The sequence below is a fragment of the Streptomyces sp. NPDC006365 genome, assembly GCF_042870755.1.
GTDB lineage: Bacteria > Actinomycetota > Actinomycetes > Streptomycetales > Streptomycetaceae > Streptomyces > Streptomyces xiangluensis.
In genome coordinates this window covers 386,443-444,113 of record NZ_JBIAHS010000002.1, presented here as the reverse complement: position 1 = coordinate 444,113, position 57,671 = coordinate 386,443, and the positions used below count along the sequence as shown (strand labels likewise).

The window sequence follows — 57,671 nt, the reverse complement described above, 5'->3', positions numbered from 1 at the left end:
ATGTTCAGCAGCACGGCGAAGGTCGCGGCGAGGACGAGGCCCGCGGAGGCGATGACGCCCCCCGTCGTCCGCAGCGCGGTGAGCGCGGCGGCCACGGGTTCCTTGCCGGACAGGGATTCCTCGCGCATCCGGTGCATGAGGAAGATGCCGTAGTCGACGCCGAGGGCGACCAGGAACACGAAGGAGAGCAGTCCGAGTCCGGGATCGGTTCCCTCGAAGCCGAAGACCGGGCCGAAGACCAGTCCGCCGATGCCGAGCGCCGCACCCCACACGGCGACCACGGCGGCCACCAGCAGCAGCGGGGCGACCAGGCTGCGCAGCAACGCGATCAGGATCAGCAGCACGGAGCCGAGGACGAGCGGCACGACCACTTTGATGTCGCTGGCGTTGGTGTCCTTGAGGTCGATCTGTTCGGCGCTCGGACCGCCGAGGTAGGACCCGTCGAGCTCCGAGCGCAGGGACTCGATCGTTGCGGTCTCGCCCGCCGACTGGGGCGGGTCCTTGGCGATCACGGAGATCTCCGTCCAGCCGTCCCCGCTGCGTCCCCGCTCGGCGCCTGCGACACCGTCATGGTCACGCACCGCCGCCAAGGTCTCGTCGACCTGCCCGCTGGGAGTGATCACATTGATCGGCTGGGTGCTCCGCTCGGGGTAGGCCGCGGCGAGCGTCTCCATCGCGACGACCGCTTCCGGCTTGTCGACGAAGGAGTCCTCCTGCTTGACCGCTCCGGGCAGGTTCAGCATGCCCGTCGCGAGCGCGCCGAGCAGGACCACACCGCCCGCGAGCACGGCCAGCGGCCGACGCCCCGCGGAGCCGCCCATCGCGGTGAACAGCGACCTGCGCTCCTTCGGCCGGCTCCCGAACGCGGGCGCCATCGGCCAGAACACCCGGCGGCCCAGCAGTACGAGGAGCGCGGGCAGCAGCGTCAGCATGGCGAGGAGCGCGCACAGTACGCCGACGGTTCCCAGCGGCCCCATACCGCGGCTGCTGTTGAGGTCGGCGGCGAGCAGGCACAGCAGTCCGGCGGCGACCGTGCCGGACGAGGCGAGAACGGCAGGGCCGCAGCCGCGCAGGGCGGCCCGCATGGCGTCGTACGGCCGCTCGATGCGCCGCAGTTCCTCCCGGTAGCGGGCGATCAGCAACAGCGCGTAGTCGGTGCCCGCGCCGAACACGAGGATCGTCATGATGCCCGTGCTCTGGCCGGAGATGGTCGTGCCGAACGCCGAGTTGAGGCCGTACGCGACGCCCATCGAGAGGTAGTTGGCGACGCCCGCGACGGCGAGCGGAACGAGCCACAGCAGCGGGCTGCGGTAGATGAGGATCAGCAGGATCGCGACCACGCCGACGGTGGTGTAGAGCAGCGGCCCGTCGAGCGATTCGTACACCTCGCTCGCGTCGGTGGCCAGCGCCCCCGGGCCGCCCACCTCGACGCTCAGCCCGCCGTCCCCCTGGGCGACATCGCGTACGTCGTTGACGAACTCGTCCCGGAGTTTCTCGTCGATACCCGGTTCGTTGCTGGCGACCGGGTACATCAAGGTGGTCCCGTCCTCGGACGGCACCCCCTTGGGCGTCCCGGTCAGCTGGCCGGCGCCCGCGATCTCCTCGACCTGCCGGGCCGCCGTCTCACGGTCGGCGGTGGTCAGCCCGCCGTCCCGGTGGTAGACGAGCACCAGCTCGGTGGTCTCGCCGCCGGGCAACTGCTCCTGGATCTTGGCGACCTGGGTGGAGTCCGCGCTCGCCGGCAGATAGTCGACGGCTCGGTCGTGCTGCACATCGGACAGCTTGGACGCGAACGGCGAGGTCAAGGCGAGCACGGCCACCCAGAGCCCGAGCAGCACCCAGGGCACGGCTCGTCGCCGCGTACGCGTGGTTGTCTTTCCGGGCCCCATGGCGGGGTCCCCCTCCCTTGGACGGCTGTCTGGACATCCACCAGACTCCCGTCATGAGGGGAGGCATTCGTCGGGCGTGGGGGCGAGTTGGGCGCTACTGCGAGGGGTGTCCCACGGCCGCGATTACTCCTGCGGGAGTACAGGGGGTACGGCGAGCCGGCGGCGCAGCCGGAGGGCGGCCCTCGCCCTGCCCCAATGGCCCGTGGCCAGGCTGAGCGGTACGAAGCGCCGCGCCAGGTACCGGGCCTGTGGGCTTTCGGCTCCGAAGAGGCGCACGGCGTCGTGGAGCGCCACGTCGAAGAGCGCCACCGCGCGGTGCGGGTGGAGCGCCCGCAAAGTCGCGTAGGCGTATCTGATCCGTGCTCCGTGGACCAGGGGGTGGTCGGGTCCGTGCAGGCGGATCCGGTCGTCGGCCAGAGCGGCGTACTCGGCGCGGGCGACGCGGACCCGCCCGGTGCTGCGGGCCGTGAAGGCGGCGAACTCGCGGGCGGTGAGCGTCCATGGATGGTCCGGGCCGTGCACCCGTTCGTAGTCGGCTCGTCGGGTGCGAGCGACCTCCAGGGCTTTTCTCCACCGGCCGGCCAGGCGCAGGGCGTCCGCGTACCAGGACTTCTGCCCGAGCGTCGCTCTGTGGTCGTGGCCGAACGCCGTGGTCAGCTCGTCCAGCAGACGCCGCTGAACGGAGACGTCCCGCCACGGAAGACCGACGGAGGCCCAGGCGGTGCCGAGACGCCGACGCGTCCCGAGGGTCCTCTGGCCCAGAGGACCGAAGCGGGCCTCGGTGACCCGCTGGACCCAGGTGCGGATCCGGAGGGCCTTGATGCGGCGCTGGACCGCGCGGTACCCGTCGGCCACGTCGTCGAATGCGACGACGGTGTAGGGGTGCTCTGGTCCCAGGGTGCGCGCGTAGGCGGCGTGGCGTTCGCGGTCCAAGCGCCGGGCCTGCCGCCCGCGCCCGGCCGCTCGCAGCGCGGAGGCATGCTCTTTGCGGGTGGCGAGGGTCACCAGGTTGTCGCTCCCGTAGCGCCGTTCGACATCGGTCAGCACCCGCGTGGAAACGTCGAGGCACTCCCGGTACCGGCCCGCCGAAGCGTACGCCTGAGCCAGCCAGCGCTGGGCGTTGAGCGTCGTGGGGTGCGCCGGGCCGTGGATGCGGGCCGCGTCGTCCGCGACCCTGCGGTGCAGGTCGAGTGCCTCGTCATGCAGCTCGCACCAGGTGAGCGCGTCGGCCAGGTGGCTGCGGTCGAAAACCGTGGCGGGGTGATCCTCCCCGTACAGCCGTATGCGTTCCGCCAGGTTCTCCTCGCGGAGCGTGCGAGCCTCCGTTCCGTCCCCTCGCCTGGTCAGGGTGTACGCGAGGAGCCCGCGTGACGAGAAGACCTGCGGATGACCGCTGCCGAGGCTCCGGACGGCGACGTCCAGCGTCCGCCGCAGCAGGGCCGCGGCCTCGTCGTCGCGTGAGGCGGCGGACAGGGCGTTGGCCACCGTGACGGACGCGTCCACGGTCCGTGGATGAGAGCTTCCGTAGATCCGCTCGTGGTCGGCCAGGACCAGTCGGGCCGTCTCGACCGCCTCTTCGATGCGGCCGTCCGAGGTACAGAGGTGGATGTGGAACCGGCGGACTGAGAGCGTGCGGGGGTCGTCGGGGTCGAACAGCCGCTCGTAGTCCGCGATCAGCTCGGACTGGGCCTCGTAGGCCTCCCGGTGACGTCTGGCCTCGTCCAGAGACCAGATCAGTTGGCCGCGTGCCTCAAGCACCTCGGGGCGGTCCGGGCCGTGCAGTGCGATACGTTCCCGAACCACCTGGCGGAAGAGCGCGACCGCCTCGTCGTCCCGGTCGAGCCACTGCAGGCACACGGCGACGGTGTCCCGTGTCTCCGTCGTGTCCTCGGCTCCGGGCCCGAACGTGCGTTCCGCATCGGCCAGGGCACGCCGGGCGGCGTCCAGGGCCTCGTCGTACAGGGCGGCGTCGAGGCAGTTCATGGCCAGGTTGTTCCGGGCCCAGATCGTTGCGCCGTGGTCCGGCCCGTGGGTCTCCTCGCACTCCTCCAGATAGCTCCGCAGCAGGTTCACGCCTTCCTCGTCGCGGCCCACGGAGCCGTACATGTCGGCCAGGCTCTGCCAGGAGTCGAGGCTCTGGGCGCTCGGCTCCGCCTCGCGCGTCCACTCCGCGCGCATGCGGTTGATCACGCGGACGGCCTCGCCGAGCCGGGACGCGGCGGCGTACGCGCCCGCCAGGTCGCCCCGGGCGGAGTGGGTGTCGGCATGGTCCTCGCCGTGCCGCCGCCGCACCGTGCGCTCCACGTCCTCGAACAACTCCACCGACCGGTCGTACCGTCCGGCCGACTTACACGAGAAGGCGAGGTCCCTGCGGGCCGCCAGGGTGGCATCGTCGTCCGCACCGTGGATCCGTTCGCTGAGCTCTGCCAGCCTGCCGCGCACGGCGATGGCGGGCTCGGTGCGGCCCGTCCAGTGCAGCAGGTCCCCCACGGTCTCCAGCGCGAGCAACGAGGCCCCCGCCTCCACCCCCAGCGCCTCCTCGCAGGCGCTCCTCGTCTGCTCCGCCCACTCCAGGGCGCGTGGCGTACCACCCACGACAGCGAGGTGGTCGTACGCGGCCCAGCGGCGCAACCGTACGAGCGTTTCCTGCTCCTCGTCCGGGTACGCCGCCAGGTCCCCGACGGCCGCCGTCCACAGCGCGTCGATCTGATCCACGAGCTGTCCGCCGAGGTCACGCCGCTCCCACGCCTCACCCCTCGGTACCAGCACGCTCCACAGGTGCCGGGCCGCCGCCCCGACCGTGGCACGCAGCCGTTCCGGCCCGTCCTGGCCGCGCTCGCGCACCACGCGCTGCACCAGCCGGTGCACGACAACCGCGTCCTCGCCGGCCCGGGTGGCGAGTGAGGCCTGGATGAGCACGCCCAGGGCCGCGTCCATGGCTCCCGCCTCGTGGTCAGCGGTCTCCCGCACCACTCCGAACAGCAGGTCCCGCGGCACACCGGACGGCGACAGGACCGACAGCACTTCGAGGAGGACGCGCACCAGTCCGTCCGGGTCGCGCTGCTCGGCCTGTTCCGCCGCGATGAGGATGGCTTCGGCCACCCGGTGCGGGTACGGGTCGCCGGGGACCTTGTCCAGGACGTTCCGCAGGGGAAAGGCACGCAGCCGGTCCAGGTACGTCCGGCAGCCCGTGCCGCGGGTGCGGATGACGTAGGCGGCCTGGGCCAGGGCGAGGGGCAACCGGCCCAGTTCCTCGGCGAGTTCACGGACGCTTTCGACGTCGTGGGCCTCTCCGGTGCGCCGGGAGAGGTAGTCGAGAGACTCCTCCTCGGTGAAGACCGTGACATCCACCCGTTCGGCGGCGAGGTTCTCGAAGACCTGCGACGTGGCGGTCACCACTATCTGCGCGTCGCCGGCCGTGGGCAGCCACCGGGCCACTTCGTCCGGGTCCGTCGCGTTGTCGAGGACCACCAGGCAGGGGCCTGGGTTCCGGCCGATCCAGGTGAGGGCCGCGCGGGCGGCCGTCTCCGTGTCGTCGTCCGCCTCCCTTACGCCCAACTGACCGGCGAGATCGGCGAGTCCGGAGGTGAGCTGGCCACTGTTCTCCGCGGTGATCCATGCCACGACGGGCCAGTCCTCCCCGATGCGGCGCCGTGCGTAGGCGGCGGCGAGCTGGGTCTTGCCCACGCCGCGGGCCCCGGTGACGGCGTGTACGACGGTGAGCCCCCCGCGCCCCGCTGCCGTGGCGAGGTCGGCGAGCAGGTCCTCGCGCGGCTGGAAACCGACGGGGCGGCGCGGCAGGTCGCCCATGCGGACCCGGAGTTGGGGTTGTGTGCCATCGACGGTGTGCGCGGTGACGGTGACCGTCGAGTGCGGGAACTCCAGACGCGGGCCCGGCACCGGCGGGTCGGCGGCACCCGCCGCAGCGCCGGCCGTACGCGGTGCCCACCAGGCGCCCCATGCCCCTCCCGCGGTGGCCGTGACGGTGGCTGCGGCGATCCCGAGAGCGACCCGGCTGTCGTCGGAGGCGGGCAGCAGCGGGAGCTCGGCGAGGTAGCAGAGGAGGAAGACACCGGTGAACGCCATGAGGTCGAGGGCGACGACCAGCGCCCAGCGAATGGCGTGCCTCATGCTCCCCCTCGCCCGCGCGTCGGCCAGGAAGTCGATTGTGCCGTGTGGAACGGGGCGGGGGCGCCGGTCAGGAGGGTATTCGGGTCCCACTCGGGACACCGCTCCGGCAGGTGTACACGCACCACTCAGGTGACTGTCCGCGCCCCGCTCAGGATGGGGTCCGCGCCGCGGCCAGCAGCTTCGTCACATCGTCCGAGCAGATCGTCAGCGCCGCGCCCACGGTAGCGAGAGCATCACGCTCGGCGGGGGTGTACGGGCCGTCGGCGAGGGCGATGCGGGCGCCCTGGAGGAGGATCGACTCGCGGCCGGCGGGGGCGAGGTGCGGGGCCAGCGGGTCCAGCGCCTCGTGGAGCTCTATGGTCAGGCCCGGTCCGCAGGGTCCGCCGTGGACGCGGCCGGTGTCGGCGGCGAGGGCTTCGACGAGCGCGGCGAGCTGGTCCTCGGTGCAGTCCTCGAAGCCGGCCGCGCGTACGGCGTCGGCGGCCGTCTCCAGGGACGTACGGGAACAGGTGCCGCCCGCGGCCAGGATCGCGAGCGCGACGGTGTGGACGGCGTCGCGCAGCATGGCGGAGAAGCGGGTGGTGGTGGGGTGGTCGAGGACGTCGGCGCCGAAGTGGTGGCGGCAGGCGGCGCACTCCACGACGGGTCCGGTGGCGCCGCGCGGCAGGACCGGCATGCCGAGCAGGGTGAAGCGGCGGCGGCCTGCGAGGCGCTGGTAGTTGCGGTCGCCTCCGCAGCCGGGGCAGAAGAACTCGCCGTCACCGACCGTGGTCCACGCGGTACGGGTCCCCAGGACGCGGGAAACGCCAAGCGCGCGAGCGCGGACAAACCGGCCGTTTCGTCCCCATCCTGGCAGCACGTCGCACCTCCCTGACCCCGCGGCATCATCGCCGCGCTGGCGTGATGCTAGCCACATCGTCGACGCGGAGTCAGTACCCCGTACGAGGTCACTCGGCGACATGGCCGGTTATCGCGCTGCGACCCCGCCCGCCGAGGTGGCGGACGGGGCCGGAGAAAAGCAGGTGAACGGGCTTATCGCGTCGCGCGGTTGACCGCGGAGACGACCGCCTTCAGCGAGGCCCGTGTCGTATTCGCGTCGATGCCGATCCCCCACAGCACCTTGTCGCCGATCGCGACCTCGATGTACGAGGCGGCCTGCGCGGAGGCACCCTCGCTCATCGTGTGCTCCTGGTAGTCAAGGAGGCGGGCGTCGCAACCAATACCTTGCAGCGCGTGGAAGAACGCGGAGATCGGGCCGTTGCCCGTACCCACCAGGGTGGTCTCGGCGCCGTCCACCTCGGCCTCGACGGTCAGCGTGTCCACACCGTCCTTGTCGGTGGTGGACTGGCCGTTCTTCAGCTGGATGCGGCCCCAGGCGTTCTCGGGGTTCGGCAGGTACTCGTCCTGGAAGGTCGCCCAGATGTCCTTCGGGGTGACCTCGCCGCCCTCGGCGTCCGTCTTCGCCTGGATGATCTTCGAAAACTCGATCTGCATCCGTCGCGGCAGGTCCAGCTTGTGGTCGTTCTTCAGGACGTACGCGATTCCGCCCTTGCCGGACTGCGAGTTGACGCGGATGACCGCCTCGTACGAGCGGCCGACGTCCTTGGGGTCGATGGGCAGGTACGGAACCGCCCACTCTATGTCGTCGACCGTCTTGCCCTGCTCCTTCGCGGACGCCTCCATGGCGTCGAAGCCCTTCTTGATGGCGTCCTGGTGGGAGCCGGAGAAGGAGGTGTAGACGAGGTCGCCGACGTACGGGTGGCGGGCGTGGACCTCCATCTGGTTGCAGTACTCGGCGGTGCGGCGGACCTCGTCGATGTTCGAGAAGTCGATCTGCGGGTCGACGCCCTGCGAGAACAGGTTCATGCCCAGGGTGACCAGGTCGACGTTGCCGGTGCGCTCGCCCTGCCCGAACAGGCAGCCCTCGATCCGGTCGGCACCGGCCATCAGCGCCAGTTCGGCCGCCGCCACCGCCGTACCGCGGTCGTTGTGCGGGTGGACGGACAGACAGACGTACTCGCGGCGCGACAGATTGCGCGACATCCACTCGAAGCGGTCCGCGTGCGTGGAGGGGGTCGAACGCTCCACGGTGGCGGGCAGGTTGAGGATGATCTCGCGATCCGGGCCGGGCTGCCAGACGTCCATGACGGCCTCGCAGACTTCCAGGGCGAAGTCCAGCTCGGTGTCGGTGAAGATCTCGGGGCTGTACTGGTAGCCGAAGGTCGTCCGCTCGTCCAGCAGCTTCTCGGCGTACTCCATGACCAGCCGCGTACCGTCGACCGCGATCTGCTTGATCTGGTCCTTCGAGCCGCGGAAGACGACACGGCGGAACACGGGCGCCGTGGCGTTGTACAGATGCACGGTGGCGCGCTTGGCGCCGACCAGCGACTCGACGGTCCGCTCGATCAGGTCCTCGCGTGCCTGGGTCAGTACGGAGATCGTGACGTCATCGGGGATCGCGCCCTCTTCCTCGATGATCGACCGCACGAAGTCGAAGTCGGTCTGCCCGGAGGCGGGGAACCCGACCTCGATCTCCTTGTAGCCCATCTTCACCAGCAGATCGAACATCTCGCGCTTGCGGGCGGGCGACATGGGGTCGATCAGGGCCTGGTTGCCGTCGCGCAGATCCGTGGAGAGCCAGCGGGGGGCGACGGTGATCCGGTTGTCCGGCCATGTGCGGTCGGGAATGTCGACCTGGTCGTACGGCCGGTACTTGTGGATCGGCATGGAGGTGGACTGCTGGCGGTTCGGGCGGTTCTGGCTGTTCGCCATGATGCGTGGGCTCCTGGAAGGTGTCCGGAAGGACGGCCGACGGCGCAACGCCAGACTCCGCGGGGAGGGGGTCGGCCTCGACTACAGGCCCTCGCCGCGGCAGCTAAGGAGAAGCAGCCCGAAACGCATGATGTTCGGCATGCTAGCGGAGCTTGGCTTCGAGCGAGGGTTCGTATCAGTATGCGGGACCATGGAGGATTCAGATACAAAAGGTGCACAAGGTCACAAGAGGCTACTGAAGCGGCCCCTTCAGGGGCGCGGGGCTGCGACATACGCGGCTGCGCCGCGATGGGGCCCCTGCTCGGACTGAAGCCGAGAGTGGGGAGCGACAAGCCACGACGGACCCGCAGCCATAACACAGCAGGTAACCCCCACGGCGCCCCAATCCCCACATTTCACCAATCATGGTTGCGCCTGGTGACAGACAAATAACCCAGTGCGAAGGTGCGGTCATGACCGCGAACCCCGGCTTCGAGCCCACCTTCTGCACCATCGTGCCGCCCCACGTCCTGGACACCCTGGCCCAGTCCGAGGACCCCGCCCTCGCGGGCCCCGCACGCCGCACTCTGGAGCGCGACGCCCTGGAGCGCACCCACCGCCGCCTGACCACGGTCCTCGGCGCACCGGCCGTCGCCGCGCCCAAGGCCCCCGCCGACCAGCCGAACCGCACCATCTACGACGCCAAACACAAGCAGGACCTCCCCGGCAAAAAGGTCCGCGGCGAGGGCGACAAACCCGGCAAGGACGCCACGGTCAACCGCGCGTACGCCGGCCTGGGCGCGACCTTCGAACTGTTCCTGAAGGCGTACGAGCGGAACTCGATCAACGGCGAGGGCCTGCCGCTGAGCGCAACCGTGCACTTCGGCGAGGAGTACAACAACGCCTTCTGGAACGGCGAGCAGATGGTCTTCGGCGACGGTGACGGCGAGATCTTCCTCGACTTCACGATCCCCGTCGACGTCATCGGCCATGAACTCGCCCACGGCGTCACGCAGTACACCGCGAACCTCACATACTTCGGCCAGCCAGGCGCCCTGAACGAATCGATGTCGGACGTCTTCGGCTCGCTGATCAAGCAGTACACCCTCGGCCAGACCGCCGCCGAGGCCGACTGGCTGATCGGCGCGGGCCTGCTCGCGCCGCGCGTCACCGGCAAGGCGCTGCGCTCCATGAAGGAGCCGGGCACGGCATACGACGACGATGTCCTCGGCAAGGACCCGCAGCCCGCGACGATGGACGACTACGTGCAGACGGGCCGCGACAACGGCGGCGTCCACATCAACTCCGGCATCCCCAACCACGCCTTCTATCTCGCCGCGACCACCCTCGGCGGCAACGCCTGGGAGCGTGCGGGACAGATCTGGTACGACGTGCTGACCGGCGGCGACCTCGACTCGAAGGCGAACTTCTCCGACTTCGCGACCCTGACCATCGCGCAGGCCCGCAGCGCGTACGGCGAGGGCGAGGAACTCCAGGCCGTCACGAAGGCGTGGGAGCGGGTCGGGGTGCCCACGGCCTGAGCGCGGGGCGTGGGGCCGCGGCCCAGGAGTGGCCCGGCGAGCACTTTCGTACTAGACAGGAACCATGCGTATCCAGGTGAAGCGCACGGGTGGATTCGCGGGTATCGACCGTCACGCCTCGGTGGAGACGGCGGGACGGGCCGATGCCCAGGAGTGGCACGACTTGGCCAAGCAGGCCGTCGCCGCCGCCCGCCAGACACCCCCGATCGGCGTCCCGGACGGCTTCAGCTACCAGCTCACCGTCGACGGAAAGACGGTGTACTGCTCGGATCCCCGACTGACGGAGGAGCAACGGAAGCTGATTTCAAGGGTGCTGAAGGAGGGCGCATAGAAAGCAGGGGCACACGGGAGCGCCCCTCAGTGGCGCGGGGACCTGCGCGACCAGCCACAACGCACCCGCAGTCGCCCATGCACACACCCACCCTCCCCTGAGGCGCCACCCGAAGCCGAACGGCCAGTTCACGTCAGGCCGTTGACATCTGTTACCGCCGGTAAGGATGATCCGGTGCATGGCGACTGATGCGCGCGGCGGAACGAACCCAATACCTCAGTTCCCGACCGGCTTCCTCTGGGGCGTCTCGACCTCTGCACACCAGATCGAGGGCGCCGCAGACCAACGCGAGCCCTCCGTCTGGGACGCCTTCACCGCCGAACCGGGCCGGGTGAAGGACGGCTCGACGGCCGCGGTGGCCTGCGACCACTACCGCCGCTACCCCGAGGACGTGGCCCTCCTGCGCGACCTGGGCGTGGGAGCGTACCGCTTCTCCATCTCCTGGCCACGCGTCCAGTCCCCCGGCGGCCTCGACTTCTACGACCGCCTGGTGGACGAGCTGGCGGCAGCGGGCGTACGCCCCGTTCCGACCCTCTTCCACTGGGACCTGCCGCTTTCCGTGGAAACGGAGGGCGGCTGGCTGCGACGCGAGACCGCCGAGCGTTTCGCCGAGTACGCGGCCGTCGTCGCCGAACGCCTCGGTGACCGCATCAGCAAGTGGATCACCCTCAACGAGCCCGCCGAGCACACCCTGTTCGGCCACGCCCTCGGCACCCACGCACCCGGCAAGAAGCTGATGTTCGACGCGCTCCCCACCGCTCACCACCAGCTGTTGGCCCACGGTCTGGCCGTACGAGCCCTGCGCGCGGCCGGAGTCACGGACATCGGGATCGCCAACTCCCACGGACCGACTTGGCCCGCGTCCGACGAGGCGGCCGATGTGGAGGCAGCCGGTTTCTACGACGTACTGCTGAACCGGCTCTTCGCGGACCCGCTGCTCCTGGGCCAATACCCGGAAGGGCTGGCCGAGTTGATGCCCGGAGGCCCTGAGATCATCGACGCCGACCTGAAGGTGATCGCCGAGCCGCTGGACTGGTACGGGATCAACTACTACGCCCCGACAAGGGTGGGCGCACCTCAGGGCGCCGACATCGAGTTCGGCGGCTTCACCCTTCCGGCCGAACTCCCCTTCTCGGTAAGGGAGATCGAGGGGTATCCGGTCACCGATTTCGGCTGGCCCGTGATCCCGGAGGGGCTGACGGAGCTGCTGACGAGCTTCCGTGACCGCTACGGCGACCGCCTCCCGCCGATCGTCATCACCGAGAACGGCTGCTCGTACGAAGGGATCGACGACCAGGAGCGGATCGCGTTCCTGGACGGCCATCTCCGGGCGCTGCACCGGGCGCTGGAGGCGGGCGTCGACGTACGCGGGTACTTCGTGTGGTCGCTGCTGGACAACTTCGAGTGGGCGGAGGGCTACGCACGCCGGTTCGGACTGGTCCACGTCGACTACGACACGCTGGAGCGGACACCGAAGGCGTCGTACGGGTGGCTGCGGGACGTACTGCGCAAACAACCCTGAGACGGAGCCCGTTTTCGGGCAACCATCAACCGCCTTCGGCCACTTCCTCCAACCATCAGAAGAATCACTTCCGCTTCTCTTGCCAACACGCGCCACTCAGGCCTCAATAGACCTCGACTCTTTCCGACGGACCGTCAGATCTGACACCCGCGCAGCATTTCGCGCCCCACCCGTGGGCGGTCCGTCAACCGTTCCCACATGGCAACTCCCCACCAAGGAAAGGGAATTCATGAGACGCAAGCGGATCGGAATCGGAGCGGCCGTCGCGGCCGGCACCCTCGCCATGACGGGCTTCGTCCTGGCCCCCAGCGCCGCCGCGGTGGTCCCGCAGTCGGCGACCATCAACGCGGACTGCAGCCTCCTCGGCGGCGGCGAGGCCACCCTCACCGCCACCCAGGACGGCACCTCCGCCACCATCACCGTCAGCTCCACCGACATCACCTCGCCGATCGCCCTCGGCGAGGACTCCATCCAGGCCTCGCTCACCATGGCGAAGGCGAGCGGCGGCACCACCGCGTTCACCGGCACCGAGAACCCGGCGATAGCCGCTGGTGAGGGTGTCACCGTCGGGCCCCTGACCGGCACGGTCGCCCCCGGGGACAGCCTTGACGCTTTCGGCGGCTCCCTGAACCTGACGGTCATCGGGATCAACATCACGTGCACCGCCCAGGGACCGCAGTCGCCGGGCCCGTTCGTGTTCGAGTAAGCCCAAGCCCCACAGCAAGCTCCGTACAACTCCGTACGTGGTGATCGGTGCCGTCCGCGCGCAGACGGCACCGATCAGCCGGCACCAGTCATCGGGCGACCCGGCCGACGACGGGATGCCGACGCGACGCTTCAGAGCGCGTCCGGGCCGCGCTCCCCCGTCCGTACCCGCACCACCGTCTCCACCGGCAGCGCCCACACCTTGCCGTCACCGATCTTCCCCGTCCGCGCCGCCTTGACGATCGCGTCGGTGACGGCGTCCGCGTTCGCGTCGTCGACGACGACCTCGATACGGATCTTGGGGACGAGGTCGACCTGGTACTCGGCCCCGCGGTACACCTCGGTGTGCCCGCGCTGACGCCCGTAGCCGCTGGCCTCCGTGACGGTCAGCCCGTGGACGCCCATTTCCTGGAGCGCGTTCTTGACCTCGTCGAGGCGGTACGGCTTGATGATCGCGGTGATGAGCTTCATGAACCCGTGATCGTAAGTGGTCGCGGCGTGCACCGTAAGGCCCGCGAGGGTCCGGACGTGAAGGTCCGGGCATGCGAACGTGAGCACGTGCCGCGGGACTCCGATGATCAGGGACAATGGGCGCCATGAGCGTTCGTACCCAGTCCTCCGAGCCGCCGGAATCCTCGGGGGCCATCCATCGCGCCGGCTTCGCCTGCTTCGTGGGCCGCCCGAACGCGGGCAAGTCCACCCTCACGAACGCTCTGGTCGGCCAGAAGGTGGCGATCACCGCGAACCAGCCGCAGACCACGCGGCACACGGTACGGGGCATCGTGCACCGGCCGGACGCACAGCTGATCCTGGTGGACACCCCCGGTCTGCACAAGCCGCGCACGCTGCTCGGCGAGCGGCTCAACGACGTCGTACGGACCACCTGGGCCGAGGTCGACGTGATCGGCTTCTGTCTGCCGGCGAACGAGAAACTGGGGCCCGGCGACCGTTTCATCGCCAAGGAACTGGCGTCCATCAAGAAGACGCCGAAGATCGCGATCGTGACGAAGACCGACCTGGTGGAAGGGAAGGCTCTCGCCGAGCAGCTCATCGCCATCGACCAGCTCGGCAAGGAGCTCGGCTTCGAGTGGGCGGAGATCGTCCCGGTGTCGGCGGTCGCCGACCAGCAGGTCGACCTGCTGGCCAACCTCCTCGTCCCGCTCCTGCCGGAAGGCCCCGCCCTCTACCCCGAGGGCGACCTCACGGACGAGCCCGAACAGGTCATGGTGGCCGAACTGATCCGCGAGGCCGCCCTGGAGGGCGTACGCGACGAACTGCCCCACTCCATCGCGGTCGTGGTCGAGGAGATGCTCCCCCGCGAGGACCGCCCCGCCGACCGCCCCCTCCTCGACATCCACGCCTTCGTCTACATCGAGCGCCCCAGCCAGAAGGGCATCATCATCGGCCCGAAGGGCAAGCGCCTGAAGGAAGTCGGCATCAAGTCCCGCAAGCAGATCGAGGCGCTTCTGGGCACACCGGTCTTCCTCGACCTCCACGTGAAGGTCGCGAAGGACTGGCAGCGGGATCCTCGGCAGCTGCGGAAGCTGGGATTCTGAGGGCGGGGCCCTGCTCGGCCGCTGCACCGGACTCCCTCGATCCCCGTCCCATACCCCTCCGGTAACGGCCCCCGAAAACGCCTACGGCGTTGTCAGTGCTCCGACGTACCCTGGGCAGTGCAAAGGCAGTCAACTGGCTGCGGACCCTGTCGAGGAGGACGAGCAAGGCCTACGAGCCGGCCCATGACTGACACACCCACGGCGCACAGCCCCGTCCAAGGACAAGCGAAAGCGCAGTTCACCGTCCCGCCCAAGCACCCCATGGTTACCGTGCTGGGCTCAGGAGACGCCCTCCTGCGCGTGATCGAGAAGGCCTTCCCGGCGGCCGACATCCACGTCCGGGGCAACGAGATCAGCGCGGTCGGCGACGCCCGCGAAGTGGCCCTCGTCCAGCGCGTTTTCGACGAGATGATGCTGGTGCTCCGCACCGGACAGCCGATGACGGAGGACGCGGTGGAACGCTCGATCGCCATGCTGAGGGCGAGTGAAGACGGGAACGGCCCCGAGGAGACACCGGCCGAGGTGCTCACCCAGAACATCCTGTCCTCGCGCGGCCGCACGATCCGCCCCAAGACCCTCAACCAGAAGCGGTACGTCGACGCCATCGACAAACACACGGTTGTTTTCGGCATCGGCCCGGCGGGCACCGGCAAGACCTACCTCGCCATGGCCAAGGCGGTCCAGGCCCTCCAGTCGAAGCAGGTCAACCGCATCATCCTGACCCGCCCGGCGGTAGAGGCGGGCGAGCGGCTGGGGTTCCTGCCCGGAACGCTGTACGAGAAGATCGACCCGTATCTGCGTCCGCTGTACGACGCCCTGCACGACATGCTCGACCCGGACTCGATTCCGCGGTTGATGGCGGCGGGGACGATAGAGGTGGCGCCGCTGGCATATATGCGTGGGCGTAGCCAACCGCTCTTCACGAACGTCCTCACACCGGACGGCTGGCGTCCCATCGGTGACCTTCAGGTCGGTGACCTGGTCATCGGCTCGAACGGCGAGCCGACGCCGGTCCTGGGTGTGTACCCGCAGGGCGAGAGGGACATCTACCGTGTCACCGCCCAGGACGGTTCCTGGACTCTGTGCTGCGGCGAGCACCTGTGGACGGTCAGGACTCGCGACGACAAGCGCCGTAACAAGCCGTGGCGGGTCCTGGAGACGCAGGACATGATCGGCAACCTGCGGGCAGCGCAGGCTCGTCGCTACGAGCTGCCGCTACTCACCGCGCCGGTCTGCTTCCCGGAGCGGGAGGTTCCCATCGATCCGTACGCGCTGGGTCTTTTGCTGGGCGACGGGTGCATCTCGAAGGGCGGCACGCCCTCGTTCGCCACAGCGGACCCGGAGCTGGTCCCCGCCCTGGAGGCAGCGCTTCCGGGTGTCAAGGTGCGGTCGCGAGGCGGCTACAACTACCTCGTCAACCGTCTCCCGATGCCGAGCGACGGCGAGGGCAGCATCCTGACGCATCCGCTCAAGCAGGCGCTGCGCAAGTTGGAACTGTTTGGAAGCAAGTCGTACTCGAAGTTCATCCCAGACGACTACCTCTACAACTCAGCCGATGTCCGTCTTGCGGTCCTACAAGGGCTACTCGACACCGACGGAGGCCCAGTCACGCAGAAGGACCGCACCTGCCGGATCCAGTACACGACCACGTCGATCATCCTCCGAGACGACGTAATTTCGCTCGTGCAGTCGCTAGGCGGTGTCGCATACGCGCGGCGCAGGGCAGCAGCAGGGCGCAAGCCGGGCCGAGTGAACGGCCGTGACGTCCCCTTCCACCGCGACGCCCACATCATCGACATCCGCCTCCCGGAGGGCCTCGAACCCTTCCGCCTCGCCCGCAAGCGCGACAAGTACCACGCGGCCGGAGGCGGTGGACGCCCGATGCGCTTCATCGACAGCATCGAGCCCGCAGGCCGCGAGGAGACCGTCTGCATCCAGGTGGCGGCCGAGGACTCGCTGTATGTCACCCAGGACTACCTGCTCACGCACAACACCCTGAATGACGCCTTCATCATCCTGGACGAGGCTCAGAACACGAGCGCCGAGCAGATGAAGATGTTCCTCACCCGGCTCGGCTTCGACTCGAAGATCGTGGTCACTGGTGACGTCACGCAGGTCGACCTCCCCGACGGCACGAAGTCCGGGCTGCGTCAGGTCCAGGAGATCCTGGACGGTGTCCAGGACGTGCACTTCTCGCGGCTCACGTCCCACGATGTCGTACGGCACAAGCTGGTCGGCCGTATCGTCGACGCGTACGAGAAGTACGACAGCGAGAACGGCACACAGAACGGCTCCCACAAGGGCCGTGACAAACGGAAGTAGACCAAGCCCGATCATGTCGATCGACGTCAACAACGAGTCCGGAACCGAGGTCGACGAGCAGGCGATCCTCGACATCGCCCGCTACGCGCTCACGCGGATGCGTATCCACCCGCTCTCCGAGCTCTCGGTGATCGTCGTGGACGCCGACGCCATGGAGCAACTCCATATCCAGTGGATGGAGCTGCCGGGACCGACGGACGTGATGTCCTTCCCGATGGACGAGTTGCGTCCGCCGTCGAAGGACGACGACGAGCCGCCGCAGGGGCTGCTCGGTGACATCGTGCTCTGCCCCGAGGTCGCCGAGCGGCAGGGCAAGGAGGCGGCGACGCAGCACTCCATGGACGAGGAGCTTCAGCTCCTCACGGTTCACGGAGTGCTGCATCTGCTCGGTTACGACCATGAGCAGCCGAACGAGAAGGCCGAGATGTTCGGCCTGCAGGCAGCCATCGTGGACGGCTGGCGTGCGGAGAAGGGCCTGACCGGCCCCTCCCCGGCCCCGACCGTGTCATGAACCCCCAGATCGTTCTCGGCGCGATCGCGCTGGTCGTCGTCGCCTGGCTCGCCGCCTCTGCGGAGGCCGGCCTGGCGCGCGTCTCCAGCTTCCGCGCGGAAGAGGCCGTACGCTCCGGTCGCCGCGGCAGCGCCAAGCTGGCCCAGGTCGCCGCGGACCCGACCCGCTATCTGAACGTCGCGCTGCTCGTGCGCGTCGCCTGCGAGATGGCCTCCGCCGTGCTCGTCACGTACGCCTGCCTGACGGAGTTCGACGAGACCTGGGAGGCCCTGACGATAGCCATCGGCGTAATGGTCCTCGTCTCGTACGTGGCGGTCGGTGTCTCCCCGCGCACGATCGGCCGTCAGCATCCGCTGAACACGGCGACGGCAGCTGCGTACGTCCTGCTGCCCCTGGCGCGTGTCATGGGCCCGATCCCGCCCCTGCTGATCCTCATCGGCAACGCACTGACCCCCGGCAAGGGGTTCCGCCGCGGCCCCTTCGCCTCCGAGGCCGAGCTGCGCGCGATGGTGGACCTCGCCGAGGCGGAGTCCCTCATCGAGGACGATGAGCGCCGGATGGTGCACTCCGTCTTCGAGCTGGGTGACACGCTCGTACGCGAGGTGATGGTGCCGCGTACGGACCTGGTGGTCATCGAGCGCTACAAGACGATCCGGCAGGCGCTGACGCTGGCCCTGCGGTCGGGTTTCTCGCGAATCCCCGTCACCGGGGACAGCGAGGACGACATCGTGGGAATCGTGTATCTGAAGGACCTGGCCCGTAAGACGCACATCAGCCGGGACGCGGAGAGCGAACTCGTCTCGACGGCGATGCGGCCGGCGGCCTTCGTGCCCGACACGAAGAACGCGGGCGATCTGCTGCGCGAGATGCAGCAGCACCGCAATCACGTCGCGGTCGTCATCGACGAGTACGGCGGCACGGCCGGCATCGTCACCATCGAGGACATCCTGGAGGAGATCGTCGGTGAGATCACGGACGAGTACGACCGTGAACTGCCGCCGGTCGAGAGCCTCGGCGACGACCGCTACCGCGTGACGGCCCGCCTGGACATCGGCGACCTCGGTGAGCTGTACGGCTTCGAGGCGTACGACGACGAGGACGTCGAGACGGTGGGCGGGCTGCTCGCCAAGGCGCTGGGGCGGGTACCGATCGCGGGCGCTTCGTCCGTGGTGGCGCTGCCGGACGAGCGCGAGCTGCGGCTCACCGCGGAGGCCGCGGCGGGCCGCCGGAACAAGATCGTGACCGTGCTGGTGGAGCCGATGGGCCCGGCGGAGCCGCCGGAGGAGGAGAAGCCGGAGTGACACCTGAGGAACTGCGCGCCTTCTGCCTGTCCTTCAACGCGGTGGTGGAGGACTTCCCGTTCAATCCGGAGACGTCCGTCTTCAAGGTTCTGGGCAAGCTCTTCGCGCTGACTCAGCTGGACGGCGTCCCGCTCACGGTGAACCTCAAGTGCGATCCGGAGGACGCGATTCGGCTTCGGGGCGAGTATCCGGGGCTGATCGTGCCGGGCTATCACATGAACAAGCGGCACTGGAACACGGTCACGGTGGACGGGGAGCTTCCGGACCGGCTCGTACGGGAGCTGATCGAGGACTCGTACGACCTGGTGGTGGCCGGTCTTCCCCGCGCCGAGCGGCTCCGGCTGGACCGCCCCTGAACATCTCGCCCGGATGACCTGCCGTTTTGCGGGCACTCGGACGGTGTGAAAGGCGCTGTCACGAGAGGTGGGAAGCCATGTCCCAGAAGTCCGTCCATGATTCCTCCGGCCGGAGCGAGGCGGCCATAGGGCGCGGCAGCTCGACGGCCACCGGTGCCTGCTGAGGGCGCGCGATGGATCTGGGACTGTTGTTGACGACGCCTCGTTCGGCGGGCGGTCTCGTGTGGGCGGGGCCCCGGCTGCTCGCGCGGAGTGCCGCACCCGCGGTGGGCGCGGTCGCCGCAGTGGTGGCGGGGACGGCGCGGGCCGGCGTGCGGAGCGCGGACTCCGCGGTGCGGGTCGCGCGTGTCGCCCGCAACGCGCTGCCCGGCGGCACGCCCCACTGGCGGTCGGGGACGCGGGCGCACCTCGCGCTGCGGCCGTCCGCGGCGGAACGGGTGCGGGGGGAAGACGGGACGGAGCACAGGGCACGACGGGTGGCCGCCGCGCTGGCGGAACGGCCGGACGTGGCGTTCGCGTACTGGGACGGCGGACTTGCGCGGCTGGTGGTGGTCGCCACCGAGGAGGCGCTCACCGACCGGGTGGTGGAGAAGGCGACGGATCTCGCTGACCGGCACGGACTCGTGCCGTCGGACGAGTCGGTGGAGGAGTTCACGCATCCGGGCGACCCGTCCGGAGTACGTGCCGCCGCGGCGGCGGTCGCCATCGACGCCGTGGGCACCGGAGCCGCGCTGATCGCGAACGCCCTGCGTCTGCCGCCCTCACCCCGGCTGGTGACCGCGGTGGTGACGCTGCTGCGCGAGAACCCGCGATTCCGTGGTCTGCTGCGCGCCCGGCTCGGCCGCTCCCGCATGGACATGGTGCTGGCCGCGGCGAACGCGGCCGCCCACGGCGCGGGCCAGACGCCGACCTCCCTGCTGCTCGACGGGGCCCTGCGCGCCTGCCAGCTGGCGGAGACGGTGGCGCGCCTGGCCGCCTTCGACACGGTCCACGACCAGGTGTGCGCACCGGACCGGATCAGCGCGGCGGCCGACCACATCCCACGCCCACCGCTGCGTACCTCCCCGGCCCAGGAGTACGCCGCCCACGCCTCCACCGGCAGCGTGCTGGGCGCGGCGGCGACGCTGCTGGTCAAGCACGACGGCAAGGAGGCGGCGGAAGCGGTCCTCGCGGGCTCGCCCAAGGCCGCGCGGTACGGGCCCGCCGCCTTCCACGCCGTGCTGAGCGGCGCGCTGTCCCGCACGGGCGTGCTGGTGCGCGACACGGAGCGGCTGCGGCAGCTGGAGATGGCCGACACGGTCGTCCTGCATCCGAGCGCGCTGCGCACTCCGGGCGCGGGGCCGGATCCGTGGGTCGAGACCGTACTGGACGCTGCTCGGCGCGCCGGGCTGCGTGTCGTGGTGGTGGACGATCCCGCGGATCCCGCGCTGAGCGAGTTCACGAGCCTGGCCGACCAGGTCGTCCCCGATGACCGCCCGTTGAGCGAGGTGGTGAACGGACTGCGCGACGGGGACGGAACCGTCGTCACGGTCGCCCGGCTGCGGTCGGCCGACGACAGCGACGTACTGTCCGGGCTGCTCAGCGGTGACATGGCCGTCGCCCTCGCGGACCAGGAGGCCGCGGTCGTATGGGGCGCGGACGTCGTGGCCCTGCACGGCCTGGCCGACGTCTGGCGGCTGCTGACCGCCGTGCGGGCCGCGCGCGTGACCGGCCACAGGTCGCAGACCCTGGCCCGGTCCGGCGCCGCGCTGTCGGGCCTGCTGGTGGCCGTCGGCGAGCCCGGGCGGGGACGACGCCGCTCGCCGTTGTTGCCCGGCGTGCGGCACGCACCGGTCGACGCCGCCGCGGCGGTGGCCCTGCTGTCCGGGGCGCGAGCTGCCCTGGGCGTTGCGGCGACAAGGGCCCCGCACCCACGTCCGCGGGTGGCCTGGCATGCGCTGGAACCGGCGGACGTCCTCTCCCGGCTGGAGAGCGAGCCGCACCCCGACGAGAGTGCCGTCCAGCAGACGGCCATCCGGGTACGCAAGGCGGCCGAATCCGCCGGCCGCAATCCCGTTCTGGCCCCGGCGCGGTGGTCGCTGCGGCTGGCCCGGGCCGTGCGCGGCGAACTGGACGATCCGCTCACCCCGGTCCTGGCGGTCGGCTCGGCCGCCTCGGCCATCCTCGGCTCCGTCGTGGACGCCCTGCTGGTCGTGGGCGCGCTCGACCTGAACGCGCTGGTCGGAGGCATACAGCGGCTGCGAGCCGAGCAGGCGCTGTCCGGGCTGCTGGCGGGTCAGAAACAGAAGGCGCGTGTGACGGACCAGGCGGCGGGCGGCCCGTCCGCCGAAGCGCACGTCACGCCCGCCGAAGCGCACATCGTCGACGCCGCCAGACTCGCCCCCGGCGACGTGATCGAGCTCCAGTCGGACGATGTCGTGCCCGCCGACGCCCGCCTCCTGTGGGAGGACGGCCTGGAGGTGGACGAGTCCGCGCTGACCGGCGAGTCCCTGCCGGCGGACAAGCGGACGGACGCGACCCCGCGAGCTCCTGTGCCCGACCGCTGCTGCATGGTGTTCGAGGGCACGACCGTGGTGGCCGGACAGGCCCAGGCCGTCGTGGTGGACACCGGCGATCGCACCGAGGCCGCCCGGGCCGTCTCCCTCGCCGCCCGGACGCCGCCGGCCGGCGGCGTGCAGGCCAGGCTCCAGGAACTCACCCGCAAGGCGCTGCCGTTGACGCTGGCTGGCGGTGCCGCGGTGACGGGTCTGTCGCTGTTGCGCGGCACGCCGATCCGCCAGGCGGTGAGCGGCGGTGTGGCGGTGGCCGTGGCCGCCGTACCCGAAGGCCTGCCGTTGGTGGCCACGGTGGCGCAGCTGGCCGCCGCCCGGCGGCTGAGCCGCCGCGGCGTCCTCGTCCGCACCCCGCGCACGCTGGAGGCGCTGGGCCGCATGGACACGATCTGCTTCGACAAGACGGGCACCCTCACCGAGAACCGGCTACGGCTGGTGCGGGTGACCGACGCCGACGGCACGGTCCACAACCTGGGCGAGGCGGAGTCCGGGCGTACGCTGCGCGACGCGGCGCGTGCCTGCCCCCGTCTGAACGGCGACTCCGCCCGGCCGGCGCACGCCACCGACGAGGCGATCCTGGACGCGGCCGGTCCGGACCCGGACTGGACACAGACCGAGGGCCGCCCGTTCGAGGCCGCCCGCGGCTACGCCGCCTCCGTCGGCCGGACCGCGGACGGCACACCGGTGCTCGTGGTCAAGGGCGCCCCGGAGACCGTCCTGCCCGCGTGCCGCGACCTCCCGGACCACGCGTCCGACGCGGCCCAGTCGCTGGCCCGCGACGGACTGCGTGTGCTGGCGGTGGCCGGGCGCCCACTGGAGGAGGGCGAGGCGGCGACGGACGTACTCGAAGAGCCCCTCAGCGAGCTGGAGTTCACCGGCCTGCTCGCGCTGGCGGACGTACCGCGTGACACGTCCACGGCCCTCGTCCACGGTCTGCGCGACGCGGGCGTACGACCGGTCATGCTGACCGGCGACCACCCGCAGACCGCTCGGGCGATCGCCGCCGACCTGGGTTGGCCGGACGACACGACCGTGGTCACGGGCGACGAGCTGGCGGCGGCGGACCGATCGGCACGGGCCCGGATGCTGCGCGACGCGAGCGTGGTGGCCCGCGTCGCGCCGGAGCAGAAGCTCCAGGTCATCGAGGCGTTGCGGGACGCGGGCCGGGTGGTCGGGATGGTCGGCGACGGCGCCAACGACGCCGCGGCCATCCGCGCCGCCGACATCGGCGTGGGCATCAGCGCCCGTGGCTCGGCTGCCGCACGCAACGCGGCCGACATCGTCCTCACCGACGACGACCTGACGGTCCTCGTCGAGGCCGTCACCGAAGGCCGTGCCCTGTGGCACAGCGTCGCCGACGCCATCGCCATCCTGATCGGCGGCAACGCGGGGGAGGTCGGTTTCGGCATCCTCGGCTCCGTCCTCTCGGGCTCCGCTCCTCTCTCCACCCGCCAGATGCTGCTGGTGAACCTGTTCACGGACCTGTTCCCGGCGATGGCGGTGGCGGTGACCCCGCGGAAGAAGGCCGCTGGAGCGGAGGACGACGGCACGGCACCGGGGGAGGGGGAGACCGGCGCCGATCCGGGCACCGAGCCTCTCGGTACGTCGCTTCTCGGCGCGCCACTGATCCGCCAGATCCGCCACCGCGCCCTGACCACGTGCCTGGGCGCGACCACGGCGTGGCTCATCGGGCGCTTCACCCCGGGTACGGCGCGCCGCTCCACGACCATGGCCCTGTGCAGCGTGGTCGGCACCCAGCTCGCCCAGACCCTCACCGACCGCCGCGACAGTCCTCTGGTCCGTATCACGTCCCTCGGCTCGGCTGCCGCCCTCGTGGCCCTGATCCAGACGCCCGGCGCCAGCCATTTCTTCGGCTGCACGCCACTGGGCCCGGTCGCCTGGGGCGGCGTCGTCGTGGCGATGGCACTCGCAGTGCTGGGGCAACGGGCCTTGCCGCGGATCGAAAAGGCGGTCCTCCAGCACGGGCCGTCCGGCGAGGCGTGGAGTACATGGGCAAGGGTGACAAGGGTTGTCCCCGCTGTCGTCCAAGGCCAGGGACACCGTGGTTGATGTGGTCGGTCTCGGGCTTCGTATGCTCAGGGCATGACCGAGACGCTTGATCCCGAGGACCGCAAGATCGTCACCCTGGCTCGTTCCGCTCGGGCCCGCAACGGTGTGCCCGAAGGGGCGGCCGTACGAGACGAGACCGGCCGTACGTATGTCGCCGGAACCGTTGACCTGGCCTCCCTGCGGCTCACTGCTCTGCAGACCGCGGTGGCGATGGCCGTGGCGTCGGGAGCGAAGTCGTTGGAGGCTGCCGCGGTGGTGAGCGAGGCCGAATCCTTGGAGGACGGCGACCTGGCGGCTGTGCGGGACCTTGGCGGGGCCACTACGCCGGTGTTCCTGGCGGGGGTGGACGGGGTGGTGCGGGTGTCTGCGACGGCTGGGTGAGGGGTTTCTTTCCCCATGTCCACCCTTCCCGAAGCCAGGGGCTCCGGGAAAGGGAACCGCGCACTCACGCCGACGTCCGGAACCCGATCGTCGGCACCGCCCGCCGCAGCGGCCAGGGCCTGGCGTCCTCTGGGAGGAGCGCCTCCAGGAAGGCGTACCGCCTGAGTGCGGACGGGTCCTGGTCGTCGTACGTCTGAACGCGGCGCCACCAGGCGGCGATCTCGGTCCAGCCGGGGGCGGAGAGGGAGCCGCCGAACTCCTGGACGGAGAGGGCTGCCGTGAGGCCGGCGAAGGCGAGGCGATCCGCCAGGGGCCAGCCGGCCAGGGTGCCGGTGACGAAGCCGGCCACGAAGACGTCGCCGGCGCCGGTGGGGTCGAGGGCCTCGACGGCGATGGCGGGGACGTCGGCGGTCTCTCCCGTGCGTCCGTCGACGGCGTACGCACCTTCCGCGCCGAGGGTGACGACGGCGAGCGGTACGCGGTCGGTGAGGGCGCGGGCGGCCTCGCGGGGGCAGGGGGTGCGGGTGTAGCGCATGGCCTCCTCGGCGTTCGGGAGGAAGGCCTCGCAGTGCTCCAGGTCGGGGAGTCCGGCGAGGTCCCAGCGGCCGGTGTCGTCCCAGCCGACGTCGGCGAAGATCCGGGCGCCCTTGCGTGCGGCCTGCGCGATCCAGGGCGCGCGTGTGCCGGGCGTCAGCGAGGCGATGGCGGCACGCGCGGATGGCGGGCAGTCGGGAGCCGGCTCCTCCGGGGGCGGTTCGTGGCCGTGGCTGACCATGGTCCGCTCGCCCTCGTACGCCATGGAGACGGTGACCGGGGAGTGCCAGTGGGGCACCGTGCGGGACGAGGACAGGTCGATGTGCTCGCCGTGTTCCAGGGCGTCCCAGCAGTACTCCCCGTAGTGATCGTCCCCGAAGGCCGCCGCCAGGGAGGTCTTCAGACCGAGGCGGGCCAGCGCGGTCGCCATGTTGGCGACGCCTCCGGGGCTCGAGCCCATGCCGCGCGCCCAGGACTCGGTACCGCGTACGGGGGCGGAGTCCAGGCCGGTGAAGATGATGTCGAGGAAGACGGTGCCGGTGAGGTACACGTCCCAGGGCGGGTCGCCGGGTGTGCGCAGCCCGGCGAGCGGATCGACGTGGGCGTGGCAGTGGTACGGGCCCTCTCCGTGGGGCGTGGTCACGGTGCGCTCCCCTGAGGTGGTGCGATTTCCAGCCAGTGTGCACCACACCACTGACAGCCGCCCTGCGGCAGTGAGCGCGCGCCGCCGGATCACCGGCGCTTCGGAAGCGGTACCCGCAGCAGATCGTGCGCCACCGTCAGCTCCCCTTCGAACCCGGCGGCCCGCGCCTGCCGCTCGAAGTCATCGGGTTCGGAGTACCGCTGACTGAAGTGTGTCAGCACGAGATGCCGTACGCCCGCGTCCCGGGCGACCCCGCCGGCCTGACCAGCAGTCAAATGGCCGTATTCGACGGCGAGTTCGATGTCCGCATCAAGGAAGGTCGACTCGATGACGAGCATGTCGGCCCTCTCCGCGAGCGCGTACACGCCGTCGCACAGCCGGGTGTCCATGACGAACGCGAACCGCTGCCCCCGCCGCACCTCGCTCACGTCCTCCAGCGCGACGTCGCCCAGCACTCCCTCCCGCTGGATCCGCCCCACGTCCGGCCCCTTGATCCCGTACGAGGCGAGCCGTTCGGGCAGCATGCGCCGTCCGTCGGGTTCGACGAGCCGGTAGCCGTACGACTCGACGGGGTGGGCGAGCTTGCGGGCCTCCAAGGTGTACGCCTTCGAGGCGGCGAGTACGCCGTCCGCGGCGACCGGTGCTTCGGTGAGCTGAACGGTCTCGCGGTAGGCGGTGGCGTACCGCAGCCGTTCGAAGAACCGCCGGCCGGACCGCGGATAGTGGGCGGTGATCTCGTGCGGAACCCGGTCGAGGTTGATGCGCTGGATCACTCCGGCGAGGCCCAGCGAGTGGTCGCCGTGGAAGTGCGTGACGCAGATCCGGTGCACGTCATGGACCGCGACCCCGGCACGCAGCATCTGCCGCTGCGTCCCCTCGCCGGGGTCGAAGAGCAGGCCCTCCCCGTCCCAGCGCAGCAGATAGCCGTTGTGGTTGCGATGCCGGGTGGGGACCTGGCTGGCGGTGCCGAGGACCACCAATTCACGTACGGACACGTCGAGTTGCTCCGGTTATCCCGGTGGCCACTGCATGCCGCGGCCGCCCAGGACGTGCGCGTGCACGTGCCAGACGGTCTGGCCGGCACCGCTTCCGGTGTTGAAGACGATGCGGTAACTCTCCAGCTTCTCGTCGGCCGCGACCTCACCGGCCTCGCGCACCACGTCGGCGAGGGCCGCGGGGTCGGCGGCGGCGAGCGTGGCGACGTCCCGGTGGTGGGCCTTCGGGATCACCAGGACGTGCGTGGGCGCCTGCGGGTTGATGTCACGGAAGGCAACGGTCGTCTCCGTCTCCCGCACAACGGTCGCCGGCACCCTCCCTCCGACGATCTTGCAGAACAGACAGTCGTCCTGCGGTTCCCCTGCCATGCGCGGCCTCCTCACGCTGGATGATCGTTACGTCGGCATCGTATCGACCGGTGGGGGCGGGGAGGGGGGCTGCGGCTCCGCCGTAAGCCCCTCGTCACGCATCCCCGCCCTCTGGAAGTCCGCCCCCAGGGAGGGGACGGGTAGGGGCGGCGGGGGCGAGACAAAGACCCCGGCAGCCCCCGTCACTCAACCCCCGGCAACAGGGGAGCCGTCTTCGCCGGGTTCTCCGAGAGCGCGGCCAGTGCGATGCGGATCGCCTCGTCCAGCTGGGTGTCGCGTCCCGTCGCGTAGTCCTGTGGGGCCTGGATGACCTCGACGTCCGGATCGACGCCGTGGTTTTCGACACCCCATTCGTACCCCTCCAGCCAGAACGCGTACTTGGGCTGGGTGACGAGCGTGCCGTCGACGAGGCGGTAACGGCTGTCGATGCCTACGACGCCGCCCCAGGTACGCGTACCGACCACCGGTCCGATGCCGAGGGCCTTGATCGCCGCGTTGACGATGTCGCCGTCCGAGCCGGAGAACTCGTTGGCGACGGCGACGACCGGGCCGCGCGGCGCGTCCTCCGGGTAGCTGTACGGGCGCAGTCCTCGCGGCAGGTCCCAGCCGACGATGCGCCGGGCGAGCTTCTCGACGACGAGCTGGGACGTATGGCCGCCGCGGTTCTCGCGGAGGTCGACGACCAGGCCCTCCTTGGCGACCTCGATGCGCAGGTCACGGTGGAGCTGCGCCCAGCCGGAGCCGACCATGTCGGGCACGTGGAGGTAGCCGAGCCGGCCCTCGGACTTCTCGTGGACGTACGCGCGCCGGTCGGTGACCCACGCGTGGTAGCGCAGCGGCTCCTCGTCGGAGATGGGGACGACCACGGCGTGGCGTGGATCGCCGCCGCCGGACGGGGAGATGGTCAGCTCGACGGGTTTGCCCGCCGTGCCGACGAGCAGCGGGCCCGGCCCGGTCACCGGGTCGACCGGCCGCCCGGAGACGGCGACGATCGCGTCGCCGGCGCGCACCGCGACACCGGGCGCGGCGAGCGGTGCCTGTGCGTCCGGGTCGGAGGTCTCCGACGGCAGGATCCGGTCGATACGCCAACTGCCGTCCTCGTGGCGGGAGATGTCCGCGCCGAGCAGCCCCTGCCGCTCCCCGCCGCCGAAGCCGCCGCGCGGAGTAACGTACGCGTGCGAGGTCCCGAGCTCGCCCTGCACCTCCCACAGCAGGTCCACCAGGTCGTCGTGCGTGGCGACCCGGTCGAGCACCGGCCGGTAGCGGTCGAGTACGCCGCCCCAGTCGACCCCGCCGAGGTCAGGCCGCCAGAAGTTGTCGCGCATGAGGCGGCCGGCCTCGTCGTACATCTGCCGCCACTCGGCGGCCGGGTCGACGCTCTGGCGGACCCGCGACAGATCGACGGTGATGTTGGTGTCGCTCTCGTCGTCGTTCGAGGCGCGCCGGTCGCTCGGTACGACCTTGAGCTTGCCGTCGGTCCACAGCAGGATCCGCTTGCCGTCGCCGGTGACCGCGAAGTGGTCGGCGTCCGAGGCGAGATGCTCGATACGCTGCTGGACGAGGTCGTAGCGCTCGAGGTCCGTCTTCGGGTCCGCGTCGTCCGGAGTGGCGCGGGAGGCGCCGAGTACGCCGCGCACCGGGTGACGCAGCCACAGCACCCCGTCCTTGGCGGCGCGCAGTTGCGAGTAGCGGGCGGCCTCGACGGGGAACGGCACGATGCGGTCGGGTAGTCCGTCCAGGTCGATACGGGTCGTGGGGGCGCCCTCACTGTCGGGCGTCTCCTCCTTGTCGGGGGCGTCGAAGGGACGACCGTGCCGCTGCGGCCCGAAGGGGGAGGGGGTGGTGGCGGCGAGGGTGATGAGGTGCGGACGTGAGCCGCCGACGAACGCCAGGTCGAAGACATGCTCGTCGTAGACCGGGTCGAAGGACCGGGCCGACAGGAACGCCAGGTGCTTGCCGTCCAGCGTGAACGCGGGCGCGTAGTCCCGGAAACGGAGCGGGGTCGCCTCGGTCACCGACAGGTCGGCGGTGTTGGCGAGCTTGAGGTGGCGCAGCGGGCGCGGGCCGGGATGCGACCAGGCCAGCCAGGCCGAGTCGGGCGAGAACACCAGCCCGGAGACGTCTCCGTCCTCGCTGCGGTCGACCTCCCGTACCTCTCCCGTCTCCCGCTCGACGAGCAGTACCCGCCCGTCGTGCGAGGCCACGGCGGCGCGGCTGCCGTCGGGCGCCACCGCGAGCCCGAGCACCCTGCCCAGCTGCCCGGCGGCGAGCCGGCGCGGTGGCGCACCTGGTGCGGCCCCGGTGGCGGGCGCGAACTCCAGCGCGTCCTCGCCCTCCGCGTCCGTCACCCACACCACATGCTCCTCGCCGTCCACGCGGAACGTCCGCGGCAGCCGGGCCCGTACGCCCTGCTCGGCGGCCAACGCCCGGGCGGGCCCCGAACGGTGGGTGACCCAGTGGACAGCACCGCGCACGGCGATGGCACTGCCGCGTCCGGTGTGGTCGGGAGCGCCGGCCCCGAACCAGCGGGACGCGTTCACGGGATGCGGCTGCAGGTCGACGCGCTGCCCGCCGAGCCGGATGTCGAGCCGCCGCGGCTCGGCCCCGTCCAGGTCGTCGAGGATCCACAGCTCACCGGCGGACGCGTACACGACGCGCGTGCCGTCGGTCGCCGCGTGCCGGGCGTAAAAACCGTCAACCGCCGTGTGCCGCCGCAGATCCGAACCGTCGGCGAGGGAGGAGTAGACCGCCCCCACACCCTCGTGATCGGAGAGAAAGACGACCCTCTCCCCGACCCACGACGGGTACTCGAGATTCCCGTCCAGGTCAGCATGCAGCCGTACGAACTCGCCCTCGCCTTCGCTGTCGATCCACAGCTTGCCCGCCGTGCCGCCCCGGTACCGCTTCCACCAGGCGGCCTCGCGGCCCATGGGCGCCGACAGCAGGACGACGCCGCCGGCGGGGCCGTGGGCGACGCCGCCAACAGGCCCGTAGGGGAGGGTGGTTGCGGGACCGCCGTCGAGTGGTACGGCCCGCGCCCAGCTGCGCCGCAGGCTGGCCTCGCCGTAGGTGCTGAGTGCGAGCACCTGGCCGTCCGGTGTCCAGCCGCGTACCTGGGTCCGCCAACTGCCCCAGTACGTAAGGCGCTTGGCTGAGCCACCGTCTATGGGGGCGATGTGCACCTCGGGGGCGCCGTCGCGGGTGGACGTCCAGGCGAGGGCCGTACCGTCCGGGGAGATGCGCGGATGGTTCACAGGGACGTTGTCCGCGCTGACCCGCCAGGCGCGACCTCCGTCGAGGGGCGCGACCCAGACGTCGTCCTCGGCGGTGAAGGTGATCAACTCGCCATGGAGATGCGGATACCGGAGATAAGTCGAGGACGCTGAGGACGCTGAGGACGCTGAGGACGCTGCGGACACTGAGAACGCTGCGGACGCAGCGGAAGCATGGGATGCAGCGGATGCGGTCTGTGTCACCCGATCACCCTATGCAGCGGTCCCGCCTCCGGCCAGAGCTTTGGATCACTTCCCCGGTTGGCAGGAGCAGGTGGGGCTTGGGCGCTCGGTGACGGTTTTGGTCACGGTCACAGTGACGGTGGGCCCGGGCTGCTCGTGCGGCGGGGTGGTGCGGTGGTCGACGGGCGGGGTGGAGCCCTGGTCGTCGTCGGGTGGCGTCGAGGTGGGGGCGGTGGTGGCCGGGTCGGCCGCATCGCAGTTGCCGAGCACATCCGCCCTGAACCACTCCTTGCCGCCGACCCTGGCGGTCAGATCCCCCCGCACACACCTCCCGTCGACCTCCTGCGTCACCTTTCCCTTGATCGTGATGTCCCGTCCGTCCTTGTCCTCGCCCACACAGTCGACGGTCGCCACACTCCGCGCGCTCGGCGAACTCCCGGCGGTCGCGTTGTCCCCGTACGAGGCCGTGCAGCTGATCCACCGCACAGCGACGCCCTGCCGCTCGAGTTCCCGTGTCCCGACCTGATCGGTGGTGATCGCCACGGCGGCGGAACTCAGCCCGTCGCCGGGCTCGCAGGCGGCCATCCCGAGGACGGCGACCACCGCGAACCCGGCCACGACCGGGCCTCGCCGCCGCCCCTGTAAACCGTGCCGTATGCGCCTCAATGCCCCCATGGGTGGCAGGGTGCCACTACGTCCGGGGGCGCGGTAGACCGCATGTGGCCACGCTGAGCCGGGCGCGCGCAGAGGGCCTGACGCCGTCAGGCGGTGCGGGCGCGGAGGCGGCGCAGCATGCGGGGGTCCTCGAAACCGACTGAGCGGGCGGCGGCGTCGATCGTCGCGCCGTGGCTGATGAGGTGCTGGGCGCGTTCGAGGCGGAGAGTCTGCTGGTACCGCAGTGGGGTGAGCCCGGTGGCTCGGCTGAAGAGACGGGTGAGGGTGCGCTCGCTGACGCCGACCGCCGAGGCCAGGGAGGACAGCGGGAGTGGTTGGGCGAAGCGGGCGTCGATGAGGTCCTGGGCGCGGTGCACCGTGTCGTCGAGGTGGGACCGATGCCGGAGCATCGCGCTGGACTGCGGCTCGTGGCCGTTGCGGCGGGCGTAGACGACCATGTTCCGGGCCACCTGGGCGGCGACGGCCGGGCCGTGCCGGTTAGCGACCAGGTGCAGGGCCAGATCGATGCCGCTGGCGATGCCGGCCGAGGTGATCACCCGGTCGTCGGCGGTGAACAGGACGTCGCGGACGACCACCGCCTTGGGGTGGCGCAGGGCCAGCTCGTCCTGCACGTCGTGGTGGGTGGTGCAGTGGCGGCCGTCGAGCAGGCCGGCCCGGCCGAGCGCCTTGGCTCCGGCGCAGACGCTGGCCACCGTTCCGCCCCCGGCGTGGTGGTCCCGGAGGACCTGCAGGGAGGGGGCGCCGATGGCGGGGTCGCCGTCGGTCAGGGTGACGGTCCGCCAGCCGGGCACCACGATCAGATCCTCGGACCCGAGCTCGGGCCACTTCAGCCCGGCCACCAGCGGCAGCCCCTGGGCGGTGGAGACCTGTGGCTGCTCGGCGACGTAGGTGAGCGTGTAGGGGTGCCCGAAGCCGGCGGCCGTGGAGAAGACCTGCGCGGGGCCGGCCAGGTCCAGCAAGTGGACTCCGGGCACCAGGAAGAAGACGACGTGGCTCACGATTCGGTCATCATGCCTGACGTCCTGCCGCGGCCTCCAGCTGGTCGACCGTCGCGATGGTGGCGAAACGTCCGGCGAGGGCGTACTCGGTGCGCCGGATGACCTCTTCGGCAGACAGCGTGCGCGGGTCGGCCAGCAGCTCGGCGACGCTCTGGCCGGCGGGAGCGTCGCGGTGCGCGAGGGGGTTGGTCGCGGTCGCGTCGGTGACGAAGGTGACCTGGTAGCCGAGATCGGAGGCGAGGCGGGTGGTGGTCTCCACGCACTGCTCGGTGCGGATGCCGCAGACGGTGAGTTCGCGGATGCCGCGCTCGGTGAGGAGTTGCTGCAGGTTGGTGGTGGTGAAGGCGTTGTGCGAAGTCTTGTGGAGCAGTGGCTCCCCATCGGCTCGCTCCAGCTCCTCCATCAGCCGGACATGGCCGAGTGCCGGGTCGAAGACATCGCCGGTGCCGGGCGCGGTGTGCAGTACCCACACCACCAGGTCCCCGGCCTGCCGGGCGAGCCGCACGAGGCGGTTCACCTGGTCGGCGATCTTCGGGTCGGAGATGGCCGCCCACAGCGGACGGGCACGGAAGGACTCCTGGACATCGATGACGATCAGTGCTCGGGTCATGTCCCCAAGCTTGAGCCCCGGGGCATGGCGGCGACAGGCCGCATCGGGTCCGGCAGCGGACCGATCTGGTCATCGGCAAGACTGGCAGCTGAGCAATTGCGGCAGGGCGCGAGGAGACGGGTGAGCGCCTTGGGCAACGCCCCGACACCCCGCTCCGGAAGTTGGCCCCGGCGGAGCTCCGTACACTCGCCGCCGCGCCGGCCACCGACGTCAGGACCAGCGGCCCGTGCGCCCCAGCAGCAGCGCCGTCGCCGCCGTACCCGCCGTCGACGTACGCAGCACACTGCGCCCCAGCCGATACGCCTTCGCCCCCGCATGGGCGAAGGCCTCCAACTCCTCCGGAGACACGCCGCCTTCAGGACCCACCACGAGCACGATCGAGCCGGAGGTGGGCAGTTCGGTGGTGGCGAGTGGCTCGCTCGGGTGGGAGCGGTCCTCGTGGAGGACTGCCGCGAAGTCCGCCGTGGTGAGGAGTGCGGCGACCTGCTTGGTCGTCATCGGATCCGTGATGTGGGGGAAACGGACTCGGCGCGACTGTTTGCCCGCCTCGCGGGCGGTGGCCCGCCATTTGGTGAGGGCCTTGAGGCCACGGTCGCCCTTCCACTGTGTGATGCAGCGGGCGGCCGCCCAGGGGACGATCTCGTCGACGCCCGTCTCCGTCATCGTCTCGACGGCGAGTTCGCCCCGGTCGCCCTTCGGGAGGGCCTGGACGACGGTGATACGGGGCGTCGGCTCCGGCTCCTCGTGGACCTCGTGGAGTTCGGCGACCACCAGCCGGTCCTTGCCCTCGGCCGCCTTCACCACGCCCTCCGTCCAGCGCCCGCGGCCGTCCGTCAGCACTACGTCCTCGCCCGGCCGGAGCCGTTTCACGGACACGGCGTGCCGCCCCTCCGGGCCGCCGAGAACGAACTCCGGACCGGCCGGCACCTCGTCCACCACGAACACCGGCGCGGTCATCAGACGGCACCCCCGCCGGGCAAGGCCGCCAGGGCCGACTTCGCCGCGGCCAGTTCGTCCGCGAGCACCTCGACCAGCTGCTGCGCCGGCAGATCGCGGGCGAGCCGGTGCCCCTGCCCCGCCCACAGCGCCATCCCCTGCGCGTCCCCGGCCTTGGCCGCCGCCTTGCGCAGGCCGGAGGTGAGGTGGTGGACCTGGGGGTACGCGGCGGGGGCGTACGGACCGTGCTCGCGCATGAAGCGGTTCACCAGGCCGCGGGCCGGGCGACCGGAGAAGGCGCGCGTCAGCTCCGTACGTACGAAGAGGGGGTTGGTGAGCGCCTGCTTGTGCAGGGCGTTCGCTCCGGACTCGTGCGTGGCGAGGAAGGCAGTGCCGAGCTGGGCGGCGGTGGCGCCCGCGGCGAGCGCGCCGGCGATCTGGCCGCCGCGCATGATGCCGCCGGCCGCGACGATCGGGAGTCGTACGGCCTCGCGGACCTGCGCGATCAGGGAGAGCAGTCCGATGCCGGAGCCGTCCGTCTCCGGGTTGTCGCGGTGGGTGCCCTGGTGGCCGCCCGCCTCGACGCCCTGCACGATCACCGCGCCGGCGCCCGCCCGCTCCACGGCCTGCGCCTCCTCGACGGTGGTCGCGGTGACCATGGTGAACGTGCCGGCACGGGTGAGGGAGTCCAGGACCTCGCGCGTGGGGCAGCCGAAGTGGAAGGAGACGATCGGCACCGGGTTGTCGAGGAGCACGGCGAGTTTGGCGTCGTAGCCGTCGTCGCGTCCGCTGTCGGGGTCGCCCAGCTTGGTCTCGTACCAGGCCGACTCGCCGGCCAGCTGGTTGGCGTAGACCTCGACGGTGGCGGGGTCGGCGTACTCGGGCTGCGGCATGAAGAGGTTCACGCCGAAGGGCCGGTTCGTCGCCCCGCGCAGCTGCTTGATCTCCTGATACATGCCGTCGGCCGTCTTGTAGCCGGCGGCGAGAAAACCGAGCCCCCCTGCCTCGGACACGGCCGCGGCGAGCTGCGGCACGGAGACGCCGCCCGCCATCGGGGCCTGCACGATCGGAAGGGGGAAAAGATCGGTCAGTGCGGAGGACATGACGGCATGTTGTCACGTCCCCCGGAGAGGACCGAATCCGGCCTTTCACCTGGCATAGGCCAGGGGAAGTGGGCGCCGGTCAGCACCGGCAGGGAAGCCCTGCGGGCACGAGAACAAGCCCCGTTCGGCGACGGTCGAAGCCGGCCAGCCTGCCCGCGATCAGCGCCCGTCAAAGGCATCCTTCAGCCGCGAGACCCTTGCTGCCCGGGCTGACTGTGCCCACCCGGGGGGCCAACCCCTGGTCCCCCGGCCGACCGGACCTACCCGCCCACGTCAGCGCCCGTTGAAGGCATCCTTCAGCCGCGAGAACAACCCTTGCTGCCCGGGCTGGAACTGCCCCGTAGGCCGTTCCTCCCCCCGCAGCTTGGCCAGCTCGCGCAGCAGCCGCTCCTGCTCCACATCGAGCTTGTTCGGAGTCTGGACCTCGACGTGGACGATGAGGTCGCCGCGACCGCCGCCGCGCAGATGCGTGATGCCGCGGCCGTGCAGCGGGATCGACTGGCCGGACTGCGTGCCCGGGCGGATGTCGACCTCCTCCATGCCGTCGAGTGTCTCCAGCGGGACCTTCGTGCCGAGCGCCGCCGCGGTCATCGGGAGGGTGACCGTGCAGTGCAGATCGTCGCCGCGGCGCTGGAAGGCGGGGTGCGGGACCTCGTGGATCTCGACGTAGAGGTCTCCGGCGGGCCCGCCGCCGGGACCGACCTCGCCCTCTCCGGCGAGCTGGATCCGCGTGCCGTTGTCGACACCGGCCGGGATCTTCACGGTCAGGGTCCGGCGGGAGCGGACGCGTCCGTCGCCCGCGCACTCCGGGCACGGGTTCGGTACGACCGTGCCGAAGCCCTGGCACTGCGGGCAGGGCCGGGACGTCATGACCTGGCCGAGGAAGGACCGCGTGACCTGCGAGACCTCACCACGGCCACGGCACATGTCACACGTCTGCGCCGAGGTCCCCGGCGCCGCGCCCTCACCGCTGCACGTGGTGCACACGATCGCCGTGTCGACCTGGATGTCCTTCGTCGTCCCGAAGGCCGCCTCGTCGAGCTCGATCTCCAGGCGGATCATCGCGTCCTGGCCGCGGCGGGTGCGCGAGCGCGGCCCGCGCTGCGACGCCGTACCGAAGAACGCGTCCATGATGTCCGAGAAGTTCCCGAAGCCGCCGGCGCCGAAGCCACCCGCGCCACCGGCGCCCGCCTGGGACAGCGGGTCGCCGCCGAGGTCGTAGACCTGCTTCTTCTGCGGGTCCGACAACACCTCGTACGCGGCGTTGATCTCCTTGAACCGCTCCTGCGTCTTCGGATCAGGATTGACGTCCGGATGCAGCTCGCGGGCGAGTCTCCGGAAGGCCTTCTTGATCTCGTCCTGTGACGCGTCGCGGCGCACGCCGAGTACGGCGTAGTAGTCCGTGGCCACTTACGACTCCGCCAGGATCTGTCCGACGTACCGTGCCACCGCTCGTACCGCTCCCATCGTTCCCGGGTAATCCATGCGGGTCGGTCCGACCACGCCGAGTTTGGCTACTGCCTCGCCGCCCGAACCGTAACCGACGGAGACGACCGAAGTGGAGTTGAGTCCCTCATAGGCGTTCTCATGACCGATCCGCACCGTCATGCCCGAATCGCTTGCCTCACCAAGGAGTCTGAGGAGGACGACCTGCTCCTCCAATGCTTCCAGAACAGGCCGGATCGTGAGGGGAAAGTCATGTCCGAAGCGGGTGAGATTGGCGGTGCCGCCGATCATCAGCCGCTCCTCGGTCTCCTCGACGAGCGTCTCCAGGAGGGTGGAGAGCACCGTCGAGACCGTGCCGCGGTCCTCGGCCTCGAAGGCCTCGGGCAGGTCCTGCACCAGCTGCGGGACGTCCGTGAAACGGCGGCCCGCGACCCGGCTGTTGAGCCGCGCGCGTAGATCCGCCAGGGACGCCTCCCCGAACGGTGCCGGGCAGTCGACCATGCGCTGCTCGACCCGACCCGTGTCCGTGATCAGTACGAGCATGACGCGGGCCGGAGCCAGCGACAGCAGCTCCACGTGCCGCACCGTCGAACGCGTCAGGGACGGATACTGCACCACGGCGACCTGCCTGGTGAGCTGCGCCAGCAGTCGTACGGTCCGGCCCACCACGTCGTCCAGATCGACCGCGCCGTCGAGGAAGTTCTGGATCGCCCGTCGCTCGGGCGCCGTCATCGGCTTGACGCCCGCGAGCTTGTCGACGAAGAGGCGGTAGCCCTTGTCCGTGGGGATGCGTCCGGCGCTGGTGTGGGGCTGCGCGATGTAGCCCTCGTCCTCCAGCGCGGCCATGTCGTTGCGCACCGTCGCCGGGGAGACTCCGAGGCTGTGCCGCTCGGTGAGCGCCTTGGAGCCCACCGGCTCTTCCGTGCCCACGTAGTCCTGGACGATGGCGCGGAGCACTTCGAGCCTGCGTTCACTGAGCATCGCGCACACCTCCAGCTGGTCTTTCCCGTGGGCATCGCCTGTCTGCGGTTGGCACTCAGCGCGTACGAGTGCCAGCATCCCGGCTCAAGTGTACGGCCGTGGGGTAGCGCCCCGGCAAGGGCGGACTCGAGCCGCCGATCCGAGGTGTACGGGCATGTCCTGCTCTGTCGGGGACATACAGCTAGCGTCGTTGCATGACGGTGACTTGGGAAGAGTCCGCGGGATGCTGAACACGGGCTGGGTGGAGTCGGGGTGGGAGGAGCTGACACCCCGAGTCGGGCGGTGCCGTCTTCCCGTGTGGGACTGCACGGTCGGCCTGGTGGTGGGCGACGGGGCGGCGCTCATGGTCGACGCGGGGTCGAGCGTGCCGGAGGGCGTACGGCTGCGTACGGAGGCGCAAGAGCTCCTCGGGGGTGACAGGGTCACCCATCTCGCGCTCACGCATCCCCACTTCGACCATGTCTTCGGGGCGGCGGCGTTCGCCGGGGTCGAGGTTTTCGGAGCGGTGGGCGTTGACCGGGTGCTCGTTCACGACCGCGAAGAGCTGCGCGCGGACGCCGTACGCAATGGCGCCGATCCGATCGAGGCGGCCGAGGCGGCGGATCTCCTCGTCCGGCCGCGGCACCTGGTGTCCGGCGAGTGGACCCTGGACCTGGGCGGCGGCCGACAGGTCCTGCTGGCGAACGTGGGCCCCGGCCATACGCCCCACGATCTGGCGGTACTGGTCCCGGGCACGCCCGGTGCGGACTGCCCGGAGGTCGTCTTCTGCGGCGATCTGGTCGAGGAGTCCGGCGAACCCCAGGCCGGACCCGACGCCGTACCGTCCCACTGGCCCGCGGCCCTGGACCGCCTGCTGGCCCTGGGCGGCGAGGACGCGGTGTACGTCCCCGGGCACGGCGCCGCGGTGGACGCGGCCTTTGTCCGAGCCCAACGGGACGCGCTGGCAAGGCGTTTCGGGGTCTCGTGAAGGTCGCGAAGGTATCGTCTGCCGAATGCGCCAGTACTCACCGGATCTGACCCCTCCCTGGAAGAAGTCCAAGCCGGTAGCGGAGGTCCCGGCGGAGCCGGGCCTGGTCGTCGAGGAGCCCGGCACCGGCTTCTGCGGCGCCGTGATCCGCTGCGAGGCGGCCACGGTCACGCTGGAGGACCGCTTCGGCAAACACCGCGTGTTCCCGCTGGAGCCGCGCGGCTTCCTGCTGGAGGGCCGGGTGGTCACGCTCGTACGTCCGTCGTCGGCGCCGGTGCGTCCCACACGCACGGCCTCCGGCTCGGTGGCCGTCCCCGGCGCCCGCGCCCGCGTGGCCCGGGCCGGGCGCATCTACGTGGAGGGTCGCCACGACGCGGAACTGGTCGAGAAGGTCTGGGGCGACGACCTGCGCATCGAGGGCGTGGTCGTCGAGTACCTGGAGGGCATCGACGACCTCCCGTCCATCGTCGAGGACTTCGCCCCTGGCCCCGACGCCCGCCTGGGCGTCCTGGTCGACCACCTGGTGCCGGGCAGCAAGGAGTCCCGGATCGCGCAGGCGGTGACGAGTGAGTACGCGTTGGTGGTGGGCCATCCGTACATCGACGTCTGGGAGGCGGTGAAGCCGTCGTCGGCGGGGGTCGAGGGGTGGCCCCGCGTGCCCCATGGGCAGGACTGGAAGACGGGCGTCTGCCGGGCGCTGGGCTGGCCGGAGAACACGGGGGCGGCGTGGGAGCGGATCCTTGGCTCGGTGCGCTCGTACAGGGATCTGGAGCCGGCGCTGCTGGGGAGGGTGGAGGAACTGATCGACTTCGTCACGGCGGCGGAGTGAAGGCTGTGTGCGGCAGGGTTTCGCCACGGACAGGCTGAAATTCAGCCTGTCCGGCGATTGAGGACGAGGCCGTTCAGGCCAATCGGGGCCTGAGGGCGAAGCCCCCAGCGGGGTCCGGGGGCAGAGCCCATGGCGGGGGGGAGTTCGGGGCAGTGCCCCGAGGATGGGACGGGTAGGGGCGGCGGGGGCGAAAACCCCTTCAGTCCACCAGGTCCCGCACCACCGCATCCGCCAGCAACCGCCCCCGCAACGTGAGAACGGCGCGGCCCTCGTCGTACGGGCCCGCCTCCAGAAGTCCCTCGCCCAGCGCCCGCCGTGACGCCGCGAGCCCGTCCGGCCTGAGCAAGGACAGCGGGCAGCCCTCCCGGAGCCGCAGCTCCAGCAGGATCCGCTCCACCCGACGGTCCTCCTCGGAGAGGAGCTCACGCCCGGCGCCAGGCGACTTGCCCGCCGCCAAGGCGCTCGCATACGCGCCAGGATGCTTCACGTTCCACCACCGCACACCCCCCACATGGCTGTGCGCGCCGGGTCCCGCCCCCCACCAGTCGGCCCCCCGCCAGTACAACTCGTTGTGCAGACACCGCCCAGCCCCGGACGTGGCCCAGTTCGACACCTCGTACCACTCGAACCCCGCCCCCGACAGCACCTCGTCCGCGATCAGGTACCGGTCCGCGTGCACGTCGTCGTCCGTCATCGGAACCTCGCCCCGCCGGATCCGCCGCGCCAGCTGCGTCCCTTCCTCGACGATCAACGCGTACGCCGACACATGGTCCGGCCCGGCCCCCAGAGCCGCCTCCAACGACGCCCGCCAGTCATCGTCCGACTCCCCCGGCGTCCCATAGATCAGGTCCAGGTTCACATGCTCGAACCCCGCCGTCCGCGCCTCGGCGACACACGCCTCGGGGCGCCCCGGCGTATGCGTACGGTCGAGCACCTTCAGCACATGCTGTCGGGCGCTCTGCATCCCGAACGAGACCCGGTTGAAGCCCCCGGCCCGCAGGGCAGCCAGATACGACGGATCCACCGACTCCGGATTCGCCTCCGTCGTGATCTCCGCATCCTCCGCGAGCCCGAACTCCTCCCGGATCGCCCCCAGCATCCGTACGAGATCAGCGGCGGCCAGCAGCGTGGGCGTACCGCCGCCGACGAAGACCGTGCGGACCGGACGAGGGTCGTCGCCCAGGGTCTTGCGAGCCAACCGGATCTCGTCGATCAGGGTCGACGCGTAGTTGTCGCGGGAGGCGAGCACGCCCCCGCTGCCCTGCAGCTCGGTCGCGGTGTACGTGTTGAAGTCGCAGTAGCCGCAGCGCGTCGCGCAGTACGGCACATGCAGATAGAACCCGAGAGGGCGCGAGGCCGCGCCCGCCAGGGCGTGCGCGGGCAGTGTCCCGTCGTCGGGGACGGGCTCGCCGTCGGGAAGTGCGGAAGGCATGCCTTCCATTGTCCAGCACCGCCGCGCATCCCCGGCCTACTCCGCCTGCAGCACCAGCAGCGCGAGATCGTCCTCCGGCGGCCTCGGACCGAATTCGTGCACCAGGCGCCGGATCCGCTCGGCGATCAGCTCGGCGCTCAGGCCCGCGCAGCCGCTGAGGACGGTGGCAAGCCCTTCGGAGTCGTCGAACTGCCGGGCCCCGCTGCGCCGCTCCGTCACCCCGTCGGTGACACACAGGAGGCTGTCGCCGGGGCGCAGCTCGAAGCTGCCGTATGTGTACGTGGCGTCCTCGAAGACACCGAGCAGCGTCTGCGGCTGGACCACCTCGGTGAGCACCGTGCCGCAGGGTTCGAGGACCAACGGCAGCGGATGCCCGGCGGAGGCGATGGTGCAGTGCACACCGCCGTCGAAGGGGACCAGCTCGCCGTACAGCAGGGAGAGGAACCGGTTCTGCGGACCTTCGTCGGCAAGGCCGGACCCGCCGGCCGCGACCAGGGAGCGGGCGGCGGCGTCCGCGGCCTCGGTCGCGTCGTCGAGGAGCAGCTGGTTGAGGCGGTCGAGGACGTCGGGCACCTCGTAGCCCTCACGGGCGAGCAGCCGCAGCCAGGGCCGGGCGAGGCCGATGACGACGGCGGCCTCGGGCCCCTTGCCCTGGACGTCGCCGAGCGCGAAGCACCAGCGCCCGTCCCCGGCCGGGAAGAGGTCGTAGAAGTCGCCGCTCGGCCCGCCCTTGTCGCACGGCTCGTACACGAGCGCGCTGCGTACGCCCGGTATCTCGGCGACCGCTCCGGGCAGCAGGCCACGCTGCAGTACACGGCTGATGGTGGCCTGGCGCGCGTACTGCCGGGCCGCCCCGATGGCGAGGGAGACCCGGCGGCTGAGGTCCTCGACGAGCCCGGTGATCTCGTCGGGGAAGCGGACGAGCCCGGCCCGTCCGATGACGAGAGTGCCGAGCGGCCGGCCGCCCGCGATCAGCCGGTACGCGAGTGCCGTCCCGCTGTCCGCGTCCGCGCCGAGCGCTTCTCCGGGCCAGGGCATGGGAACGGGGCTGGAGCCCGCCGAGTCGGGCACGCGCGGCGGGTCCTTCTCGAGGAACAGGCGCAGCTCCTCGATACGGTTCTCGCTGCCGTGCCAGACGCGGGCGAGCCGTGGCCCGCCGATCAGGCCCCCGTCGGGCCGGCCCGGGGTCTCGTCCTCCAGCCACACCGCGCACCAGTCGGCGAGCCGCGGCACGAGCAGCTGCCCGGTGAGCGCGGCGACCAGGTCCTCGTCGAGCTGCCCGGCCAGCAGGTCGGAGGCCTCGGCGAGGAAGCAGAGGGCGCCGCGGTTGAGCCATTCCTGGTCCTGCAGCGGTACGCCGCGGCGGGGCGCGGGGGCGAGGATCTCGGCGGCCCGCACCCCGCGCAGCAGGGCGTGTTCACCGGCGTACGCCTCTGGCTCGGCCGTCTCCTCGACGGGCGCGACCCCCTCGACGGGCAGCCGCGCCCACACGGTCTTGGTGCCGGTGCGGTAGGTGATGCCCCAGGACTCGGCGAGCGCGGAGACGAGCCGCAGACCGCGCCCGTACTCGACGGTGTCGTGCGGCCGCTCCACGCCGTCGCCGCGCACCGCGCGCGCGGGATGGTGGTCGGCGACCTCGATGGCGAGCACACCGGCGGCCGATCCGGCAGTGTCTTCGGCGGTCTCGGCGGTCTCGGCGTGCTCGGCGGCTTCGAGGCACATCTCCAGGCCTACGTCCGTGCCGGCGTGCACGACCGCGTTGGTGACGAGTTCGCTGACCACGACCACAGCCTCGTCGACCAGCTGATCGGTGATGAACTCGACGCCGTGCAGGGCGAGTTCGGTCCACTCGGCGAGCGCTGTGCGGACGAAGCGGCGGGCGGCTCCCGGCGCGAGAGGGTTGCCCGGCAGCGATGTACGCGCGGCCGGGCGCGGGCGCTCAGGCGTATCAGGAGCACGGGACATGGTCTCCCGTCGCGTTGGTATGGCCCCCACTGTGCGGCTCCCTGAGCAGTTGGACGAATAGGCCTCAGGCGGCATCGACAGAGTGACAGACTGACCCCGCCCATAAGCGCCGAGTTACCGAAGTGGGCCCGCATGAGTGAGAACAGTGCTACGCAAGTGTTCGAAGACGGACAAATTCGAGCATCTGATCTGCGTCCTCTGCTCGCCGCCATGACCGCCGCCCGGGACGGTGACTTCACGAAGGTGCCGGAGACGGGGCAGGGGCTGGTGGCCGAGCTCAACACGGTGTTCAACCAGATCATGGGCCGTGACGCGCACTTCAACTCCGAGGTGCAGCGCGTCCGCCGGGAGCTGGTGCGCCACGGCCGCCTTGACGAGCGGCTCTCCGCAAGCCCTGGCCAGGGGCAGTGGACGTCCAGGGTCGACGATGTGAACCAGCTGCTCGACGCACTGGTGGCGCCCGCCGCGAACGCGACGCGCGTGCTGGACGCGGTGGCCGGCGGCGATCTGACCCAGCGGGTCGACCTGCATGACGGGAACCGTCAACTCCGGGGCGATCTACGCCGCTTGGGGCGAGCCGTCAACAAGATGGTGGATCAGCTGTCCCTGTTCACCGGAGAGGTGACCCGGGTCGCGCGCGAGGTCGGCACGGAGGGACGGCTGGGCGGTCGCGCCAAAGTGACGGGCCTGTCCGGGAGCTGGCGGGACGTGACCGAGGCCGTCAACACGATGGCATCCCGGCTGACCGCGCAGGTGCGGGACATCGCCCTGGTGACGACGGCGGTGGCGCGCGGCGATCTGACCCGCACGGTGACGGTCGAGGCGACGGGCGAGCTGCTCGAACTGAAGCTGACCGTGAACACGATGGTCGACCAGCTCTCCGCCTTCGCCGACGAGGTCACGCGAGTGGCCCGCGAGGTGGGCACGGTGGGCCAGTTGGGCGGTCGCGCGCAGGTGCGCGGGGTGTCCGGGGTGTGGAAGGACCTCACCGACAACGTCAACTTCATGGCGTCCAACCTGACGTCGCAGGTCCGCAACATCGCCCAGGTGACCACGGCCGTCGCGAACGGCGACCTCAGCCAGAAGATCACGGTCGACGCGCAGGGCGAGATCCTCGAACTCAAGTCGACGATCAACACGATGGTCGACCAGCTCTCCGCGTTCGCGGATGAGGTGACGAGGGTGGCCCGCGAGGTCGGCACCGAGGGCAACCTGGGAGGTCGCGCTCAGGTCCGTGGCGTATCCGGGGTCTGGAAGGACCTCACCGACAACGTCAACTTCATGGCGGACAACCTGACCTCACAGGTGCGGAACATCGCGCTCGTCTCGACCGCCGTCGCCCAGGGCGACCTCGGCAAGAAGATCACGGTGGAGGCGAAGGGCGAGATCCTGGAGCTGAAGTCGACGATCAACACGATGGTCGACCAGCTCTCCGCGTTCGCGGATGAGGTGACGCGAGTGGCCCGCGAGGTCGGCACCGAGGGCAACCTGGGAGGTCAGGCCCAGGTCCGTGGCGTATCCGGGGTCTGGAAGGACCTCACCGACAACGTCAACTTCATGGCGCTCAACCTGACCTCACAGGTGCGGAACATCGCCCAGGTGACCACGGCCGTCGCGAACGGCGACCTGTCCAAGAAGATCACCGTCGACGCCCGCGGCGAGATCCTCGAACTCAAGGACACCGTCAACACGATGGTGGAGCAGCTGCGCGCCTTCGCCGACGAGGTGACCCGCGTGGCCCGCGAGGTAGGCACGGACGGACGACTCGGCGGGCGTGCCCAGGTCCTGGGCGTCTCGGGTGTCTGGCGGGATCTGACCGACAACGTCAACTACATGGCGGACAACCTGACTTCACAGGTACGGAACATCGCGCAGGTCGCCACCGCCGTGGCCCAGGGTGACCTCTCCAAGAAGATCGACGTGGACGCGCGCGGCGAGATCCTGGAGCTGAAGACCACGATCAACACGATGGTGGACACCCTGTCGTCGTTCTCGTCCGAGGTGACGAGGGTGGCCCGCGAGGTGGGTTCCGAGGGCCAGCTCGGCGGCCAGGCAAGGGTCGAGGGCGTGTACGGCACCTGGAAGCGCCTGACGACGAACGTGAACGAACTCGCCTCCAACCTCACCACCCAGGTCCGCGCGATCGCCGAGGTGGCGTCCGCGGTTGCCCAGGGCGACATGTCCCGCTCCATCTCGGTGGAGACCCGCGGCGAGGTCACCGAGCTGAAGGACAACATCAACCTGATGGTGGCCAACCTCCGCGAGACGACCCGCGCGAAGGACTGGCTGGAGTCGAACCTCGCCCGCCTCGCCGCCCTGATGCAGGGCCACCGGGACCTGATGGAGGTCGCCGACCTGATCCTGCGCGAGCTGACACCGCTGGTGAACGCACAGTACGGCGCGTTCTATCTGGCCGACCCCGACGAGGACAGCCCGGCCCTGCGAACGGCCGTGCCCGCCAAGGGACTTGCCTTCATCGCCGGCTACGGGGCGGCGCAGGGCGCGACCGTGGAGACCGGCGGGCTGCCGGTGCACGGGCTGGTGGCGCAGGCGGCCCGGGAGAAGAAGCGGATCCTCGTCGAGGAGGCCCCGCCGGACTACATCAAGATCAACAGCGGTCTGGGCGAGGCGTCCCCGGCCAGCGTCGTCATCATTCCGATCCTCTTCGAGGACAAGCTGCTCGGTGTGGTCGAACTGGCCTCGTTCTCCCGCTTCTCCGATGTCCACCTGGCCTTCTTCGACCAGTTCGTGAACACCATCGGCGTCGCCATCAACACCATCATCGCCAACTCCCGTACGGAGTCCCTGCTCGGCCAGTCCCAGCAGCTGGCCACCCAGCTCCAGGAGCGCTCCGACGAACTCCAGCGTCAGCAGGCCGAGTTGCAGCGCTCGAACGCCGAACTGGAGGAGAAGGCAGCACTCCTGGCGACGTCGTCGCAGTACAAGTCGGAGTTCCTGGCGAACATGTCGCACGAGCTGCGCACACCGCTGAACTCGCTGCTGATCCTCGCCCGTCTGCTCTCCGACAACCCGGACGGCCATCTCTCCGACCAGGAGGTGCAGTTCGCGTCCACGATCCACCGCTCGGGCTCGGACCTGCTCCAGCTGATCAACGACATCCTCGACCTCTCGAAGATCGAGGCCGGCCGGATGGACGTACGCCCGAAGAAGCTGCCGCTGATCAAGCTGCTCGACTACGTCCACGCCACTTTCCGGCCGCTGACCATCGACCGGGGGCTCGCTTTCGAGGTGGCGGTCGGCGAGGGCGTACCGCGCGAGATGTACTCGGACGAGCAGCGCCTCCAGCAGATCCTGCGCAATCTGCTGTCCAACGCAATCAAGTTCACCGCGAGCGGCCGGGTCGAACTGCGCGTCAACCGCGTCAAGGACCCCGAGCACCGCTACACGCGCGGCGGCGACCACGACGAGGTGATCGCCTTCGCGGTGACCGACACCGGCATCGGTATCGCGCCGGAGAAACTCCCGGTGATCTTCGAGGCGTTCCAGCAGGCCGACGGCACCACCAACCGCAAGTACGGCGGCACCGGCCTCGGTCTGTCCATCAGCCGCGAGATCGCCAGGCTGCTCGGCGGCCGGATCATCGCCGAGAGCCAGCCGGGCGAGGGCTCCACCTTCACGCTGTACGTACCCGTCGCCAGCCCCGGCCACGCGGCAACCGGGCCCGTACCGGAGGAGCGCCAGTCGCCCGCGCCCAAGCAGGTGTCCGCCGAATCCACCGAGCCGTACACCGTCCACGACACGGACGACACCTGGCCCACGCCCACCAAGCTGGAGGCGTGGAAGGCGGGCCGGGCGGGTCAACTGCTGCCGGGACGCCGGGTGTTGATCGTGGACGACGACATCCGCAACGTCTTCGCGCTCACTCATGTCCTGGGCCGGGTCGGGATGCCCGTGCTGTACGCGGAGAACGGCCGCGAGGGCATCGAGACGCTGGAGCGCAACCCGGACGTCGAACTGGTCCTGATGGACATCATGATGCCGGAGATGGACGGCTACGAGACCATCGCCGCCATCCGCCGCACCTCGCGCTGGGCCGGCCTTCCCATCGTCGCCCTCACCGCCAAGGCGATGCCGGGCGACCGCGAGAAGTCCATCGCCCGCGGCGCCAATGACTACGTACCCAAGCCGGTGGACGTCGATCAACTGCTGACCGTCGTCTGCGCCCTTCTGGAACCGGCCGGACAAGACGACCGACAAGACGACGGACAAGACGACGACTCGGAGGCGGAGGGACGCGGCGAAGAGCCGGAAAATGTCGGCCCCGCCGTCCCGTCGCCGAACGACTGAGGCAGGCAGCCAACACCATGAGTACTGAGGCATCGACCGACGAGCGCGCCAACATCCTCCTCGTGGACGACATGGAGGACAACCTGCTCGCGCTGGAGGCCGTCCTGGGGTCCCTCAACGAGCCGCTGATACGGGCCCGTTCCGGCGAGGAAGCGATGAAGGCGCTGCTGCGCCAGCGGTTCGCCGTCGTGCTGCTCGACATCCGTATGCCGGGCATGGACGGTTTCGAGACCGCCGCGAACATCAAGCGGCTCGACCAGACCAAGGACGTCCCGATCATCTTCCTGACGGGCACGGACGCCGACTCGGGCTACGCCTTCCGCGGCTACGCCACCGGCGCCGCCGACTACCTCACCAAGCCCTTCGACCCCTGGGTCCTACGAGCCAAGGTCACGGTCTTCCTGGACCTCCACCGCAAAAACCGCCAACTGGAACGGATGCTTGCGCAGCAGCGGGCACATGGCGCGCAGGTGAACGCGCGCCTGGACGCCTTGGAGAAGCAGCTGGTGGAAGTCTCCCCGGACTTGGCGACGTTGCGCACCCAGGTCAGAGACCTCCGGGCCTTGGTAACGGGAAACGGCGCCCTGTAGGGCGGTGCAGCCGTAGCGGACGCGAGAGGACGCCCCGTAAGGGGCGCGGGGCTGTATCAATTTGCGACTCCGCCGCGTGGGCGCGACCAGCCACGAACAACCTGCAGAGGGACGCCCCGTAAGGGGCGCGGGGAACTGCGCGACCAGCCACAAACGACCGCAGCCAAAAGCCGACCGCAGTTCCCCGCTCTCCCGCGAGGCGCTAGGCCTCTCGGGAGCCCGCGTACATCTCCTCGATCAGCTCCTTGTACTCCCGCTCCACAACCGGCCGCTTCAACTTCAGACTCGGCGTCAGCTCACCGTGCTCAATGTCGAGGTCCCGCGGCAGAAGCCTGAACTTCTTGATGGTCTGCCACCGCTGAAGCCCTTCGTTGAGCTGCTTGACGTACCCGTCAATGAGCTCAACCGTCGCAGGGTCGGCGACAACCTCCGCGTACGACTTGCCCGACAGCCCGTGCTCCTCGGCCCACCCGATGATGGACGGCTCATCGAGCGCGATGAGCGCGGTGCAGAAGTTCCGGTCGGCGCCGTGCACGAGGATGTTGGACACGTACGGGCACACCGCCTTGAACTGGCCCTCGACCTCGGCCGGCGCGATGTACTTGCCGCTGGACGTCTTGATGAGGTCCTTCTTGCGGTCGGTGATCCGCAGATAGCCGTCGGGCGACAGCTCGCCGATGTCCCCGGTGTGGAACCAGCCGTCCGGCTCCAGCACTTCGGCGGTCTTCTCGGGCAGCTTGTGGTAGCCCTCCATGATCCCGGGCCCGCGCAGCAGGATCTCGCCGTCGTCCGCGATACGCACCTCGCAGCCGGGCAGCGGCTTGCCCACGGTCCCCGTGCGGTACGCCTCCCCCGGGTTCACGAAGGACGCGGCGGACGACTCGGTCAGTCCGTACCCCTCCAGGATGTGCACGCCGGCGCCGGCGAAGAAGAAGCCGATATCGGGCGCGAGCGCGGCCGATCCGGAGACGCAGGCGCGCAGATTGCCACCGAAGGCATCGCGCAGCTTGGAGTAGACGAGCGCGTCCGCCACCTTGTGCTTGGCGCCAAGACCGAAGGGCACGGAGGCCGTACCGGTCCTGCGGAAGTTGTCCTGGCTGACCTTGGCGTACTCGCGGGCGACCCCGGCCGCCCACTGGAAGATCTTGTACTTGGCTCCGCCGCCGGCGCGGGCCTTGGCCGCGACGCCGTTGTAGACCTTCTCGAAGATGCGGGGCACGGCCGCCATGTACGTCGGCTGCACCACCGGCAGATTCTCGATGATCTTGTCCACGCGGCCGTCGACGGCGGTGACGTGCCCGACGTCGATCTGCCCGGACGTGAGCACCTTGCCGAAGACATGGGCGAGCGGCAGCCACAGGTACTGCACGTCCTCGGCGCTGATCAGCCCCGTCGCGGAGGTCGCCTTGGCCATGTACGACCAGTTGTCGTGCGGCAGCCGTACGCCCTTGGGGCGGCCGGTGGTGCCGGAGGTGTAGATCAGCGTGGCGAGCTGGTCGGAGGTGATCGCGCCGACCTTCTCCTTGATGAGGTCGGGGTTCTTCTCCAGGCCGGCGGCGCCGCGCTTCTCCAGCTCGGCGAGGGTGAGCACCCAGTCACCCTCGTCCTGGGAGGAGTCCACGTCGGTGCCGTCGATGACGACGACATGGGTCAGTTCGGGGAGTTCCGCCCGCTTCTCGCGCGCCTTGGCGAGCTGAGCGGCGTCCTCCGCGATCAGGACCTTGCTCTCGGAGTCGGAGAGGATGAACGCCGACTCCTCGGCATTGGTCTGCGGGTAGACGGTCGTCGTCGCAGCGCCCGCGCACATGATGCCGAGGTCGGCGAGGATCCACTCGACCCGGGTGGCGGACGAGAGCGCGACGCGCTGCTCCGGCTGAACGCCCAGTTCGATCAGACCGGCAGCGATGGCGAAGACCCGCTCGGCGGCCTGCGCCCAGGTCAGTGACTTCCATTCGTCCGGGCCTTCGCCCGACGCGGGAGGTACGGGGTAGCGGTAAGCCTCGGCGTCCGGTGTGGCCGCCACGCGCTCCAGGAAGAGGGCCGCCACGGACGGCGGACGGTTCTCGATCAGGGTTTGTGTGTCGCTCACGACATCCTCCGGGCCCGCGACAGTGTGCGGCTGGCTCTTTGCGGCTGTTGTGTCACTCGCGGCCGCTGTTTAACTCACGAGTAACCATCGAGTGGTGATCAGAGTAGAGCGCGGCTCGCCGGTGTGTAAGGGGTGGCGGGCTGTCACTTCCTACAGAGACTCCTACACAGAGCGACCTTACGCACGCGTACGGGCCCGTCGCGCCGAAACGCGACGAGCCCGCATTCTTCCCCAGTTTCCAGGGGTAACAGTGGTTGGCTTCCCCGGAACGACGCCTGTTACTTCTTTCCCCTGCCGGAGGTCGCGCTCTCGTCGCTGGACAGCACCGCGATGAAGGCCTCTTGCGGAACCTCCACAGAGCCCACCATCTTCATCCGCTTCTTGCCCTCCTTCTGCTTCTCCAGCAGCTTCCGCTTACGGGAGATGTCACCGCCGTAGCACTTGGCCAGGACGTCCTTGCGGATGGCACGGATGGTCTCGCGGGCGATGACCCGGGAGCCGATGGCCGCCTGGATGGGCACCTCGAAGGCCTGCCGCGGGATCAGCTCGCGCAGCTTGGCGACCAGCCGCACGCCATATGCGTACGCCTGGTCCTTGTGGGTGATCGCCGAGAACGCGTCGACCTTGTCGCCGTGCAGCAGGATGTCCACCTTGACGAGGCTGGAGGTCTGCTCGCCGGTGGGCTCGTAGTCGAGGGAGGCATAGCCGCGGGTCTTGGACTTCAGCTGGTCGAAGAAGTCGAAGACGATCTCCGCGAGCGGCAGCGTGTAGCGGATCTCGACGCGGTCCTCGGAGAGGTAGTCCATGCCGAGCATGGTGCCGCGGCGGGTCTGGCACAGCTCCATGATCGAGCCGATGAACTCGCTCGGGGCGAGAATCGTGGCGCGTACGACCGGCTCGTACACCTCACTGATCTTCCCCTCGGGGAACTCGCTCGGGTTCGTCACCGTGTGCTCGACGCCGTCCTCCATGATCACGCGGTAGACCACGTTCGGTGCGGTGGCGATCAGGTCGAGCCCGAACTCGCGCTCGAGGCGCTCCCGGATCACGTCCAGGTGCAGCAGCCCGAGGAAACCGACGCGGAAACCGAAGCCGAGCGCGGCGGAGGTCTCCGGCTCGTAGACCAGCGCGGCGTCGTTGAGCTGAAGCTTGTCGAGAGCGTCGCGCAGCTCGGGGTAGTCGGAGCCGTCCAGCGGATACAGGCCCGAGAAGACCATCGGCTTCGGGTCCTTGTAGCCGCCGAGCGCCTCGGTCGCCCCCTTGTTCAGGGTCGTGATCGTGTCACCGACCTTGGACTGACGGACATCCTTCACACCGGTGATGAGGTAACCGACCTCACCGACTCCCAGGCCGTCGGCGGAGAGCATCTCGGGCGAGTTGGTCCCGATCTCCAACAGCTCGTGCGTGGCGCCGGTGGACATCATCCGGATCCGCTCGCGCTTGTTGAGCTGCCCGTCGATGACTCGTACGTACGTCACGACGCCGCGGTAGGAGTCGTACACCGAGTCGAAGATCATGGCTCGCGCCGGGGCGTCCTTGACGCCGACGGGGGCGGGAACCTGGGCGACCACCTTGTCCAGCAGCGCCTCGACGCCGAGTCCGGTCTTGGCGGAGACCTTGAGGACATCGCCGGGGTCGCAGCCGATGAGGTGGGCGAGCTCCTCGGCGAACTTCTCGGGCTGCGCGGCGGGCAGATCGATCTTGTTGAGGACGGGGATGATCGTGAGGTCGTTCTCCATCGCCAGGTAGAGGTTGGCGAGGGTCTGGGCCTCGATGCCCTGAGCGGCGTCGACGAGCAGGATCGTCCCCTCGCACGCGGCGAGCGACCGGGACACCTCGTACGTGAAGTCCACGTGCCCCGGAGTGTCGATCATGTTGAGGATGTGGGTGTTACCCGGGTCCTCGGTCGGAGCCCAGGGCAGACGGACCGCCTGGGACTTGATCGTGATGCCGCGCTCGCGCTCGATGTCCATACGGTCGAGATACTGAGCGCGCATCTGCCGCTGCTCGACCACGCCGGTCAGCTGGAGCATCCGGTCGGCGAGCGTGGACTTGCCGTGGTCGATGTGCGCGATGATGCAGAAATTGCGGATCAGAGCCGGGTCGGTACGGCTCGGCTTCGGCACATTGTTAGGGGTCGCGGGCACGCAGGGTCCTGATTCTTGAGGTATCCGCAGGGGTCAGCGGCTCGGGTTCGGATCGATACGTAGGTTCCATGGTCCCACGGGCGGGGACCGGCGACGGGTTTGGGCCGGTAGGACTACGGCTGCTAGTCTGAGCAGCTGTGTCTCATGCCCTCTGAGTCGCCCCGTGTGGGCGACCTCTGCGGGAGGCACAGACGGCTCGGCCGGGTCACCGGTGGGCCATTCGAAGATCAATCACCGGCGTGTGAGGCTCGCCCTCGTGCGCCTGAACCTGAAAAGGCTCATTCGTGGCGAACATCAAGTCCCAGATGAAGCGGATCAAGACCAACGAGAAGGCGCGGCTGCGCAACAAGGCCGTGAAGTCCTCGCTGAAGACCGCGATCCGCAAGGCCCGTGAGGCCGCTGCCGCGGGTGACGTCGAGAAGGCCACCGAGTTGCAGCGCGCTGCCGCGCGTCAGCTCGACAAGGCCGCCTCGAAGGGCGTCATCCACAAGAACCAGGCCGCCAACAAGAAGTCGGCGCTTGCTTCCCAGGTCGCTTCCCTCAAGGGCTGAACCTGTAACGCTCACTTGATTTGATCGCCGGAAGGACCCGAGCGGGCCCTCTCTCATCCGCTCCCGACCGGCACCCGACTCGTACGCGGCCTGCGTTCGCCACGCGGGTACGAGTCCTCAGCTTGAAGCCAAGGCCCCGCTTCCCGCCCTTCCCCAGGGCGGGAAGCGGGGCCTTCGGCGCCGTAAGGGGCGCGGGGCTGTATCGATTTGCGGCTCCGCCGCGATGGGGGTCCCCCCGCTCATGGGGGTCCCCCCGCTCGAGCGAAGTCGAGAGTGGGGGAGAAGTCGAGAGTGGGGGAGAAGTCGAGAGTGCGGGAGAAGCCGAGAGTAGGGGAGCGACCAGCCACGAACGACCCGCAGTCGCCTACGAACCCAAACCCATCGCCCCGGTAGGCGCCCTAACCCCGTCGGGACCGCGCGGCCCGGGCGATAGCAACGACCGCCTTCTCCAGGGCGTACTCAGGATCATCGCCCCCACCCTTGACGCCCGCGTCCGCTTCTGCCACCGCCCGGAGGGCGACCGCGACGCCGTCCGGCGTCCAGCCCCTCATCTGCTGCCGCACCCGGTCGATCTTCCACGGCGGCATCCCGAGCTCACGGGCCAGGTCGGCCGGACGCCCCCCACGCGCGGAGGACAGCTTGCCGATGGCTCGGACCCCTTGCGCCAGCGCGCTGGTGATCAGCACCGGCGCAACCCCCGTCGACAAGGACCACCGCAGCGCCTCGAGCGCCTCCGCCGCCCGCCCCTCGACGGCCCGGTCGGCGACCGTGAAGCTGGAGGCCTCGGCCCGCCCGGTGTAGTACCGCCCGACGACCGCATCGTCGATCGTCCCCTCGACGTCCGCGACCAGCTGCGCCACCGCGGACGCCAACTCCCGCAGATCACTCCCGATCGCATCGACAAGGGCCTGGCAGGCCTCCGGCGTGGCCGACCGCCCGAGCGTACGGAACTCACCGCGCACGAAGGCCAGCCGGTCCGCCGGCCTGGTCATCTTGGGGCAGGCGACCTCCCGCGCTCCCGCCTTCCGCGCGGCATCGAGCAGCCCCTTGCCCTTGGCCCCGCCGGCATGCAGCAACACCAGCGTGATCTCTTCGGCGGGCGCCCCGAAATACGCCTTCACGTCCTTGATCGTGTCCGCAGACAGATCCTGCGCACCCCGCACGACCACGACTTTCCGCTCGGCGAAGAGCGAGGGACTCGTCAGCTCGGCAAGCGTCCCCGGCTGCAACTGGTCCGACGTGAGGTCCCGTACATCCGTGTCCCGATCGGCGGCCCGCGCAGCGGTCACCACCTCTCGCACGGCACGGTCGAGCAGCAGATCCTCCTGCCCGACGGCGATCGTGACGGGGGCGAGTACATCTGCTGCGTCTGCGGATTCAGTCTTCCTGGCCATCGCGCTCAAGCATCCCACGCACCACTGACAACGCCCCCGACGCGAGCCCAGCCGCAGGGCTACGGCTCCTCCCGCCAGCCGTCCCACTCGCCCGCGAACTCGTCCAACTCCCCGGCGTCCAGCCGTCCTTCGGCATCCCGCAGGACCACCAGCCACTGCGCGTCCTCGGCATCGTCCTCACCGGCCAGGGCATCCCGCACGAGCTGCGGCTCCTCGTCTGTCCCGAACCGCTCCCCGAGCGCCTCCAACGCCTCCTGAGCGGCATCGCGATCGGGCAGCACCAGCACATGTCTCACATCGCTCACACGGACATTTTCCGGTACGCGCCGAGCACCCGGTGCCATGGCTCAGCCCTCGCTGTTCAGGCCTCGCCGTTCAGCTCTTGGGGACGATCTGTATGTCCAGGGCGACCCGGATGCTGGGACCGACCACGGCGATGCCCCGGGCGAGCATCGTCTGCCAGCTCACCGTGAAGTCGTCGCGCCGCAGCTCGGTGGTGGCCCGGCACGCCGCCCGCACCTCGCCCTCCATGCCGTTGCCGAGGCCGAGGTACTCGGTGTCGAGCGTGACCGTACGCGTCACTCCGTGCAGCGACAGCGCCCCCGTTACCGCCCACCGGTTGCCGCCCTTGTGCACAAAGCGGTCGCTGTAGAACTCCAGCGTGGGGAAGCGGTCGACGTCGAGGAAGTCCTGCGACCGCAGGTGGTCGTCGCGCATCTTGACGTTGGTGTCGATGGACGAGGCGTCGATCACCACGTGCATCGCCGTCAGATCCACCTGATCGGCGACCCGTATCACCCCGGCGAAAGTGTTGAACCGGCCATGAACCCGCGCGAGTCCGATGTGCCGCGCGGTGAACCCGATCGAGGAATGCGTGGGCTCGATCTCCCAGTCCCCCGGCTCGGGCAGTGCGGGGGGCTGGGCGACCCGAAGCGCCACATCACCGAGCGAGGTCACTGAGTTCTCGCGAACCGTGGCGCTCTCCCGGAGCGGCGTATACCCCTCCGCCGACACCCCGAGCCGGTACTCCCCCGCGGGAACCGTCGCCACGAAGGACCCGAACGGATCCACGCCCCCACTGACCACCTTGTGCCCCATGGCGTCACTGACCGTGAACTCCGCATGCGACACCGGCTGGTTGACCGGATCCAGCACCCGGCAGCTGAGCATCCCGGCACCCGTCGGCATGGGCAGGGCAGCGCGGAGACCTGTCCCCGATCCTTGCACTCGGTTCTTACGGCTTCCCAGCCAAAGGCCGACCATCTACGACACACCTCGCGCAGTATGAAACAAGACAAGCTCTGCTGGCGTTGCATTCGACCACTGGTGCGGCTTTCGAGGCAAGACTCGACCACATCGCGGGAATCCAGCAGATGTGCTGGATATTGGCATGATCAGCCAGAGTTTGCCGTTCCGCTTATGTTTCCTCCTTCAGGAACCCGCTCTCCCGACCGCTGGGACCCGCTCCAGCACGATTCCGAATCGCTCCCGGTACGCGGCCAGCACCTCCTCGTCCGTGGCCATATCCAATCCGTGTTTCCTCCCGTCGGCGGCCGTGATCGTGAGCTTCCGCCCGCTGAGCGTGATCCGGCCACCGTCGTCGGTGACTCGCGAACAGACGAGGGATCGCGTGAAGTGCGACACCGGCGAGGTGCTGTGCCACCAGGCACCGCTCACGCAGTCCTCGAGCACCCGCGGCCGCAACTCCAGCCGGTACTGAGGTGTGCCGTCCCGCAGGACATCCAGATCGCCGGAGCCCGCCGTGCCCCCGCGCACCCCTGCCGGATCCGCCCCGGCCTCGGCCAGCCTGAACGTGCCGGCCGGATCCACCTGCTCGCCCCGCTCCCCGAAAGCCAGCGGATAGTGGCTGTTCGCCCCGAACCCGACGTCGACCAGCCAGTCACCCCCGTCCGACGTCCGCACCCGCAGCGCGAGATGGTCGAACGGAATGCCCAGCCGCTCCCCCTCCCCGTACACCCGCGCCGCGAGGAGCGTCACCTCGAAACCCAAATCCGCAAGCAGCGCTCCGAACGCGCCGTTCAGCTCGTAACAGAAGCCGCCCCGCCGTGCCCTCACCACCTTGTCCAGGAGCTGTTTCTCCTCAAGCACGATCTCCTCTCCCAAGTGGATCGACAGGTTCTCGAACGGCACGGTCAGCAAATGCCGCAGTTGCAGTTCCCGGAGCGCATCGGCGGTGGGCAGCGCGGGGCGCTCGGCCCCGATCCGACGGAGATAGGCGTCTGCCTGTACGGATTCCATGCCTCCCAGTTTCCAGGACACCACTCTCCGGCTCCCGGCTCCTGGCTTGCGGGCCTCATGATCCCGCCACCCACAGGCGGTCCCCCTCGCCGGCGACGGCCATCGCCCCGTCCTCGTCCGTACGCAGCACGGTGGCGCCCCCGGCACGCAGTGCCGCCACCGTGCTCGGTGCCGGATGTCCGTACGGGTTGTCCGCGCCGCATGAGATGAGCGCGAGGCGTGGCGCCGTCCTGCGTATGAGTTCCGGGTCCTGGTAGGCCGACCCGTGATGGGCGACCTTGAGCACGTCCACGCCACCCAGTGCGGCGCCGGCCGGGGATCTCAACAGGGCCTGCTGGGCGGGCGGTTCGAGGTCACCGAGCAGGAGCAGGGTCAGCCCGGCCGACCGTACGATCAGGGCGACACTTGCGTCGTTCGGGCCCTCCGGAGTGGGAGCCGGGCGGGGCGGCGGCCACAGCACCCGCCAGTCGAGCGCGCCCGTACGCCGCCGCTCCCCCGCCAACGCCCGGGTCACCGGGATACGCCGGGCCGCCGCCTGCCGGTGCACGAACTCCGCCTGCTCCAACGGCTCTTCGAAGCCCGTCGTCTCGATCGCGCCCACCGAACGCCCGCGCAGCACGCCCGGCAGCCCCGCCACATGGTCCGCGTGGAAGTGGGTCAGCACGACGAGGGGGAGCCGGGTGATGCCCAGCGTACGCAGGCACCGGTCGACGAGGACCGGATCTGGCCCCGCGTCGACCACCACACCAGCGCCGTCCCCAGCCGCGAGCACCATCGCATCGCCCTGTCCCACGTCGCACATCGCGAACCGCCAGCCCGATGGCGGCCACCCCGTGATCACCCGGGTGATGGGCGCCGGCTGCACCAGCACCAGCAGGAGCAGCAGCGCGCAGGCACCGCTCAGCCAGGGGCGCCTCAGGAGCCTTCGGCCCGCGAGTACAAGCACCACGGTCACGCAGGCGAGCAGCAGCGCGCCCATCCAACTGTCCGGCCAGTCCACGCCCGCGCCGGGCAGGGAGGCTCCGGTGCGGGCGATGTCCGCGATCCAGCCCGCGGGCCAACTCGCGCACCACGCCAGCGCCTTGGCGACCGGCATCGCCCACAAGGCGGTGGCCAGCGTCGCGAAGCCCAGTACCGTGGCGGGCGCGACCGCGAACTCCGCGAGCAGATTGCACGGTACCGCCACCAGGCTCACCCGTGCCGAGAGGAGGACGACCACGGGCGCGCATACGGCCTGCGCCGCGCCCGCCGCGGCCAACGCCTCGGCGAGCCGCGGCGGGACCCGACGCCTCTGGAGTGCGGCGCTCCACCTCGGGGCCAGGGTGAGGAGGGCGCCGGTCGCGAGTACGGAGAGCAGGAAGCCGTAACTCCTGGACAGCCAGGGGTCGTACAGCACCAGGAGCAGAACCGCCGTGGCCAGCGCCGGAATCAGTGACCTGCGGCGGCCGGTGGCGATGGCCAGCAGCGCGATCGATCCGCAGGCCGCCGCCCGCAGCACACTCGGGTCCGGCCGGCACACGATGACAAAGCCGAGCGAGAGTGCCCCACCGAGTACGGCGGTCGCCCGCAACGGGATGCCGATTCTGGAGGCGAGGCCTCGGCGCTCGGCGCGCTGAGCAAGGCCCGGCGGCCCGATGAGCAGGGCGAGCAAGATCGTGAAGTTGGCTCCGCTGACGGCCAGAAGATGAGTGAGATCAGTCGCCTTGAACACCTCGTCCAGCTCCGGCGTGATCCGCGAGGTGTCCCCCACCACGAGTCCTGGCAACAACGCCCGCGCATCCGGCCCCAGCCCCTCGGTCGCCGCACGTAGCCCACCACGCAAGTCCCCCGCGAACCGCTGCGTCCCGGACGGCTCCCCCACCACTCGAGGTGGCCCACTGCCCTGAACCCGCAACACAGCCGCGACCCGCCCACCGTCCGCCAACTCGGGCACCACCCGCGCCTCAACCCGCACCTTCGTGGAGGGCAGGAGGGAAAGCCAGGGTGAGCCTTGTGTCTTCCCGGACGGGGCGCCGGACTCCGATGCGGCTGCGGGACCGTCGCCGGTTTCCGACCCCGCCGCGGAGCTGTCGCCGGATTCCACCCCCACCGTCACGATCACCAGTACCGGTGTCCGCGTCGCCGTCACCGTCCCGTCCGGCTGGTCGATGCGGCGGACGTCGGCATGGAGCAGTACGGCGGTCGGGGCGGCATGGGCTCCCCTGATCCGGGGGCGGGTGAGCCGGGGGTCGGAGGTGACCTCCACGTCGGCGGTCACCTCGGTGTACTTGCGCGCCAACTCCGGAACCGGCCCGCGGCGCAGGTCAGCCCCGTGCAGCCCGCCGGAGGCAGCCGCTGCCGCCACGCAGAGCAGCACGGCGGCGACGGAGGCTTTCGGCCAGGTACGCCACAGAGGGCTTCGCCGCGCGCGGTCGGGCTCCGGAACGGCGGCGGGGTGGCGCTGCGGCTCAGCGTTACCACCGTCCGATTCACCGTG

41 protein-coding genes (1 of these 41 running past the window's edge) are annotated in these 57,671 nt (G+C 70.2%); 16 read left to right on the top strand and 25 right to left on the bottom strand.

Annotated features, from left to right (window positions below; genetic code table 11):
* From ACFYO0_RS07100 to leuA, 4 genes are all read right to left on the bottom strand, one after another.
* Positions 1 to 1,889: the 5' portion of an MMPL family transporter gene (locus tag ACFYO0_RS07100; protein WP_388671880.1), read on the bottom strand. It extends 208 nt beyond the left edge of the window; the window shows 1,889 of its 2,097 coding nt (coding positions 1-1,889); its start codon is at positions 1,887 to 1,889; its stop codon lies off the left edge, out of view.
* Positions 1,890 to 2,012: 123 nt separating this feature from the next.
* Positions 2,013 to 6,020: a tetratricopeptide repeat protein gene (locus tag ACFYO0_RS07095; RefSeq protein WP_388671877.1), complete on the bottom strand. Its 4,008-nt coding sequence runs from the start codon at positions 6,018 to 6,020 to the stop codon at positions 2,013 to 2,015.
* A gap of 148 nt (positions 6,021 to 6,168) precedes the next feature.
* Positions 6,169 to 6,879, bottom strand: coding sequence for a TerB family tellurite resistance protein (locus tag ACFYO0_RS07090; protein WP_388671874.1), 711 nt, complete (start codon positions 6,877 to 6,879; stop codon positions 6,169 to 6,171).
* 173 nt (positions 6,880 to 7,052) lie between these two features.
* Complete coding sequence (leuA, locus tag ACFYO0_RS07085; RefSeq protein WP_388671871.1) at positions 7,053 to 8,792, bottom strand: 2-isopropylmalate synthase; 1,740 nt, start codon at positions 8,790 to 8,792, stop codon at positions 7,053 to 7,055.
* A 452-nt stretch (positions 8,793 to 9,244) separates the two neighbouring features.
* Here leuA and ACFYO0_RS07080 point away from each other — a divergent pair, with 452 nt between their 5' ends.
* The 4 genes from ACFYO0_RS07080 to ACFYO0_RS07065 all read left to right on the top strand — a co-directional run bounded on the left by ACFYO0_RS07080 (position 9,245) and on the right by ACFYO0_RS07065 (position 12,871).
* Positions 9,245 to 10,312 carry a M4 family metallopeptidase gene (locus ACFYO0_RS07080; RefSeq protein WP_388671868.1) on the top strand — a complete coding sequence of 356 codons (1,068 nt, stop codon included), beginning with the start codon at positions 9,245 to 9,247 and terminating at the stop codon, positions 10,310 to 10,312.
* A 64-nt stretch (positions 10,313 to 10,376) separates the two neighbouring features.
* Positions 10,377 to 10,643, top strand: coding sequence for a protealysin inhibitor emfourin (locus tag ACFYO0_RS07075; protein WP_388671865.1), 267 nt, complete (start codon positions 10,377 to 10,379; stop codon positions 10,641 to 10,643).
* A gap of 166 nt (positions 10,644 to 10,809) precedes the next feature.
* Positions 10,810 to 12,165, top strand: coding sequence for a GH1 family beta-glucosidase (locus tag ACFYO0_RS07070; RefSeq protein WP_388671862.1), 1,356 nt, complete (start codon positions 10,810 to 10,812; stop codon positions 12,163 to 12,165).
* Positions 12,166 to 12,394: 229 nt separating this feature from the next.
* Positions 12,395 to 12,871 (top strand): hypothetical protein, encoded by a 477-nt coding sequence (locus tag ACFYO0_RS07065; RefSeq protein ID WP_388671859.1) that lies wholly within the window; start codon positions 12,395 to 12,397, stop codon positions 12,869 to 12,871.
* A gap of 131 nt (positions 12,872 to 13,002) precedes the next feature.
* On the opposite strand, the gene ACFYO0_RS07060 is transcribed toward ACFYO0_RS07065, so the two are convergent.
* Entirely contained in the window at positions 13,003 to 13,341 is a 339-nt protein-coding gene (locus tag ACFYO0_RS07060; RefSeq protein WP_386353348.1) for a P-II family nitrogen regulator, read from the bottom strand.
* Positions 13,342 to 13,457: 116 nt separating this feature from the next.
* Between ACFYO0_RS07060 and era the strand changes: the two genes are divergently transcribed.
* From era to ACFYO0_RS07025, 7 genes are all read left to right on the top strand, one after another.
* A complete protein-coding gene (gene era / locus ACFYO0_RS07055) occupies positions 13,458 to 14,426 on the top strand; it encodes a GTPase Era (protein WP_388671856.1) in 969 nt (322 codons plus the stop codon).
* A gap of 183 nt (positions 14,427 to 14,609) precedes the next feature.
* Positions 14,610 to 16,748 carry a PhoH family protein gene (locus ACFYO0_RS07050; RefSeq protein WP_388671853.1) on the top strand — a complete coding sequence of 713 codons (2,139 nt, stop codon included), beginning with the start codon at positions 14,610 to 14,612 and terminating at the stop codon, positions 16,746 to 16,748.
* Positions 16,749 to 16,761: 13 nt separating this feature from the next.
* The gene (gene ybeY, locus ACFYO0_RS07045) at positions 16,762 to 17,259 is read left to right on the top strand and encodes an rRNA maturation RNase YbeY (RefSeq protein WP_388671850.1); all 498 of its coding nucleotides are present in this window, start codon (positions 16,762 to 16,764) and stop codon (positions 17,257 to 17,259) included.
* Complete coding sequence (locus tag ACFYO0_RS07040; protein WP_388671847.1) at positions 17,256 to 18,560, top strand: hemolysin family protein; 1,305 nt, start codon at positions 17,256 to 17,258, stop codon at positions 18,558 to 18,560. Before ybeY ends, ACFYO0_RS07040 begins: the two co-directional genes overlap by 4 nt.
* The gene (locus tag ACFYO0_RS07035; protein ID WP_388671844.1) at positions 18,557 to 18,916 is read left to right on the top strand and encodes an MmcQ/YjbR family DNA-binding protein; all 360 of its coding nucleotides are present in this window, start codon (positions 18,557 to 18,559) and stop codon (positions 18,914 to 18,916) included. The genes ACFYO0_RS07040 and ACFYO0_RS07035 overlap by 4 nt, the downstream gene beginning before the upstream one ends.
* A gap of 173 nt (positions 18,917 to 19,089) precedes the next feature.
* Positions 19,090 to 23,538 (top strand): HAD-IC family P-type ATPase, encoded by a 4,449-nt coding sequence (locus ACFYO0_RS07030; RefSeq protein ID WP_388671841.1) that lies wholly within the window; start codon positions 19,090 to 19,092, stop codon positions 23,536 to 23,538.
* A gap of 33 nt (positions 23,539 to 23,571) precedes the next feature.
* Entirely contained in the window at positions 23,572 to 23,919 is a 348-nt protein-coding gene (locus ACFYO0_RS07025) for a cytidine deaminase (RefSeq protein WP_388671838.1), read from the top strand.
* 64 nt (positions 23,920 to 23,983) lie between these two features.
* On the opposite strand, the gene ACFYO0_RS07020 is transcribed toward ACFYO0_RS07025, so the two are convergent.
* The 11 genes from ACFYO0_RS07020 to hrcA all read right to left on the bottom strand — a co-directional run bounded on the left by ACFYO0_RS07020 (position 23,984) and on the right by hrcA (position 36,664).
* On the bottom strand, positions 23,984 to 25,096 hold the full coding sequence (locus ACFYO0_RS07020) for a carbohydrate kinase family protein (RefSeq protein ID WP_388671835.1): 1,113 nt from the start codon (positions 25,094 to 25,096) through the stop codon (positions 23,984 to 23,986).
* Between the two features lie 89 nt (positions 25,097 to 25,185).
* Positions 25,186 to 26,091, bottom strand: a complete 906-nt coding sequence (locus ACFYO0_RS07015) for a ribonuclease Z (RefSeq protein WP_388671832.1) — start codon at positions 26,089 to 26,091, stop codon at positions 25,186 to 25,188.
* A 15-nt stretch (positions 26,092 to 26,106) separates the two neighbouring features.
* Complete coding sequence (locus ACFYO0_RS07010) at positions 26,107 to 26,460, bottom strand: histidine triad nucleotide-binding protein (RefSeq protein WP_344396892.1); 354 nt, start codon at positions 26,458 to 26,460, stop codon at positions 26,107 to 26,109.
* A gap of 182 nt (positions 26,461 to 26,642) precedes the next feature.
* Positions 26,643 to 29,879, bottom strand: coding sequence for a S41 family peptidase (locus tag ACFYO0_RS07005; RefSeq protein ID WP_388671829.1), 3,237 nt, complete (start codon positions 29,877 to 29,879; stop codon positions 26,643 to 26,645).
* Between the two features lie 102 nt (positions 29,880 to 29,981).
* Complete coding sequence (locus tag ACFYO0_RS07000; RefSeq protein WP_388671826.1) at positions 29,982 to 30,590, bottom strand: hypothetical protein; 609 nt, start codon at positions 30,588 to 30,590, stop codon at positions 29,982 to 29,984.
* Positions 30,591 to 30,676: 86 nt separating this feature from the next.
* On the bottom strand, positions 30,677 to 31,588 hold the full coding sequence (locus ACFYO0_RS06995) for a GlxA family transcriptional regulator (protein ID WP_388671823.1): 912 nt from the start codon (positions 31,586 to 31,588) through the stop codon (positions 30,677 to 30,679).
* Between the two features lie 10 nt (positions 31,589 to 31,598).
* Positions 31,599 to 32,198 carry a cysteine hydrolase family protein gene (locus ACFYO0_RS06990; protein WP_388671820.1) on the bottom strand — a complete coding sequence of 200 codons (600 nt, stop codon included), beginning with the start codon at positions 32,196 to 32,198 and terminating at the stop codon, positions 31,599 to 31,601.
* 210 nt (positions 32,199 to 32,408) lie between these two features.
* On the bottom strand, positions 32,409 to 33,155 hold the full coding sequence (locus tag ACFYO0_RS06985) for a 16S rRNA (uracil(1498)-N(3))-methyltransferase (RefSeq protein ID WP_388671817.1): 747 nt from the start codon (positions 33,153 to 33,155) through the stop codon (positions 32,409 to 32,411).
* Positions 33,155 to 34,237 carry a nitronate monooxygenase gene (locus ACFYO0_RS06980; RefSeq protein ID WP_388671814.1) on the bottom strand — a complete coding sequence of 361 codons (1,083 nt, stop codon included), beginning with the start codon at positions 34,235 to 34,237 and terminating at the stop codon, positions 33,155 to 33,157. The genes ACFYO0_RS06985 and ACFYO0_RS06980 overlap by 1 nt, the downstream gene beginning before the upstream one ends.
* Before the next feature lie 273 nt (positions 34,238 to 34,510).
* Positions 34,511 to 35,647 carry a molecular chaperone DnaJ gene (dnaJ, locus tag ACFYO0_RS06975; protein WP_388671810.1) on the bottom strand — a complete coding sequence of 379 codons (1,137 nt, stop codon included), beginning with the start codon at positions 35,645 to 35,647 and terminating at the stop codon, positions 34,511 to 34,513.
* Positions 35,648 to 36,664 (bottom strand): heat-inducible transcriptional repressor HrcA, encoded by a 1,017-nt coding sequence (gene hrcA / locus ACFYO0_RS06970; RefSeq protein ID WP_388671807.1) that lies wholly within the window; start codon positions 36,662 to 36,664, stop codon positions 35,648 to 35,650.
* A gap of 223 nt (positions 36,665 to 36,887) precedes the next feature.
* On the opposite strand from hrcA, the gene ACFYO0_RS06965 reads away from it, so the two are divergent.
* Positions 36,888 to 37,631 (top strand): MBL fold metallo-hydrolase, encoded by a 744-nt coding sequence (locus ACFYO0_RS06965; protein WP_388671804.1) that lies wholly within the window; start codon positions 36,888 to 36,890, stop codon positions 37,629 to 37,631.
* Positions 37,632 to 37,656: 25 nt separating this feature from the next.
* On the top strand, positions 37,657 to 38,460 hold the full coding sequence (locus ACFYO0_RS06960) for a DUF3097 domain-containing protein (protein ID WP_388671801.1): 804 nt from the start codon (positions 37,657 to 37,659) through the stop codon (positions 38,458 to 38,460).
* A gap of 199 nt (positions 38,461 to 38,659) precedes the next feature.
* Here ACFYO0_RS06960 and hemW read toward each other — a convergent pair whose 3' ends face one another.
* Together hemW and ACFYO0_RS06950 are read right to left on the bottom strand one after the other, a co-directional pair.
* The gene (gene hemW / locus ACFYO0_RS06955) at positions 38,660 to 39,892 is read right to left on the bottom strand and encodes a radical SAM family heme chaperone HemW (RefSeq protein WP_388671798.1); all 1,233 of its coding nucleotides are present in this window, start codon (positions 39,890 to 39,892) and stop codon (positions 38,660 to 38,662) included.
* A gap of 36 nt (positions 39,893 to 39,928) precedes the next feature.
* Positions 39,929 to 41,857, bottom strand: a complete 1,929-nt coding sequence (locus ACFYO0_RS06950; RefSeq protein WP_388671796.1) for a SpoIIE family protein phosphatase — start codon at positions 41,855 to 41,857, stop codon at positions 39,929 to 39,931.
* Positions 41,858 to 42,067: 210 nt separating this feature from the next.
* Here ACFYO0_RS06950 and ACFYO0_RS06945 point away from each other — a divergent pair, with 210 nt between their 5' ends.
* Complete coding sequence (locus ACFYO0_RS06945; RefSeq protein WP_388671793.1) at positions 42,068 to 46,165, top strand: HAMP domain-containing protein; 4,098 nt, start codon at positions 42,068 to 42,070, stop codon at positions 46,163 to 46,165.
* 17 nt (positions 46,166 to 46,182) lie between these two features.
* Positions 46,183 to 46,755 (top strand): two-component system response regulator, encoded by a 573-nt coding sequence (locus ACFYO0_RS06940; RefSeq protein ID WP_388671790.1) that lies wholly within the window; start codon positions 46,183 to 46,185, stop codon positions 46,753 to 46,755.
* 202 nt (positions 46,756 to 46,957) lie between these two features.
* Here the strand turns inward: ACFYO0_RS06940 and ACFYO0_RS06935 are convergent, their stop codons facing one another.
* Positions 46,958 to 48,844: an AMP-dependent synthetase/ligase gene (locus ACFYO0_RS06935; RefSeq protein WP_388671787.1), complete on the bottom strand. Its 1,887-nt coding sequence runs from the start codon at positions 48,842 to 48,844 to the stop codon at positions 46,958 to 46,960.
* Positions 48,845 to 49,122: 278 nt separating this feature from the next.
* A complete protein-coding gene (gene lepA, locus ACFYO0_RS06930; protein WP_388671784.1) occupies positions 49,123 to 50,991 on the bottom strand; it encodes a translation elongation factor 4 in 1,869 nt (622 codons plus the stop codon).
* A 284-nt stretch (positions 50,992 to 51,275) separates the two neighbouring features.
* On the opposite strand from lepA, the gene rpsT reads away from it, so the two are divergent.
* A complete protein-coding gene (gene rpsT / locus ACFYO0_RS06925) occupies positions 51,276 to 51,542 on the top strand; it encodes a 30S ribosomal protein S20 (RefSeq protein ID WP_165341355.1) in 267 nt (88 codons plus the stop codon).
* A gap of 398 nt (positions 51,543 to 51,940) precedes the next feature.
* Here the strand turns inward: rpsT and holA are convergent, their stop codons facing one another.
* The 5 genes from holA to ACFYO0_RS06900 all read right to left on the bottom strand — a co-directional run bounded on the left by holA (position 51,941) and on the right by ACFYO0_RS06900 (position 57,587).
* Positions 51,941 to 52,936 (bottom strand): DNA polymerase III subunit delta, encoded by a 996-nt coding sequence (holA, locus tag ACFYO0_RS06920; protein ID WP_388671781.1) that lies wholly within the window; start codon positions 52,934 to 52,936, stop codon positions 51,941 to 51,943.
* Positions 52,937 to 52,995: 59 nt separating this feature from the next.
* Positions 52,996 to 53,241, bottom strand: coding sequence for a hypothetical protein (locus ACFYO0_RS06915; protein WP_344396869.1), 246 nt, complete (start codon positions 53,239 to 53,241; stop codon positions 52,996 to 52,998).
* Positions 53,242 to 53,311: 70 nt separating this feature from the next.
* Positions 53,312 to 54,199: a YceI family protein gene (locus ACFYO0_RS06910; protein WP_388671777.1), complete on the bottom strand. Its 888-nt coding sequence runs from the start codon at positions 54,197 to 54,199 to the stop codon at positions 53,312 to 53,314.
* A gap of 168 nt (positions 54,200 to 54,367) precedes the next feature.
* Positions 54,368 to 55,195 (bottom strand): arylamine N-acetyltransferase, encoded by an 828-nt coding sequence (locus tag ACFYO0_RS06905; protein WP_388671774.1) that lies wholly within the window; start codon positions 55,193 to 55,195, stop codon positions 54,368 to 54,370.
* A 55-nt stretch (positions 55,196 to 55,250) separates the two neighbouring features.
* The gene (locus tag ACFYO0_RS06900; protein ID WP_388672748.1) at positions 55,251 to 57,587 is read right to left on the bottom strand and encodes a ComEC/Rec2 family competence protein; all 2,337 of its coding nucleotides are present in this window, start codon (positions 57,585 to 57,587) and stop codon (positions 55,251 to 55,253) included.
* Positions 57,588 to 57,671 lie beyond the last annotated feature (84 nt).

Bases quoted from the DNA above. Each gene is read 5' to 3' on its own strand.
- ACFYO0_RS07010 (WP_344396892.1), bottom strand. From the start codon at position 26,460: ATGGCAGGGGAACCGCAGGACGACTGTCTGTTCTGCAAGATCGTCGGA.
- ACFYO0_RS06990 (WP_388671820.1), bottom strand. From the start codon at position 32,198: ATGACCCGAGCACTGATCGTCATCGATGTCCAGGAGTCCTTCCGTGCC.
- ACFYO0_RS07030 (WP_388671841.1), top strand. From the start codon at position 19,090: ATGGATCTGGGACTGTTGTTGACGACGCCTCGTTCGGCGGGCGGTCTC.
- ACFYO0_RS07025 (WP_388671838.1), top strand. From the start codon at position 23,572: ATGACCGAGACGCTTGATCCCGAGGACCGCAAGATCGTCACCCTGGCT.
- hemW (WP_388671798.1), bottom strand. From the start codon at position 39,892: ATGCCTTCCGCACTTCCCGACGGCGAGCCCGTCCCCGACGACGGGACA.
- ACFYO0_RS07040 (WP_388671847.1), top strand. From the start codon at position 17,256: ATGAACCCCCAGATCGTTCTCGGCGCGATCGCGCTGGTCGTCGTCGCC.
- ACFYO0_RS07070 (WP_388671862.1), top strand. From the start codon at position 10,810: ATGATCCGGTGCATGGCGACTGATGCGCGCGGCGGAACGAACCCAATA.
- ACFYO0_RS07095 (WP_388671877.1), bottom strand. From the start codon at position 6,020: ATGAGGCACGCCATTCGCTGGGCGCTGGTCGTCGCCCTCGACCTCATG.
- leuA (WP_388671871.1), bottom strand. From the start codon at position 8,792: ATGGCGAACAGCCAGAACCGCCCGAACCGCCAGCAGTCCACCTCCATG.
- ACFYO0_RS07050 (WP_388671853.1), top strand. From the start codon at position 14,610: ATGACTGACACACCCACGGCGCACAGCCCCGTCCAAGGACAAGCGAAA.
- ACFYO0_RS06965 (WP_388671804.1), top strand. From the start codon at position 36,888: ATGCTGAACACGGGCTGGGTGGAGTCGGGGTGGGAGGAGCTGACACCC.
- ACFYO0_RS07000 (WP_388671826.1), bottom strand. From the start codon at position 30,590: ATGGGGGCATTGAGGCGCATACGGCACGGTTTACAGGGGCGGCGGCGA.
- ACFYO0_RS06940 (WP_388671790.1), top strand. From the start codon at position 46,183: ATGAGTACTGAGGCATCGACCGACGAGCGCGCCAACATCCTCCTCGTG.
- ACFYO0_RS06960 (WP_388671801.1), top strand. From the start codon at position 37,657: ATGCGCCAGTACTCACCGGATCTGACCCCTCCCTGGAAGAAGTCCAAG.
- hrcA (WP_388671807.1), bottom strand. From the start codon at position 36,664: ATGCTCAGTGAACGCAGGCTCGAAGTGCTCCGCGCCATCGTCCAGGAC.
- ACFYO0_RS06910 (WP_388671777.1), bottom strand. From the start codon at position 54,199: ATGGTCGGCCTTTGGCTGGGAAGCCGTAAGAACCGAGTGCAAGGATCG.
- ACFYO0_RS06945 (WP_388671793.1), top strand. From the start codon at position 42,068: ATGACCGCCGCCCGGGACGGTGACTTCACGAAGGTGCCGGAGACGGGG.
- ACFYO0_RS06950 (WP_388671796.1), bottom strand. From the start codon at position 41,857: ATGTCCCGTGCTCCTGATACGCCTGAGCGCCCGCGCCCGGCCGCGCGT.
- era (WP_388671856.1), top strand. From the start codon at position 13,458: ATGGGCGCCATGAGCGTTCGTACCCAGTCCTCCGAGCCGCCGGAATCC.
- ACFYO0_RS06985 (WP_388671817.1), bottom strand. From the start codon at position 33,155: ATGACCGCGCCGGTGTTCGTGGTGGACGAGGTGCCGGCCGGTCCGGAG.
- ACFYO0_RS07075 (WP_388671865.1), top strand. From the start codon at position 10,377: ATGCGTATCCAGGTGAAGCGCACGGGTGGATTCGCGGGTATCGACCGT.
- ACFYO0_RS07080 (WP_388671868.1), top strand. From the start codon at position 9,245: ATGACCGCGAACCCCGGCTTCGAGCCCACCTTCTGCACCATCGTGCCG.
- ACFYO0_RS06980 (WP_388671814.1), bottom strand. From the start codon at position 34,237: ATGTCCTCCGCACTGACCGATCTTTTCCCCCTTCCGATCGTGCAGGCC.
- ACFYO0_RS06905 (WP_388671774.1), bottom strand. From the start codon at position 55,195: ATGGAATCCGTACAGGCAGACGCCTATCTCCGTCGGATCGGGGCCGAG.
- ACFYO0_RS07065 (WP_388671859.1), top strand. From the start codon at position 12,395: ATGAGACGCAAGCGGATCGGAATCGGAGCGGCCGTCGCGGCCGGCACC.
- holA (WP_388671781.1), bottom strand. From the start codon at position 52,936: ATGGCCAGGAAGACTGAATCCGCAGACGCAGCAGATGTACTCGCCCCC.
- ACFYO0_RS07060 (WP_386353348.1), bottom strand. From the start codon at position 13,341: ATGAAGCTCATCACCGCGATCATCAAGCCGTACCGCCTCGACGAGGTC.
- ybeY (WP_388671850.1), top strand. From the start codon at position 16,762: ATGTCGATCGACGTCAACAACGAGTCCGGAACCGAGGTCGACGAGCAG.